Origin of the sequence: uncultured Sphingopyxis sp. (assembly GCF_900078365.1) — a bacterium.
Classification (GTDB): Bacteria; Pseudomonadota; Alphaproteobacteria; order Sphingomonadales; family Sphingomonadaceae; genus Sphingopyxis.
The window spans coordinates 4,033,459-4,091,129 of the sequence record NZ_LT598653.1 but is presented as its reverse complement, the minus strand read 5'-3'; the positions used below and the strand labels follow the sequence as shown (position 1 = coordinate 4,091,129).

Annotated in this window: 40 protein-coding genes and 1 riboswitch (1 of these 41 running past the window's edge); of the genes, 23 read left to right on the top strand and 17 right to left on the bottom strand. The window is 67.9% G+C overall.

Annotated elements, in window-relative coordinates; translation table 11 throughout:
* Positions 1-291 carry the 5' end (the start) of an N-acetylmuramoyl-L-alanine amidase gene (locus QZL87_RS19000; protein WP_295322206.1) on the bottom strand. 660 nt of this gene lie to the left of the window's left edge, so only the first 291 of its 951 coding nucleotides appear in the window; it begins with the start codon at positions 289-291; the stop codon falls past the left edge of the window.
* 659 nt (positions 292-950) lie between these two features.
* Between QZL87_RS19000 and QZL87_RS18995 the strand changes: the two genes are divergently transcribed.
* From QZL87_RS18995 to QZL87_RS18980, 4 genes are all read left to right on the top strand, one after another.
* On the top strand, positions 951-3,569 hold the full coding sequence (locus QZL87_RS18995) for a ribonuclease E/G (protein ID WP_295322203.1): 2,619 nt from the start codon (positions 951-953) through the stop codon (positions 3,567-3,569).
* Between the two features lie 295 nt (positions 3,570-3,864).
* Positions 3,865-5,268 (top strand): M48 family metalloprotease, encoded by a 1,404-nt coding sequence (locus QZL87_RS18990; RefSeq protein WP_295322199.1) that lies wholly within the window; start codon positions 3,865-3,867, stop codon positions 5,266-5,268.
* Positions 5,269-5,324: 56 nt separating this feature from the next.
* Positions 5,325-6,938 carry a thioredoxin domain-containing protein gene (locus QZL87_RS18985; protein WP_295322197.1) on the top strand — a complete coding sequence of 538 codons (1,614 nt, stop codon included), beginning with the start codon at positions 5,325-5,327 and terminating at the stop codon, positions 6,936-6,938.
* A 54-nt stretch (positions 6,939-6,992) separates the two neighbouring features.
* Entirely contained in the window at positions 6,993-8,303 is a 1,311-nt protein-coding gene (locus QZL87_RS18980) for an amino acid permease (RefSeq protein ID WP_295322195.1), read from the top strand.
* On the opposite strand, the gene QZL87_RS18975 is transcribed toward QZL87_RS18980, so the two are convergent.
* The 3 genes from QZL87_RS18975 to QZL87_RS18965 form a co-directional block, all read right to left on the bottom strand.
* Positions 8,265-9,869, bottom strand: a complete 1,605-nt coding sequence (locus QZL87_RS18975; protein ID WP_295322192.1) for an NAD(P)/FAD-dependent oxidoreductase — start codon at positions 9,867-9,869, stop codon at positions 8,265-8,267. The two genes, QZL87_RS18980 and QZL87_RS18975, sit on opposite strands and share 39 nt — an antisense overlap.
* The gene (locus QZL87_RS18970) at positions 9,866-11,086 is read right to left on the bottom strand and encodes an FAD-dependent oxidoreductase (RefSeq protein WP_295322190.1); all 1,221 of its coding nucleotides are present in this window, start codon (positions 11,084-11,086) and stop codon (positions 9,866-9,868) included. Before QZL87_RS18970 ends, QZL87_RS18975 begins: the two co-directional genes overlap by 4 nt.
* A 99-nt stretch (positions 11,087-11,185) precedes the next feature.
* Positions 11,186-12,352 (bottom strand): aromatic ring-hydroxylating dioxygenase subunit alpha, encoded by a 1,167-nt coding sequence (locus QZL87_RS18965; protein ID WP_295322187.1) that lies wholly within the window; start codon positions 12,350-12,352, stop codon positions 11,186-11,188.
* 33 nt (positions 12,353-12,385) lie between these two features.
* Here QZL87_RS18965 and QZL87_RS18960 point away from each other — a divergent pair, with 33 nt between their 5' ends.
* A complete protein-coding gene (locus QZL87_RS18960) occupies positions 12,386-12,982 on the top strand; it encodes a TetR family transcriptional regulator C-terminal domain-containing protein (RefSeq protein WP_295322184.1) in 597 nt (198 codons plus the stop codon).
* Positions 12,983-13,110: 128 nt separating this feature from the next.
* Here the strand turns inward: QZL87_RS18960 and QZL87_RS18955 are convergent, their stop codons facing one another.
* From QZL87_RS18955 to dapB, 4 genes are all read right to left on the bottom strand, one after another.
* The gene (locus tag QZL87_RS18955) at positions 13,111-14,481 is read right to left on the bottom strand and encodes a M20/M25/M40 family metallo-hydrolase (protein WP_295322181.1); all 1,371 of its coding nucleotides are present in this window, start codon (positions 14,479-14,481) and stop codon (positions 13,111-13,113) included.
* A gap of 123 nt (positions 14,482-14,604) precedes the next feature.
* Complete coding sequence (gene nth, locus QZL87_RS18950; RefSeq protein WP_295322179.1) at positions 14,605-15,264, bottom strand: endonuclease III; 660 nt, start codon at positions 15,262-15,264, stop codon at positions 14,605-14,607.
* Between the two features lie 6 nt (positions 15,265-15,270).
* Entirely contained in the window at positions 15,271-16,176 is a 906-nt protein-coding gene (locus QZL87_RS18945; RefSeq protein ID WP_295322176.1) for a restriction endonuclease, read from the bottom strand.
* Entirely contained in the window at positions 16,173-16,898 is a 726-nt protein-coding gene (dapB, locus tag QZL87_RS18940) for a 4-hydroxy-tetrahydrodipicolinate reductase (RefSeq protein ID WP_295322174.1), read from the bottom strand. The genes QZL87_RS18945 and dapB overlap by 4 nt, the downstream gene beginning before the upstream one ends.
* A 193-nt stretch (positions 16,899-17,091) precedes the next feature.
* On the opposite strand from dapB, the gene QZL87_RS18935 reads away from it, so the two are divergent.
* A complete protein-coding gene (locus QZL87_RS18935) occupies positions 17,092-17,796 on the top strand; it encodes an NAD-dependent deacylase (RefSeq protein ID WP_295322172.1) in 705 nt (234 codons plus the stop codon).
* A gap of 505 nt (positions 17,797-18,301) precedes the next feature.
* On the opposite strand, the gene tadA is transcribed toward QZL87_RS18935, so the two are convergent.
* Positions 18,302-18,757 (bottom strand): tRNA adenosine(34) deaminase TadA, encoded by a 456-nt coding sequence (tadA, locus tag QZL87_RS18930; RefSeq protein WP_295322169.1) that lies wholly within the window; start codon positions 18,755-18,757, stop codon positions 18,302-18,304.
* A gap of 129 nt (positions 18,758-18,886) precedes the next feature.
* Between tadA and rpmB the strand changes: the two genes are divergently transcribed.
* Positions 18,887-19,180: a 50S ribosomal protein L28 gene (gene rpmB, locus QZL87_RS18925; RefSeq protein WP_037556081.1), complete on the top strand. Its 294-nt coding sequence runs from the start codon at positions 18,887-18,889 to the stop codon at positions 19,178-19,180.
* A gap of 37 nt (positions 19,181-19,217) precedes the next feature.
* Here rpmB and QZL87_RS18920 read toward each other — a convergent pair whose 3' ends face one another.
* Positions 19,218-20,216 (bottom strand): esterase-like activity of phytase family protein, encoded by a 999-nt coding sequence (locus QZL87_RS18920; RefSeq protein WP_295322166.1) that lies wholly within the window; start codon positions 20,214-20,216, stop codon positions 19,218-19,220.
* A 163-nt stretch (positions 20,217-20,379) separates the two neighbouring features.
* On the opposite strand from QZL87_RS18920, the gene QZL87_RS18915 reads away from it, so the two are divergent.
* From QZL87_RS18915 to QZL87_RS18845, 15 genes are all read left to right on the top strand, one after another.
* A complete protein-coding gene (locus QZL87_RS18915; protein WP_295322163.1) occupies positions 20,380-20,781 on the top strand; it encodes a glycine zipper 2TM domain-containing protein in 402 nt (133 codons plus the stop codon).
* A gap of 188 nt (positions 20,782-20,969) precedes the next feature.
* A complete protein-coding gene (locus QZL87_RS18910) occupies positions 20,970-22,070 on the top strand; it encodes a Ppx/GppA phosphatase family protein (RefSeq protein ID WP_295322159.1) in 1,101 nt (366 codons plus the stop codon).
* Positions 22,067-22,786: an RlmE family RNA methyltransferase gene (locus QZL87_RS18905; protein WP_295322156.1), complete on the top strand. Its 720-nt coding sequence runs from the start codon at positions 22,067-22,069 to the stop codon at positions 22,784-22,786. The genes QZL87_RS18910 and QZL87_RS18905 overlap by 4 nt, the downstream gene beginning before the upstream one ends.
* A gap of 31 nt (positions 22,787-22,817) precedes the next feature.
* Positions 22,818-24,287 carry a S41 family peptidase gene (locus QZL87_RS18900; RefSeq protein ID WP_295322154.1) on the top strand — a complete coding sequence of 490 codons (1,470 nt, stop codon included), beginning with the start codon at positions 22,818-22,820 and terminating at the stop codon, positions 24,285-24,287.
* A gap of 131 nt (positions 24,288-24,418) precedes the next feature.
* Positions 24,419-24,603: riboswitch (cobalamin riboswitch) on the top strand.
* A gap of 143 nt (positions 24,604-24,746) precedes the next feature.
* Positions 24,747-26,699 carry a TonB-dependent receptor gene (locus tag QZL87_RS18895; protein WP_295322152.1) on the top strand — a complete coding sequence of 651 codons (1,953 nt, stop codon included), beginning with the start codon at positions 24,747-24,749 and terminating at the stop codon, positions 26,697-26,699.
* The gene (locus QZL87_RS18890; protein ID WP_295322149.1) at positions 26,699-27,241 is read left to right on the top strand and encodes a hypothetical protein; all 543 of its coding nucleotides are present in this window, start codon (positions 26,699-26,701) and stop codon (positions 27,239-27,241) included. Before QZL87_RS18895 ends, QZL87_RS18890 begins: the two co-directional genes overlap by 1 nt.
* On the top strand, positions 27,241-27,648 hold the full coding sequence (locus tag QZL87_RS18885) for a DUF1636 domain-containing protein (protein ID WP_295322146.1): 408 nt from the start codon (positions 27,241-27,243) through the stop codon (positions 27,646-27,648). Before QZL87_RS18890 ends, QZL87_RS18885 begins: the two co-directional genes overlap by 1 nt.
* Complete coding sequence (gene cobT / locus QZL87_RS18880; RefSeq protein ID WP_295322145.1) at positions 27,645-28,661, top strand: nicotinate-nucleotide--dimethylbenzimidazole phosphoribosyltransferase; 1,017 nt, start codon at positions 27,645-27,647, stop codon at positions 28,659-28,661. The genes QZL87_RS18885 and cobT overlap by 4 nt, the downstream gene beginning before the upstream one ends.
* The gene (locus QZL87_RS18875; protein ID WP_295322143.1) at positions 28,658-29,227 is read left to right on the top strand and encodes a histidine phosphatase family protein; all 570 of its coding nucleotides are present in this window, start codon (positions 28,658-28,660) and stop codon (positions 29,225-29,227) included. The genes cobT and QZL87_RS18875 overlap by 4 nt, the downstream gene beginning before the upstream one ends.
* Positions 29,224-29,943: an adenosylcobinamide-GDP ribazoletransferase gene (locus QZL87_RS18870; protein WP_295322141.1), complete on the top strand. Its 720-nt coding sequence runs from the start codon at positions 29,224-29,226 to the stop codon at positions 29,941-29,943. Before QZL87_RS18875 ends, QZL87_RS18870 begins: the two co-directional genes overlap by 4 nt.
* Positions 29,940-30,908 carry a threonine-phosphate decarboxylase gene (locus tag QZL87_RS18865; RefSeq protein ID WP_295322138.1) on the top strand — a complete coding sequence of 323 codons (969 nt, stop codon included), beginning with the start codon at positions 29,940-29,942 and terminating at the stop codon, positions 30,906-30,908. Before QZL87_RS18870 ends, QZL87_RS18865 begins: the two co-directional genes overlap by 4 nt.
* Positions 30,901-31,839, top strand: coding sequence for an adenosylcobinamide-phosphate synthase CbiB (gene cbiB, locus QZL87_RS18860; protein ID WP_295322136.1), 939 nt, complete (start codon positions 30,901-30,903; stop codon positions 31,837-31,839). The genes QZL87_RS18865 and cbiB overlap by 8 nt, the downstream gene beginning before the upstream one ends.
* Positions 31,827-33,284, top strand: coding sequence for a cobyric acid synthase (locus QZL87_RS18855; RefSeq protein ID WP_295322133.1), 1,458 nt, complete (start codon positions 31,827-31,829; stop codon positions 33,282-33,284). The genes cbiB and QZL87_RS18855 overlap by 13 nt, the downstream gene beginning before the upstream one ends.
* On the top strand, positions 33,281-33,799 hold the full coding sequence (cobU, locus tag QZL87_RS18850) for a bifunctional adenosylcobinamide kinase/adenosylcobinamide-phosphate guanylyltransferase (RefSeq protein ID WP_295322130.1): 519 nt from the start codon (positions 33,281-33,283) through the stop codon (positions 33,797-33,799). The genes QZL87_RS18855 and cobU overlap by 4 nt, the downstream gene beginning before the upstream one ends.
* Positions 33,800-34,095: 296 nt before the next feature.
* Positions 34,096-35,079, top strand: coding sequence for a transglutaminase-like cysteine peptidase (locus QZL87_RS18845; RefSeq protein WP_295322128.1), 984 nt, complete (start codon positions 34,096-34,098; stop codon positions 35,077-35,079).
* On the opposite strand, the gene QZL87_RS18840 is transcribed toward QZL87_RS18845, so the two are convergent.
* Genes QZL87_RS18840 through QZL87_RS18815 form a run of 6 tightly spaced genes read right to left on the bottom strand, consistent with a single transcriptional unit; the run spans position 35,025 to position 54,937 of the window.
* Complete coding sequence (locus QZL87_RS18840) at positions 35,025-36,284, bottom strand: HlyD family type I secretion periplasmic adaptor subunit (protein WP_295322126.1); 1,260 nt, start codon at positions 36,282-36,284, stop codon at positions 35,025-35,027. The genes QZL87_RS18845 and QZL87_RS18840 overlap by 55 nt on opposite strands.
* Before the next feature lies 1 nt (position 36,285).
* The gene (locus QZL87_RS18835; protein ID WP_295322124.1) at positions 36,286-37,368 is read right to left on the bottom strand and encodes a cell wall hydrolase; all 1,083 of its coding nucleotides are present in this window, start codon (positions 37,366-37,368) and stop codon (positions 36,286-36,288) included.
* Positions 37,365-39,512: a type I secretion system permease/ATPase gene (locus QZL87_RS18830; RefSeq protein ID WP_295322121.1), complete on the bottom strand. Its 2,148-nt coding sequence runs from the start codon at positions 39,510-39,512 to the stop codon at positions 37,365-37,367. Before QZL87_RS18830 ends, QZL87_RS18835 begins: the two co-directional genes overlap by 4 nt.
* Positions 39,513-39,547: 35 nt before the next feature.
* Positions 39,548-40,942 carry a TolC family protein gene (locus tag QZL87_RS18825; RefSeq protein WP_295322119.1) on the bottom strand — a complete coding sequence of 465 codons (1,395 nt, stop codon included), beginning with the start codon at positions 40,940-40,942 and terminating at the stop codon, positions 39,548-39,550.
* Positions 40,942-41,679, bottom strand: coding sequence for an OmpA family protein (locus tag QZL87_RS18820; protein WP_295322117.1), 738 nt, complete (start codon positions 41,677-41,679; stop codon positions 40,942-40,944). Before QZL87_RS18820 ends, QZL87_RS18825 begins: the two co-directional genes overlap by 1 nt.
* Before the next feature lie 49 nt (positions 41,680-41,728).
* Positions 41,729-54,937, bottom strand: a complete 13,209-nt coding sequence (locus QZL87_RS18815) for a VCBS domain-containing protein (protein WP_295322114.1) — start codon at positions 54,935-54,937, stop codon at positions 41,729-41,731.
* A gap of 487 nt (positions 54,938-55,424) precedes the next feature.
* On the opposite strand from QZL87_RS18815, the gene QZL87_RS18810 reads away from it, so the two are divergent.
* Positions 55,425-55,907: a PilZ domain-containing protein gene (locus QZL87_RS18810; protein WP_295322112.1), complete on the top strand. Its 483-nt coding sequence runs from the start codon at positions 55,425-55,427 to the stop codon at positions 55,905-55,907.
* A 79-nt stretch (positions 55,908-55,986) separates the two neighbouring features.
* On the opposite strand, the gene QZL87_RS18805 is transcribed toward QZL87_RS18810, so the two are convergent.
* Entirely contained in the window at positions 55,987-57,573 is a 1,587-nt protein-coding gene (locus tag QZL87_RS18805; RefSeq protein WP_295322110.1) for an FAD-dependent oxidoreductase, read from the bottom strand.
* Positions 57,574-57,671 lie beyond the last annotated feature (98 nt).

Below are 57,671 nucleotides of genomic sequence, written 5' to 3'. Positions count from 1 at the left end.
GTGCCCGGCGTCGATCACCACGAGCGGCAGACGATCGTCGGCGGGCCCCTCGATGCGCGGCAGCGTCACCGCGGGCTTGGGTTTTCCGATCGGAACGGTCACGCTGTAGCGTTTTGCCGGACGGCGGGCGCGAAAGCCGGCGAAGGGCTGCAATTCGCCGCGCGGAGACCGCGATGCCGCGTCATATTGTCCCGCGGCCGGGCGCGGATCGGCATCGATCGCGCCGGCGCGCGCCGGCAAGGCTGCCGAGGACGCTCCGATCAGGCCAATCAGGACGAGCAGCGGGCTCATGGCGCGTCTATGCCGTCCAAGGCGCGCGATGGTCCAGCCCTATTCGAAAATCACCAGCCCTGCGGCGCGGCAACAGGATGAATCCGCCCTTGACCATGGCGTGACAGAGGCGCGTCGGGCGGCAAGCCCGGCCGGCGCCCCCCGCCGCGCAGCCGAATGGTTTTCTTGCAACACCTTCGCGCCATCCTATCTTTCTGGGGTGGTTGTGGTTGCCGTCGGTCCATGCCGATGCTAGCACGCCATCACTGACGGCGTCGTTCCCGGTGCCGTCCGGCCTTTTGAGGGGAAGGCCTGTTCCGCAATCAAGCGGATCATGGCCGCCTTGGCGCCGGACAAACGGGGAAGGACATGCCTGCCGCCAGTCCACCCGGTTGACCGGACAGTCGGGGCGTCGCTTGCGCGCCCGCCCTGCCCGCCCGCTCATCCCGTAACAGGTTGATGCCGTATGAGGCTTGCCATGCCCTCTTTGAATCCCGACGCGGGCGCTTTCGCCCCGGCCGTCGCCGGATTTGAAGACCGCATGCGCGTCCAGGACCGGACGCAGGCTCCTTTCGGCAATAACGTCTTTTTTCCTTTCACCCGTATCCGCCGCGGCCTTCCGCAAGGAGGGTTAGCGGGATTTTTTGATGGCGCGCCGAGGCGCGCTTGGAGTGTATCTAATGACCACGCGCATGTTGATCGACGCGCGGCACCGGGAAGAAACCCGGGTCGCCGTCACCAAGGGCAACCGAATCGAGGAGTTTGATTTCGAGTCTGCCGAGCACAAGCAGCTCAAGGGCAATATCTATCTCGCCAAGGTGACTCGCGTCGAACCGTCGCTGCAGGCGGCGTTCGTCGAATATGGCGGCAATCGCCACGGCTTCCTCGCCTTCAGCGAAATTCACCCCGACTATTACCAGATTCCGAAGGAAGACCGCGACGCGCTGCTGCGCGAAGAGGCCGAGCACGCCGCCGCCGCCGCGCAGCGCGCGGAGGAGGATCTCGACGAACTCGAAGGCGATGTCGCCGATGTCGAGGAGCACGACGACGAGAATGGCGACGCCCCCGCCCCCGAAACCATCGGCGAAGACGCCGAGGGCGACGAGGAAGAGGGTGCCGAAAATGGCGACACCGAAGAGGGCGAAGAAGGCGCCGAAGAGGGCAAGGATGGCCGCGGCGACCGCAAGCGCCGCGGGCGCGATGGCCGCGATACTCGCAAGGGGGGCGGCCGGGGCCGCGGACGCGGCCGCCGGAGCGACGACGAGGACGGCGAAAGCCGCATGTCGCTGCGCCGCCGCTACAAGATTCAGGACGTCATCCGCCGCCGGCAGGTGATGCTGGTGCAGGTCGTCAAGGAAGAGCGCGGCAACAAGGGCGCGGCGCTCACCACCTATCTGTCGCTCGCCGGCCGCTATTGCGTGCTGATGCCGAACACGATGCACGGCGGCGGGATCAGCCGCAAGATTTCGAACGGCGCCGATCGCCGCAAGCTCAAAGCCATGATCGACGAGCTCAACCTGCCGCCGACGATGGGCTGCATCGTGCGCACCGCGGGGATGAGCCGCACCAAGGTCGAGATCAAGCGCGACTTCGACTATCTCGCGCGCCTGTGGGACGAGATTCGCGAGAATACGCTGGGGTCGAGCGCACCGGCGCTGATCCATTCGGACAGCGACCTCGTCAAGCGCGCGATCCGCGACATCTATCATAAAGACATCGAGGAAGTGCTCGTCGAGGGCGACGAAGGCTATAAGGCCGCGAAGCAGTTCATGAAGCTGCTGATGCCGAGCCACGCGCGGCGCGTGAAGCAATATGCCGACCCGGTCTCGCTCTATCAGCGATACGGCGTCGAGGATCAGCTCGCCGGGATGCTCAACCCCGTCGTTCAGCTCAAATCGGGCGGTTACCTCGTGATCAACCCGACCGAGGCCCTGGTGTCGATCGACATCAACTCGGGCCGGTCGACGCGCGAGCATAATATCGAGCAGACCGCGCTCAACACCAACCTCGAGGCCGCACACGAGATCGCACGCCAGCTGCGCCTGCGCGACATGGCGGGGCTGATCGTGATCGATTTCATCGACATGGATCATGGTTCGAACGTCCGCAAGGTCGAGCGCGCGATGAAGGAAGCGCTCAAGAACGACCGCGCGCGCATCCAGGTCGGCCGCATCTCGGGCTTCGGCCTGATGGAGATGAGCCGCCAGCGCCTGCGCACCGGCGTGCTCGAAGCCTCGACGCGCCCGTGCCCGCACTGCGAAGGCACCGGCCTCGTCCGCACCGCGAGTTCGGCGGGCCTCAGCGCGCTGCGCCTGATCGAAGAGGAAGCCGCGCGCGGCAAGGGCAGCAAGATCACCCTGCGCGCGAGCCAGGAGGCGACCTTCTATCTCCTCAACGAAAAGCGCCGCGAACTGCGCGAGATCGAGGAACTCTACGGCGTGAGCGTCGAAATCCTGCCCGACGGCGAGACCGAGGGCGCGCGCATGGCGGTCGAGGTGGGCGGCCCGCCGCCGACCCAGCGCCGCAGCTTCGCCCCCATCGAACCGATCGAGGATGAGGACGAGGACTTCCTCGAAGAGGAAGAGGAGGCCGAAGACGACGCTGACGAGGAGCGCCCCGCGCGCTCGCGGGATCGCGAGGAAGGGGAAAGTGACGGTGAGGGCCGCAAGCGCCGCCGCCGCCGCCGCCGCGGGCGCCGTGGCCGCCGCGACGAAGAAGGCGGCGATGCCGCTGACGCCGGCGAAAGCGGCGACGAAGGCGAAAGCGATGCCGCCGAGGCCGGCGAAGAGGAAGCCGCGCCGGCCGAAACGATCGAGGCTGCTGACGCGGAGGCCGAGGAAGCCAAGCCGCGCCGCCGCCGCGGGGGTCGTGGCCGCAAGAAGGCCGATGCCGAGGAAAGCGCCGACACAGCCGTGGCCGAAGAGGCTGCGCCGGTAGAGGCGGCCGAAGCACCCGAGCCGGTTGCCGAGGAGGTGCCCGCCGCCGAGGAAAAGCCGAAGCGCAAGCGCGCGCCGCGCAGGACCAAGGCCGAAATCGAAGCCGCCAAGGCCGCGGCTGAAACCGAGGCCGTTGAAGTGGCGGCACCGGTCGAAGCCGTGGCGGAAACCGAAGCCGAGCCCGCCAAACCCGCACCGAAGAAGCGCGCGAGCCGGGCCAAAAAGGCCGTCGCCGCCGAAGCCGCCGCCGAACCGGTGACGGCGAGCGAGGCCGAGCCGGTCGCCGCCAATGGCGACGAGGGCGGTACCGGCCCCGACGGCGAACCCCGGCGCGGTTGGTGGCAGCGCACCTTCGGCAATTAGGGTCCAAGCCCTAAAACGCTCCAATCGAATAGGAAGCCGTGTGTCCCCGCGAAGGCGGGGATCCATCTCCGGCCGGTTCCATCTCGCACCGGCCGGAGATGGACTCCCGCCTTCGCGGGAGCACGCGGGCTTTTTTTTTGATCGGGCGGCATCCAGCCCCGCAGTCTCGCAAGCCCCAACCGGCGGCAGCCGACCGCATAAACGCCATCCGCACCTTGCGTCCGTGCGTGCCCGCCCCCAATAAGCCCCTATGGCTTCACTCGGGGTTCAGGCGCACGGCGCAAGAAAGGCGGGGATGACCGCTTTCCCGCCGCTACCCGCGTCCGGGGCGCACGGGCTGCGCCCTCTTTTCCGTATCCTGCTGACCTTGCTCGCGATGGTCGCGGTCGCGATGCGCCCCGCGATGGCGCAGTCGATCCTGCGCGATGCCGAGACCGAGGCGCTGTTCCAGGACATGATGGACCCGCTGCTCGTCGCGGCGGGGATTCAGCCGGGGCAGGTGCGCGTCCATCTGCTCGGCGACCGCAGCATCAATGCCTTTGTCGCGGGCAGCCAGGACATCTATGTCTTCAGCGGGCTGATCGAGGCCGCCGACAGCGCCGAAGAGGTGCAGGGCGTGCTCGCGCACGAGCTCGGCCATGTGATGGGCGGCCACGCGATCCGCGTCAACGAAGGCGCCAAGGCCGCGACCGGCATCTCGCTGCTCAGCCTGCTGCTCGGCGCCGCGGCGATTGCTGCCGGGGGGGGCGAAGCGGGCATGGGGATCATGATGGCGGGCCAGCAGGCCGCGCTCGGCAAGTTCCTCGCCTTCAGCCGCGTGCAGGAATCGACCGCCGACGCCGCGGGCGCGCAATATCTGTCGAAGGCCGGGATCAGCGGCCGGGGCAGCCTCGCCTTCTTCAAGAAATTGCAGAACCTCGAATTCCGCTACGGGATCAAGCAGGACGATGATCAGGCCTATGGTCGCACCCACCCGATGTCGGGCGACCGCATCCAGGCGCTGCGCGAAGTCTATGTCATCGACCCCGCGTGGGACAAGCCGGCCGACCCGAAGATCGAGGCGCGCTTCCAGCGGATCAAGGCGAAACTGTCGGGCTATATCGCCGAGCCCGAGCGGACGCTGCGCAAATATCCCGAAAGCAACAAGACCGTCCCGGCGCGCTATGCGCGCGCCTATGCCTGGCACAAGAGCGCCTATCCGCAGAAAGCCCTGGCGGAGGTCGAAGGCCTGCTCGCGGCGGACCCGGATGATCCCTATTTCCTCGAGCTCGAAGGCCAGGTGCTGCTCGAATCGGGGCACCCAGAGCAGGCGATCGCCCCGCTACGCAAGGCGGTTTCGCAGTCGCGCTCGCAACCGCTGATCGCCGCGACGCTGGGCCATGCGCTGATCGCGACCGAGGATCCCGCCAACTATCCCGAGGCCGAACGGGTGCTGAAAACGGCGGTCGCGCTCGACAACGAAAATCCTTTCGCCTGGTATCAGCTCGGCATCGTCTATGCGAACAAGGGTGATCAGGCGCGCGCGGCGCTCGCCTCGGCCGAACGCTATAGTCTTGAGGGTGGACAGGCGGGACTCGCGCTGCGTAATGCCGAAATGGCGATGCAGGGACTGCCCCAGGGCTCCCCCGACTGGATCCGCGCACAGGATATTTCGATGGTGGCTCGCGCCGAGGTGGAACGCGAGCGCAAACGGCGTTAGATTCAAGCAGGACAAGCGGGGACCGCATCGCCAACAACGATGCGCAAGGGCAACAAGTGACTGATAAAAAAGACGATTATTACCAGCCGTGGCTGCGCGACCCCGCGCCGACGCCGGGCATGGGCGCGCCGATGCAGGGCGAAGGACTGGCGAAGCCGAAGGACGAGCCCCCCGTCGGCATCGACCTGACGCGCTATAGCAAGCCCGAAAAGCCGCGCGGCGAGCCGCTGGTGAAGCCCGAGGCGATCGCGGCGGGCGCCGCGAATCTGTGGGACCGTGTCCGCGCCGGCGCCGAAGCCTTTGCCGACTGGACGATCCGCGTCGGCGAACGCGCCGACGTCCCCGCGCGCGTCGAGGCGATGGAGATTCCGCGCCGCTCGCGCGAACTCGCCGCGAAAACCGGCGCCGCGACCGCGCGCGCCGCGCGCGCCGTCGGGCGTGGATCGGCGCAGGCGGGCCGCGCAGCCGCCAAGGCCGGTGGTGCGGCGTGGACGAAGATGGCGCTCGGCGACAAGGCCCGAAAGCTGTCGAGCGAGGCCGGGCGCGGGCTCGGCGAAGTGGCGGGCAAGACCAGGGCGGGGGTCGTCGATATCGCCAAGGCAGGCAGCGAGAGCCTGCGCGAGCAGCTGGGCGACGCCGCGACCAAGCTGCGCCCCGCACCGCGCGAGGAACTGGCGCCGCCGCCTTCGGGCCTCGAACAATTGCTCGCGCGCGAGGAAGCCGAAGCGAAAGCCGCCGCGACGGCGGCGGCCGCGCCCGACCTGCCGTTGTTCGCGGGCGACGCCGCGATTCCCGCGATGGCGAAGCCCTCGCCGGAAAGCGCGGCGAGCATGATGGAAGGCGACGACCGCTCGCCGATCGCGCAGCCGGCCAAAAAGCCAGCGAACGCCAAAGCCATGGCGTCGCAGCGCTCGCCGCAAATCAAGGGAACCGGGATGGAAGGCGTTTCCACACGCATATGGGGTCTGGCGCTCGGCGGCCTGCTGCTCCTCGCGCTCGCCTTCTGGCTGGGCGGACGGTTCGGCGGCGGGATGAGCAAGGGCGAGGTCGAAACCATCGTGGCCGACTATATCAAGGCGAACCCTGAGATCATTCCCGAGGCGCTCGAAGCGCAGCGCAAGGGCGAAATCGCGAAGGCCATCGACGCGATCCGCCCGGCGCTCGAAAAACCCTATGCCGGCGCCTGGGCGGGCAACGCCGATGGCGACGTCACCTTGGTGGTCTTTACCGACTATGCCTGCGGTTTCTGCCGAGCGAGCGTGCCCGACGTCGACCGACTGATCCGTGAGGACAAGCGCCTGAAAGTCGTGTTCCGCGAATTGCCGATCATCGCGCCGCAGAGCCGCGACGCCGCGATCATGGCGCTCGCCGCCGCGCGGCAGGGGAAATATGACGCCTTCCACCATGCGATGTTCGCGAGCGGCTCGCTCGACAAGGCGGCGATCGCCGCGGCCGCCGAAAAGGCGGGCGTCGTCACCGACGGCAGCGCCGATGCGACCGCGAACGAGGCGCTGTTCCAGCGCGAGCTCGACAGCAACCTCGCAATCGCGACCCAACTGCAATTGAACGCCACCCCGACCTGGATCGTCGGCGACCAGCTGTTCCAGGGCCAGATCGGTTATAACGGCTTGCGTCAGGCGGTCGCCAAGGCGCGCGCGGCGAAAAGCTGAGGCCTGCGGCGCCAACCCCGGCCCATATCAAGGCCAGCGAGGAGTTCCGGCCCGGTGAGCGATTTTTCGGCCCACAGCGAAAGACCGGACCGCAAGCTCGGCCTTGCGATGTGCATCGCGCTCGTCATGGGCAATATGATCGGGTCGGGCGTGTTTCTGCTCCCCGCCAGCCTCGCGCCCTTCGGCTGGAATGGCGTCGCGGGCTGGGCGATCACGATCGCGGGGGCGCTCGCGCTCGCCTTCGTCATCGCGCGGCTCACCGTCGCATTCCCCGAGGCGAGCGGGCCGACCGCCTTCGTCGAACGCGCCTTCGGGCGTATCCCGAGCTTCATGATCGGCTGGGCCTATTGGGTGTCGGTGTGGACCGCCAACGTCACACTCGCGGTCGCGAGCGTCTCGTTCCTCAGCCTCTTCGTTCCCGCGATCAGCGATCATATGGCGATCTCGACGATCGCGCTGATCTGGCTGGTCACCGCGATCAACTGGCGCGGCGCGCGCGCGGCGGGACGCTTCCAGATCGTCACGCTCGCGATCAAGCTGATCCCCCTCGTCACCGTCGTCGTGCTGATCCCCATCGCCTTTGGACGCGGCGGGCCCGTGGCGATCACCCCCTTCCCCGCCGAAGGGCTCTCACTCGCGGCCGTCAGCGGCTCGGCGATCCTGACTTTATGGGCGCTGCTCGGTTTCGAATCGGCAAGCGTCGCCGCCGACAAGGCGGCGAACCCGGCGGTCACCATCCCGCGCGCGACGATCATCGGCACGCTCGCGACGGGCATCCTCTACCTGATCGTCTGTTCGGCGATCGCGCTGATGCTTCCCGCCGCCGCGGTCGCGACATCGGAGGCGCCCTTCGCGCTGTTCGCCGAAACCTATTGGGGGCATGGTCCGGCTTTGCTCATCGCCGCCTTTGCCGCGGTGAGCGCGCTCGGCGCGCTCAACGGCTGGACACTGATCCAGGCCGAACTGCCCGCGCGGCTTGCCGAACAGGGGCTGCTTCCCGCCTGGTTCGCCAGGACGAACCGCCACGGCACGCCCGCTGCGGCGCTGCTGCTGTCGAGCGCCATCGCGACCGTCTGCGTGATCCTCAACAGCAGCAAATCGACCGCCGAGATGTTCACCTTCATGGCCGTGCTCTCGACCTCGGTGACCTTGTGGCTCTACCTCGCCTGCGCCGCGGCGGCATTAAGGCTGCGCGTCGCGATCCCGGTCGCGCTCGCGGGGCTCGCCTATGCGATATGGACGCTGTGGGGCGCCGGGGTCGGGGTCAGCGCGATGAGCCTGATCCTGATGGCCGCGGGCCTGCCGCTCTACGTCTGGACCAGGTTGTCAACGCCAGCGGGGGGCGAAGAAGCCCCGGTCGCGTAGGATCACCTGCGCGGCGTTGTGCCCCGGCGCGCCGGTGACGCCGCCGCCCGGATGCGTTCCCGCGCCGCACATATAGAGGCCCTTCACCGGCCCGCGATAACCGCCATTGCCGAGCACCGGCCGCGCAGCCCAGAGTTGATCGAGGCTCATATTGCCGTGCATGATGTCGCCGCCGACGAGGCCGAACTTGCGCTCGAGACCTTTGGGCGACAGGAGCGTCTGGGCGATGATGCTGGCGCGGAAACCCGGCGCATGCTTTTCGACCGTGTCGATGATGCAGTCGGCGGCAGCCTCCTCCTCATCGTCCCAGTCGCGGCCGTCCGGCAATTCGGGGGCGAACTGCTGACAGAAGAGGCTCGCGACATGCCCGCCCGGCGGCGCGAGACTGTCGTCGACTGTCGAGGGGATCAGCATCTCGACGATCGGCGCCTTCGACCAGCCGAACTGCTTCGCGTCGAGGAAGGCGCGGTCCATATAGTCGAGCGTCGGCGCAAGGATGATCCCCGACTGGTGATGCTCGCCCGGTTCGGGGAGGCAGGTGAACTTCGGCAGCTCGGACAGCGCGACATTCATGCGGAAGGTGCCGCTGCCCGCCTTGAAGCCCTTGATGCGGCGCGCGAAGTCCGCCGGCAGATCGCTCGCGTCCATCATCCGCTCGTAGAGCAATTTCGGCCCGACGTTTGCGATCACGCGCGCCGCGGCGATCTCCTCGCCGCCGACGAGCTTCACCCCGACCGCCTTGCCCCCGTCGACCAGCACTTTCGCGACGGGACTTTCGAGGCTGATCTCGACGCCATGGTCGCCGCAGACCTTCGCCATAATCTCGGTGATCCGGCCCATGCCGCCGACGCTATGGCCCCACGCGCCCTTCTTGCCGTTCACCTCGCCGAAGACGTGATGGAGGAGGACATAGGCACTGCCCGGCGTGTCGGGGCTCGCATAATTGCCGACCACAGCGTCGAAACCGAAGGCCGCCTTGACCGCCTCGCTTTCGAACCAGCTGCCCAACATCGTGCGCGCCGATTTGGTGAAAAGGTCGAGCACATCGCGCTGCTGTTCGAGACTGAGCCCCGCGAAGCGCCCCCCCTGCCGCGCGCCGTCGAGCAGCGTGCGCAGCCCCTCGCCGACGTTCGGCGGCACGCGCAGCGCGAGGTCGCGGAGCAATTCGGCGACATTTTCGAGCGCGTCATAATATTGCGGCAGCACCTCGGCGTCGCGCGCGCTGAACTTGCGGAACTCGGCCTGCGTGCGTTCGAGCCCGCCGCCGAGCTTGAGGTAGCCACCATCCTCCTGCGGGAGGAAATTGCTGATCGGCCGCTCGATCACGCGGTAGCCGTGATCGGCGAGCTTCATGTCGGCGATCACCTTGGGCTGGAGCAGGCTGACCGTGTAGCTCGCGACCGAATTGCGGAACCCCGGCGCGAACTCCTCGGTCACCGCGGCGCCGCCGACGACATCGCGCGCCTCGACGATGCGCACCTTCAGCCCCGCCTTCGCGAGATAGAAGGCGCAGACGAGGCCGTTGTGGCCGGCGCCGATGATCAGCGCGTCATAGGCCTTGGTCATGAAAACTCTTTCGCAAGCGGAGATTGAACATGCTGGCGTCCAAAGCCGAGGCCGAGGACGCGGCCCGGAATACGGCGAAGCAGCGGAATGCGGTCGAGCAGCCGGACCGCGAGCGGCACACGCGTGATCTCGCCGCGCAGCATCGGTTCGATGATGTTCCGGTGCGCGAAACGCTGAAGCCCCTGCATGCGCGTCGTCGGCGTCCAGCGGCGCGCCTGCACATGCGCAAGCAACGGATCGGGATCGGCGCCGGCAGCGAGCGGCGCGGCGAGGATGTTCGCCGCCGCCACCGCGTCCTGCACCGCGAGGTTGATTCCGACCCCGCCGATCGGCGACATCGCGTGCGCGGCGTCGCCGATCGCGAGCAGTCCGGGACGCGACCAGCGCGTCAGCCGGTCGAGCGCGACCGCGAGCAGCTTGACGTCCTCGAAGCTGCGGATCGCATCGATTCCGGCGGCAAGGCCGGGGACGATCGCGGCGATCTCTTCGCGAAAAGCGGCGATCCCGCGCGCCTCGATCGGCGCGAACCCGCCCTTTTCGATGACCCGCGCGCATTGCCAATAATCGCCGCGCGGAATCGCGACGACCATGCCGCCCTTGTCGATCGTGCCAAGCGCGACCTCGGACATGTCCGTCCCCGCGGGGACCGGAATGCGGAACCAGAGCACATCCATCGGCGCGCCGAGATCCTCAAGCGGCAGCTCGGCGGCGTCGCGCAGCACCGAGCGGCGCCCATCGGCGGCGATGACGAGGCGCGCGGCGAGCGTCTCGCCGGTCGCGAGCGTCACCCCGCTGACGCGGTTCGCGGTATCATAAGTGAGACGGGTCGCCTCGGTCGACATGCGTAGATCGAAGGTCGGATATTTCCGGCCCTGCCGCGCGATGAAGTCGAGCAAATCCCATTGCGGCATCATCGCGATAAAGGGCGCCGCGACCGGCAGATGCTTCATCGTCGCGATCGTATATTGGCCGCCGAGCAGATTCAGCGTCATCGTGTCGATCGCGGCGTGCGGCTCCTTCAGCAGCTCTTCGAGCAGCCCGATCTCGCGGAACAGTTCGAGCGTCGAGGGATGCACGGTGTCGCCGCGGAAATCGCGCAGGAAATCGGCGTGCTTTTCGAGCACGGCGACCTGCACCCCGGCGCGCGCGAGAAGCAACCCCGCGACCATACCGGCGGGTCCGCCGCCGACGATGATGACGGGGAGATTATTGGTCATACCACCCTCCGTTCGTGTCGAGCGAAGTCGAGACACCGTGAGGCCGTGCGCTCCCGATAGGCATCTCGACTTCGCTCGATGCGAACGGGAATATTATTGTCATGCCTTGCTCCACCCCGCCGCCGGCGGATGCTCGAGCCGCGCTTCGGGGATGATGTCGCGCATCCGCGAACAGAAATGCTTGAGGCACACTTCCTTGTCGCTGAGCGGTCCCATCGAGAATGTCTTCGACGCCATCCCCTGCTGGACGCGGGTGATCAGCGCGGTGTCCTCGGCGTTGACCTGACGGTTGATGCGCCAATTGAGGTAGCGCGCCGCCTTCATCTCGCGACGCCCATCGGGAAGCGCATAGGAGATTTCCCGGATCAGGCAGCTCGCCGGGCCGGTGGGCAGCCATTGCATGAAATCGACCTGGTCGGGATAGATGTCGAAGGCGACATTGGGCCAGAGCTTGAAATAGAGCCAGTGGCGCTGCTTCGCCTCCGGCAGATGCGGGACGGGCGGCAGCAACCGCTGATACAGGCGTTCGGACCAGTTCGGCGATGGCCGGTCGACGAGGTTGCCCCACATGCGGTCGACGCGTTCCTCGGCCTCGACGCCATAGCTTTTGCCGAACAGCCGCGTCAGGCCGGGGTGCGCGACGGGGATGTGGAGGCCGTCCGAATAATTGTCGCCGACATTCTTCCAGTTGACCTCGCGCGGGCGTAGCGTGACGCGGCCGAGCGCGCCGAGTTCCTCGAAGCGATAGGGGGCGATCTGCTCCTCATAGGGCGCCATCATCGACGCGACCGAGGGGCCGCCGTCGTCGGCGAGCCGGACGAACCAGAAGCCGCGCCAGTTTTCGGCCTCGACCGGAGCGAGCCCGGCCTTGCCCTTGTCGAGCGCCGGATAGCTCGCCGAATCGGGGACGCCGGTCAGCCGGCCGTCGAGTTCGTAAGTCCAGGCATGATAGGGGCAGACAAGCTTCTTCGCGCAGCCCGCCGCGGCGTCGACGAGGCGCGAGCCGCGGTGGCGGCAGACGTTGGTGAAGGCGCGGACATTGCGGTCGGTGCCGCGGATCAGGATGACGCTTTCGCCGATATAGTCGATGCCGTGCCAGTCGCCGGGGTTCGGGATGTCGCTGTCGTGGCACACGACCTGCCAGCTGGGGCGGAAGATGCGCTCCACCTCGACCGCGTGGAAGTCGGGGTCGCTGTAGGTCCACGCCGGCAGCGACCAGCCTTCGAGCGGGTCGATGTCGTCGAAGGTGCCGCGCAGCGTTGCCATGGTTCGATCCTTGTTATACGTATGTATAACAATATGCAGCCCGCTCGCCAAGCCTTTAGGCGCGAAAGCGCCGATGCCCGCAGGGCGGACCTGATCGAGGCGACGGCGGCGTGCCTCGCCGAACAGGGGCTGGCGGGCACCAATGTGCGCGCGATCTGCGCAAGGGCGGGCGTATCGCCGGGGCTGCTGCGCCATTATTACGGCGGCATCGACGATCTGGTCGCCGCGACCTATCAGGCGACGAGCGACCGGATGGATGCGATTTTCGCGGCCGCGGTCGAAAGCGCCGGAGCCGATCCGCGCGCGCGGCTGACCGCCTATCTGACCGCGAGCTTTCGCCCGCCGGTGACCGGTCCCGAACTGCTCGGCGCGTGGACCGCCTTCTGGGCGCTGGCGCGGAGCGACGCGCGGATGGCCGAAATCCACGCGGAAAGTTACGCGGGCTATCGCGCGCGGCTGGCGGAGCTGCTGATCGCGTGCGGCGCGCGCGACGCCGGGCGGCTCGCGATCATGCTGACCGCGATGGTCGACGGGCTGTGGCTCGAACTGTCGCTCGACGCGGGAAGCTTCGGCGCCGAGGCGGCGGCGGCGATGGTCGAGCGGGCGGTCGGGGCATTGCTGCCTCCATAAGACGCCGTGCCCCTGCGAAGGCAGGGGCCCATCTCCAGCCGTCGCATTCTTCGCAGGCGGCTGTTTGAAACGCGATCTCCGGTGATGGGCCCCTGCCTTCGCAGGGGCACGGTCTATTTCTTTATCGCCTATTTCGACAAATCCCTCAGCAGACTGTCCCAATGCGCGAGCGCGGGTTCGATCGCCGCCACGGGGACGCGCTCGTTGAGGCCGTGGGCGAAGCTGTCGTTCGCTTTCGAGAAGAGGCCCGCGACGCCGTAGCTCGGCACGCCCTGCGCGCGGAAATGATAGGAGTCGGTCGCCCCCGCGCTCATCGAGGGGATGATCGGCAGGCCCGGCGCGCGGGCATGCACCGCCTTCTTCACCGCCGCCATCACGTCGGGGCGCAGCGGCGAGGCGTCGCTGGCGCTCGCATCGGGATCGGTCTTCACCTCGATCGCGGGGTCGGCGATGACTTTCTCAAGCTCGGCGCGCACCGCTTCGACCGCAACGCCCGGAAAGATGCGGCAGTTGATGTTCGCGGTCGCGCGCTGGGGCAGCGCATTTTCGGCGTGGCCGCCCTTGACCAGCGTCGGGACGCAGGTGGTGCCGATCTGGCCGACATATTCGGGCTCGGCGCGGATCTTCGCGATCGCCGCCGCGTCGGCGGGGTTCGCGGCGAAGGCTTTCAACGCCGCGCCGATCTCGCCGCCGACCTGATCGGCGACGATCGGCATGCCGACCTTGGTCAATTCGTTCTGCTGCGGCGCGAAGCGATAGGCGCCGACCTTTTCGAGTGCGGCCGACAGCTGGACGATCGCGTTGGTATCCGACGGGCGCGAGCTGTGCCCGCCGGGATTGGTGACTTCGAGCGTGAAATCGGCATAGGTTTTTTCGCCCGCCTGCAGCCCGTAATATTGCGGCTTGCCGTCCTCGCCGATCAGCCCGCCGCCGCCGTCGCCGTTCAATGCGAATTCGGCGTTCTTATATTTGGCCGCGAGCGCGCGCGTCGTCGTCATCGAGGTTTCCTCGTCGCCCGACAAAGCCAAGATGATCGACCGCTTCGGCCTGAAGCCCTCCTTCTTGAGCGCGGCCATCGTCGCGACCATCATCGCGACGTCGAACTTGTTGTCCTCCGACCCGCGCCCGAAAATATAGCCATTTTCCTCGACCGGCACGAAGGGGTCGCGCGTCCAGTCCTTGGGATCGGCCTCGACGACGTCCATATGGCCGAGCAGCACGATCGGCTTTTGCTTCGTCGTGCCGTGGAGCGTCGCGGCGAAGGTCGCGGTCTCGCCCATCGGGGTGATTTCGATGTCGCTGTCGGCATAGCCCGCCGCCTTGAGCACGCCCGCATAATAGGCCGCGAGTTCGGGAACCTTGCCGCGGCCCTCGACGGTCGGGATCGCGACGCTGTCCTTGAGGATCTTCTTCGCCACCGCGGGATCGGCGGGCTTGGCATGGACGGGCGCCGCGGCGAGCAGGGCGGCGGAAGCAAGCAAGGCGGAAGCAAAACGCATATTATCGACCCCTTTTTGAGTTTTCTGTTCGTCCGTTCGGGCTGAGCTTGTCGAAGCCCCGTCCTTTTCCCGGCCATGCTGGAGGAAGAACGGCCCTTCGACAAGCTCAGGGCAAACGGAATTTCATACGGCCGCCTTCCACCCCTTGGGCGCGGGCGTCTTGGGCTTGTAGCGGCAGAGGTCGGCGACCGGGCAGCGCCAGCATTCGGGGGTGCGCGCCTTGCAGATGTAGCGGCCGTGGAGGATCAGCCAGTGGTGCGCGCCGACGCGGAAGGGCTGCGGGGTTTCCCTCTCCAGCTTCTTTTCGACCGCGAGCGGGGTTTTGCCGGGGGCGAGGCCGGTGCGGTTGCCGACGCGGAAGATATGGGTGTCGACCGCGAAGGTCTCCGCCCCGAAGGCGCAGTTCATCACGACATTGGCGGTCTTGCGCCCGACGCCCGGAAGCTCGACGAGCGTGTCGCGGTCGGCGGGCACTTCGCCGCCGAAGTCGCGGACGAGGATTTCGCTGAGGGCGATGACATTTTTCGCCTTCGCGTTGAACAGCCCGATCGTCTTGATATGCTGCTTGAGCCCCTCCTCGCCGAGATCGATCATTTGCTGCGGCGTCTTCACGTCGCGGAATAGCGCCCGCGTCGCCTTGTTCACGCCGACGTCGGTCGCCTGCGCCGAAAGCACCACCGCGACGAGCAGCTGATAGGTGTTGCCGAACTCCAGCTCGGTCTCGGGGCTGGGGTTGAGCTCGGCGAGACGGCGGTAGAATTCGAAAATATCGGCCTTTTTCATTTGAGGTCAAATACCGCCAAACCAATCCGGATCGATTTTGACTCTTTCGATCATTGCCGTTTCAACGCCCAGCCTATTCTCCTTCAGAAGATCGCAGAGGCGATCTCCGTCAATCAAATCGATCGCAATCGCTCCGTCGCGAGTGGCTTCGTCGGACGCTTGGCTGGTAAAATGGCCGGTCGTTATAAAAAGCCCCTTGTCCGCCCGACCCTGTAATGCGCCCCGAAAGTCCCTAATCTCCTTTGATCCGACGCTGCCTTTCCATCGTTTGCATTGGAAATAAACTTGGAACGAAACAAGGTTCACTCGCAAAACTCCAAGACCGTCTATCCCCCCGTCTCCTGATTTCCCTCTGACTTCGACCTTCGTAAATCCAGCCTCGCGAAGTAGGCGTTGCGAGAGTCGCTCAAAAGCATCGGGCGCCATGGAAACAAGCACTGCCAGAAGCTGAGATTTCCAATCTTCTGCGTTGTCTGGCTCTGACTCCGGAGTCTCTACAGCCTCCACACCGGCCAACTTAGCCGCGCTGCGCTTGGCTTTGGCACGGGCTCGCTCTTCTAAAGTTACGAGCTCATAGATTGCGCGCGTTTCCTCGATCGAGGAAATAGTCGATCCTGCTTCGGTCAGCGCCCAAACCGCTCTCGCGGAGTTCTCTAACGCGCCGCCCCGTTTCAAATAGGTCCTTGCCCAAGCGAGGTAGTAGTTCACCCTTGGGCGATTTTCGTCACGCGGCATGGAGAATGATTGTTCTTCCTCGGACACCCCTTCCAATTCGATGACCCGTTCATCAAGCTCTTGAATCGTAGCTGATCCACCCAAATCCCTCAGCGCCTCGACAGTGACCAGCATCATCCCCGGCAAATCCGGCAAGCCGTCGACCTCAATCTGGAACCGCCTCTCCATTTTCATCATAGCCCCAGCACCTGCGGCATCGTGTAGCGCCCTGGCTTCTGACGGATCAGCCACAGCGCTGCGCGCACCGCGCCGCGCGCGAAGATCATGCGGTTTTCGGCGCGGTGCGACAGCGTAATCATTTCCTCGGGCCCCGCGAAGATCACGTCATGGTCGCCCGCGACGGTGCCGCCGCGCAGGCTCGCGAAGCCGATCTTGCCGTGCCCGCGCGCGCCGGTGAGGCCGTCGCGGCCGCGTTCCGAACATTTGGCGAGGTCGATGTGGCGCCCTTCGGCAGCCGCCTCTCCGAGCAGCAGCGCGGTGCCGCTCGGCGCGTCAACCTTGTTCCTGTGGTGCATCTCGACGATCTCGATATCATATTCGGGGTCGAGCCGCGCCGCCGCCTCGCGCACCAGATGCGCGAGCAGAGTGACGCCGAGCGAGGTATTGCCCGTCTGGAGCACGGCGATATCCCTCGCGGCATCGTCGATCAGATAATGGTGGCGTTCCTCGAGCCCGGTCGTGCCGACGACGATGGGCTTCTTCGCCGCGACGCAGGCGTCGAGCGTCGCTTCGAGCGCGGCGGGCGAGGAGAAATCGACGAGCACGTCCGCCCCCGCCGCGAGCTTTGCGACATTGCCGCCGCGATCGACGCCGCAGCTGCGTTGCCCCGCCTCGGAGATGGCGGCGGAGAGCGCGACGCCCATCCGCCCTTCGCTGCCGATAATGCCGATGCTGGTCATGTTGCGTCCCCTATCCTTCGCTTCCCCCTTAGCCCTTCGCATCAAGCGAAGTCGAGATGCCCTTCCCATCGTCATTCCGGCGAAGGCCGGAATCTCGCCGGTGCGTATGGCTGAGACGGAGAGATCCCGGCCTTCGCCGGGGTGACGGTGAAGGTGCGTTGAAGCGTGCGATGCCAACGGATAGGAACGGAGTATGAGCCCCATCCAGAATATCGTCATCCTGACCGGCGCGGGCGTGTCCGCCGAGAGCGGCATCGACACCTTCCGCGACGCGGGCGGATTGTGGGAACAGCACCGCGTCGAGGATGTCGCGACCCCCGAGGCCTTTGCCCGCGATCCCGATCTGGTGCTGCGCTTTTACGACATGCGGCGCGAGGCGATCCAGACCAGGGAGCCCAATGCGGCGCACCGGGCGCTCGCGCGGCTCGACGCCGAATGGCCGGGCGAACTCCTGATCGTCACCCAGAATGTCGACGACCTCCACGAGCGCGCGGGGGCGAAGCGGTTGATCCATATGCACGGCGAGCATCTGAATGCCTGGTGTACCGCGTGCGACAATCGCGTGCCATGGACGGGGCCGCTGCTGGATCGCCCCGCGTGCAGCGCGTGCGGGATGGCCGGATACCTCCGCCCCGACATCGTCTGGTTCGGCGAGATGCCGTACCGGATGGACGAGATTTACCACGCCCTGAACCGCGCCGACCTGTTCGTGTCGATCGGCACCTCGGGCGCGGTCTATCCCGCCGCCGGTTTCGTGCGCGAGGCACGGGCGGCGGGGGCGACGACGCTCGAGCTCAATATGGAGCCGAGCCAGGGGAGTTACTGGTTCGACGAGGCGCGGCACGGGCCGGCGACGGCGCTGGTGCCGGCGTGGGTGGCGGAGATGCTGGGCGGGTGAGGGTGCGCCGTGCGATATGGCAGGGGCCTGTTTCGGCCGGAAGCGGACATAGCTGAAAAGCAAGCCCCTCCCCTTCAGGGGAGGGGTTGGGGTGGGGGCCATCGGCCTTGCGCAAGGCCGGCAGCCCCCACCCACTGCGACTAGGGTCAGGACCCATTAATTCCACGTTCGAGGTTTGAAGCGATTTTGCTCAGGGCGAGGAGAAAAGGCGCAGGAATATGAATATATTTCAAGGCTTTTCGACGAAGCCATGGGCAAAATCGGTCAAATCCCGAAGGGACGTCGAAATGGCTTCGATCTCAGGCTCGCGCGGCCTTGCGGGTAGCGATGCTACCCGCTGCACCCGCCCAAGCCCGATATCTTCGCCATTTCGACGCCTCGATCGCGGAATTAATGGGTCCTGACCCTAGGCAGCAAGCTGCCAAGTCTCGCTGCCCTCCCCTGAAGGGGAGGGCATGATTTGGATCAACGCCCGCTTTCTACCCCAAAGCTGCCCCCATCGCCGCTACCGCCGCGTCGCGAAGAAATCCCTGAGCAGCGCCGCCGCTTCCTCTTCGCCTATCCCGTCGTAGATCTCCGGCCGATGGTGGGTCGTCGGCTGCGCAAAGGTGCGCGGGCCGTGGACGACCGCGCCGCCCTTCGGATCGTCGGCGCCGTAATAGAGACGCGCGATTCGCGCGTGGGCGATCGCGCCCGCGCACATCGCGCAGGGTTCGAGCGTTACATATAGATCGCAGCTGTCCAGCCGTTCGTTGCCGAGTTTCGCGGCGGCCATGCGAATCGCGACGATTTCGGCGTGCGCGGTCGGGTCGTGCGATTCGCGCGGGCGGTTGTGCCCCTCGGCGATGACCTCGCCGTCCTTGACGATCACCGCGCCGACGGGCACTTCGCCCCATTCGGCGGCGATGCGAGCCAGATCGAGCGCGCGGCGCATCGGTTCGGGAAGCGGAAGACGGGACATGTTTCCCCGCTAATCGCTTGACGAATCTCCCGCAAGCCGATAAGCGCGCGCCTTTCCCGGCCCAACCGGTCCTTTCGGCGTCTTTGGCGCCAACCGGCACGCCGCCCAGATTTTGTGAGGAAGAAGACGATGTCGCGCATTTGCGAACTGACCGGCAAGGGCCGCCAGGTGGGCCACAATGTCAGCCACGCCAACAACAAGACCAAGCGCACCTTCCTGCCGAACCTGCAGAATGTGACCTTGCTGTCGGACGCGCTCGGCAAGGGCGTGAAGCTGCGCGTGTCGACGCACGGCCTGCGCTCGGTCGAGCATAACGGCGGTCTCGACAACTGGCTGCTCAAGGCCGGCGACGACCAGCTGTCGGCGAATGCCCGCAAGCTGAAGAAGGAAGTGACGAAGAAGCTGGCCGAAAAGGCCGCCTGACGCTCCTTCGAATCGCCGATGCAATCAGGCCGCCGGATTACCGCGCGGCCTTTTTGCTGTCCGGCCTTCTTTTGGGCGGCAGGTCCACCAGCTCGAATTGCAGCAGCAGGCTGCGCTGCCAGACGTTGAAATTATTGTCGGCGACGAGCCAGAGGAAGCTACGCCCGCCTTCGACCGAAACCGCCGCGCCTTCGTAATTTTCGGCGAGCGGTCGGGGAACGCGGCCGATCGTCCGCGCGCGAACGACCGCATTCTCCTTGATCTCGGCGGGATCGACGATCGCGACGATCGTCGTGAACATCGGATCGAAACCGAGCCGCCGGTGGACGAGCAGGATCCGCCCGTCGGGCAGCGGCGCGGCGTCGCTGACGAGCCCCCGGCCGTCCGACGCGTAGAAGAAGCGGATCGGCGCCGGGCCGGGCGCGGCGGGGTCGCCGCGATAGATCAGCCCTTCGCGCCCGCGCGGATCATCGCCGGCATCTTCCGAAAAGATGATGGTGCGCCCGTCGGCGAGCCGGACCATCGCTTCGGGACCGCGATTCGCGGGCCAGTGCGGCCGGGGCAGCTTGCGGCGCGCCTCGATCGCCGCGAGGCCGGCGCCCAGCCGCCAGATCTGGTTGATCCCCTCGAGCGCGATCCAGCTCTTGCCGCTCACCGGGTCGACGAACATCGCCTCGGCATCGACCATCGACTTGCGCGCCGGGCGCCCGTCCGGAGTGGGCAGCGGGCGGATTTCGGCATCGGAAACGCCGCCATGCGAATCGAGCGCCAACCGTGTCCAATAGCCATTGTCGCCGGCCAGCTGGAATCGGCCGGGTCCGACCCGCGCGAGCGCGGAGAAGCCGCCGAAGCGGCTGTGCGGGCTGACGAGATGCCAGCCGCGCACGAAGCGCATCATGCCCCCTTCCTCTGGCGCGAACCGCAGCGGGCGCGCGGCGGCGCTCTGGGTCAGATTCGTTTCCGGGAAACGCATGACCGCGCCGGGCATCGGCCCGAGCGCGACGAAGATCAGGGCGGCGAGGAGCAAGCGGCGCATCGCCGCGGGGTTAAAGCGGCGGCATCGGAAAGGAAAGGATCTCGGGGCGGCAAGCTGAACGGCAGCCAACAATGATGTTCAGGCTTGGCTCAATGCGAATCGGGCAGAACAGCCTCATCGACCACAGCCCCCAAGGGCCGAACGACGAAGAAGGAGAATGACGATGAAAAAGATGGTGACTCTCTCGATCGCCGCCCTGATGTCCACCGCGACGCTGGGCCTGGCAACGCCCGCCGCGGCGCAGAATGGTTATTATGACCAGGGCGGCTATTCGAGCTATTACAGCGGCTACGACCGCGACGACCGTCGCTATGACCGCCGCGACTATCGCCGCTACGACCGCCGCGATTACCGGAGCGATCGCCGCTATTACCGCGGTGACCGCCGCCATTATCGCCAGTGCGACAAGGGCACCGGCGGCACCGTGATCGGCGCGATCGCGGGCGGTCTGGCCGGTCATGAAATCGCCGGTCGCGGCGACAAGACGGTCGGCACGATCATCGGCGGCGCCGTCGGCGCCCTCGCCGGCCGCGCGATCGACAAGGGGAACGACGGCTGCCGTTAAGAGGCAGTCCCGACCCCCAATATTTCCTCTCCCCACTTTGACCCCGTCCGGCCCCGCGCCGGGCGGGGTTTTCCTTGCGGCGAGCGCCCCGGGCGGGGGCCTTGCCATGGCGGCGCCGGAGGCCTAGGTTCTCCGCCAAGTGCGCGTCGCGGTTTTGCGGTCGCGTGAGCAGACAGGTAACAATAGCCATGCGGCAAATGGCAGCGCCATCAGGGCGGTCGCCGCGGCCCGGCCCGGCGGCAAGAGGACGAAAAGCGGGCGGCGACGTGCGCCCCGAATCGCGCCCATTGCCGATCACGCGGCCGCGCAGCTATGCCGCGATCGACCTCGGCACCAACAATTGCAGATTGCTGATCGCGCGCCCGCAAAATGGCGAGCTCGTCGTCATCGACGCCTTTTCGCGCATCGTGCGGCTGGGCGAAGGGCTGCACGGCACCGGGCGGATCAGCGAGGCGGCGATGGACCGCACCGTCGCGGCGCTGGCGATCTGCGCCGACAAGCTGCGCCGCCGCCACGTCTCGCTGTCGCGCGCGGTTGCGACCGAGGCGTGCCGCCGCGCGAGCAACGGCGAGGAACTGGCCGAGCGCGTCCGCCGCGAGACCGGCATTGTGCTCGACATCATCTCGGCCGCCGAGGAAGCGAAACTGGCGGTGCTCGGCTGCCACAATCTGATGGAACCCGGCGACGGCCCGGCGCTGATCTTCGACATCGGCGGCGGCTCGACCGAGTTGATGCACGTCGAGGTCGCCGACCATGACGTCCGCATCCACGACTGGATCAGCGCGCCGTGGGGCGTCGTGTCGCTGACCGAGCACGCGCCGCTGCCCGACGACAGCCTGGCGGGCCGCCAGGCCGCCTATGCCCATATGCGCGCGGTGACGCGCGACGCCTTCGCCGCCTTCGCCGCGCGCGCCGAACGCTTCGCCGGCCAGCCGCTGCGCCTGCTCGGCACCAGCGGCACGGTGACGACGCTCGCCAGCGTCTTCCTGAACCTGCCGCGTTACGACCGGCGCGCGGTCGATGGGCTCGTCGTCCCCGCCGACGCGATGCGCGAGATCAGCCGCCGCCTCGCCGACGCGAGCATCGCCGACCGCGCCGAGATCGCGTGCATCGGCCGCGAGCGCGCCGACCTGGTCGTCGCGGGCTGCGCGATCCTCGAAAGCATCATCGACCTGTGGCCCGCGGCGCGCGTCGGCGTCGCCGACCGCGGCATCCGCGAGGGCATATTGCGCACGCTGGCGATGCAGGGCCGCGACATTCCCGTCACGCGCCGCGAGTATCGCAAATGAGCGGCGGCAAGGGCGGGAGCGCCAAAGGGTCGGGGGGGCGCGGCGGACTGCATGTGCGCGTGAAGACCGCGAAGCGGCGCAGCACCTCCTCGACGCGCTGGCTGCAACGCCAGTTGAACGATCCCTATGTCCGCCGCGCGCAGGCCGAAGGCTATCGTTCGCGCGCCGCCTACAAGCTGATCGAGCTCGACGACAAATTCGGTTTCCTCAAGAAGGCCCGCGCGGTCGTCGACCTCGGCATCACGCCGGGCGGCTGGTCGCAGGTCGTGCGCAAGACGAACCCGCGCGCGCGTGTCGCCGGGATCGACCTGCTCCACTGCGAACCGATCGAAGGCGTCGAAATCCTCGAGATGGATTTCATGGACGATGCCGCGCCCGACGCCTTGATCGAGGCGCTGGGCAGCGCCCCCGACCTCGTCATTTCGGACATGGCGGCGAACACCGTCGGCCATCCGCAGACCGACCATCTGCGCACGATCGGGCTCGCCGAAACCGCCGCAGATTTCGCCGTGCAGAATCTGCTCCCCGGCGGGACGTTCGTCGCGAAAGTGTTCGCGGGCGGCGCCGATCGCGAATTGCTGACTTTACTAAAGCGATATTTTTCAACCGTAAAGCACGCCAAGCCGCCCGCCAGCCGCAAGGGATCGCCCGAACTCTATGTTATCGCGCAAGGGTTCAAGGGCCGTCAGGATGGGGGCGAGGCGGACGCCGAATAAAGGTCGATGGGTCGAACCGGGGAGAATATTGATGGGCAAGTCGAGGCGGCCGGTAGCGGCGCTAACGCTCGCGGCTTTGATGCTGGCGTCGTGCGGCGGCGGCGACGGCGGAACGATGGGCAGCGGCCCGGTCACGGTCACCCCGACGCCGAGCCCCACGCCGACCCCGACGCCCACCTGCGCGCTCGCCTCGCGCCAGGCCTTTGCCAAGGCGGAGATCGATGAATGGTATCTGTTCCCGGGCGACGTCGCGAGCGGCGTCAACCCCGGCGACTATGGCGACGTCCAAACCTATATCGACGCGCTGGTCAAACCTGCCTTCGACCTGAACAAGGACCGGGGTTTCACCTACATCACCTCGATCGCCGAGGAGAACGCCTTCATTTCCAGAGGATCGAATGCGGGTTTCGGCATACTCTTAGCCTATGACGCCGCGAACCAGCGCATCGTGATTGCCGAAGCCTATGAAGGCACGCCGGCCTTGGCCGCGGGGATCGACCGCGGCACCGCGATCGTCGGGATCGGCACCAACAGCGGCAATGTGCGCACCGTCGCGAGCATCGTCGCGGCCGAGGGGAGACAGGGGCTGACCGATGCGCTCGGCCCGAACGACCCGGGGGTGAGCCGCGTGCTGCGCATCACCGACGCGGCGGGCACGCGCGAGGTCACCGTCACCAAGGCCGATTATGCGCTCGACCCCGTTTCGGACCGCTATGGCGCCAAGATCATCAGCGAGGGCGGGCGCCGCTATGGCTATCTGAACCTGCGCAGCTTCATCGAGCCGGCCGACAACCAGCTCACCGCCGCCTTCGCCGATTTCCGCGCGCAGGGCGTCACCGACATCATCATCGATTTCCGCTATAATGGCGGCGGCCTCGTGGCGACGGCGAATCTGATGGGCGACCTGCTCGGCCGCAATCGCAATTCGAGCGAGATCTTCTCGCAGACCCGCTTCCGCGCCGAGAAATCGGTCGAGAATGATCAACATTATTTTCCGTCGCCCGCGCGCCCCGAATCGATCGCGCCGACACGCATCGCCTTCATCGGCACCGGATCGACCGCTTCGGCGAGCGAACTGGTGATCAATTCGATGTTGCCTTATCTCGGCACCAATATGACGCTCGTCGGCAGCAACACCTATGGCAAGCCGGTCGGTCAGATCGCGCGCGACAAGCGCGAATGCGACGACCGGATGCGCGTCGTCGCCTTCGCCACCGGCAATGCAGACGGCCAGAGCGACTATTATGACGGGCTGGCGCCGAAGATCGCGAACAGCTGCGCCGCGAACGACGATCTGGCCTTCCCGCTGGGCGACCCGCGCGAGGCGTCGATCCGCGCCGCGATCGACTTCCTCGCCGGCAACGCCTGCACGACGCGGATCGCCGACGCGAATGTCCGCACGGCGTCGCGCGAGCGCCGTTTCGCCGTGGCGGCCCCGCCCGCGATGCTGGTTCCCGAGCGGCCCAGCGCGGCGCAGCGCGAATTGCCGGGGCTGTTTTAAAGATCGTCGCCCCCGCGAAGGCGGGGGCCGCTGGCAACCTTACGCAAGGCCGATAGCGGCCCCCGCCTTCGCGGGGGCGACGAAAAACACGCTCCAGACGGTGATTGACCGCCGCCCCCGAACCGGGCTATCGGCCGCGGCAAGCGACAGGTTCTCCGGTAACGGAGACGAAGAGGGAACGGGAAAACCCCGGCTGCCCCTGCAACTGTACGCGGCGAGCCATCGGCCACATGCCATTGGGACCCCGGTCCCGAGAAGGCGGCCGACCGGCGCTGACCCGCAAGCCAGGAGACCTGCCCGTCGCCGTCGTCTTTCGCGCGGACAGGGTGTGCCGGGCGGACGGGGGTGAACCCGCATGACGACAAAGCTGGCTGCGCAGGTGCGCGGGCGATGTCGTGCGTCCCCGAAGGACGACCGATCGGCCGCGCGCCTGGGCGGCATTGTCGATGGGTTTGTCCAATGTTCAAAGCGATTTTCCGAAGTTCGATCTGTCTCGCCGCCGTCGCGGCTTCCTCCACCGCCTTCGCCGATGAAGCCGCGCACGCCGTCGCCGCCGATGCCGACAGCATCATCGTCACCGCGACGCGCGCGCCGCTGACGCTGGACGAGATTCCGTCGTCGGTCGCGGTGCTCGACAAGGCGGCGATCGACCGCGCGCAGGATATCGGCGTCACCGAATTGCTGCTCCGCACCCCGGGGATCAGCGTGTCGCGCAACGGCGGTTACGGCACCTCGACCTCGCTGCGCATCCGCGGCGCCGAATCCGAGCACACGGTGACGGTGATCGACGGGGTCAAGCTCAACGATCCGTCGTCGACCGGCGGCGGCTTCAACTTCGCCAATCTGCTCGCCGGCGACATCGACCGGATCGAGGTGCTGCGCGGGCCGCAGTCGATCCTGTGGGGAAGCCAGGCGATCGGCGGCGTGATCAACATCGTCACCGCATCGCCCGAAAAGCCGCTCGAAGGCAGCTTCGATCTCGAAGCGGGATCGCGCCAGACGGTGAGCGCGCGCGCCGCGATCGGCGGCCGCACCGGCCCGCTGAGCTGGCGCCTCGGCGGCCAACGCTTCACCACCGACGGCATTTCGTCGCACGCCAAGGCGTTCGGCGGGGTCGAGCGCGACGGCTATCGCAACACCAACGTCTCGGGCCGCGCCGAGCTGGCGCTCGCCGACAATGTCAGCGCCGAGGTGCGCGGCACTTATTCGAGCGGCCGGGTCGAGTTCGACGGCTTCAACACCGACAGCAACGATGTTGGGCTGAACAAGGAGTTCGTCGGCTATGCGGGGCTGAATTTCGCCCTCGCGGGCGGGCGGTTCCGCAATCGCATCGCCTACGCCTATACCGACACCAACCGCGACAATTTCAACCCCGACCGCGAACGGCCGCAGAGCTTCGAGGCCGATGGCGAGAACAAGCGCTGGGAATATCAGGGCAGCTTCGACGTCAGCGACCGGATCACCGCGATCTTCGGGGTCGAGAATGAACGCTCGAACTTCCGCAGCCGCTCCCCTTCGGCGTCGCTCGCCACCCCGCTTCCCGATTTCGTGCGCGGCAAGGCGGAGATCACCAGCGTTTACGGCCAGCTGAGCGTCGAACCGGTCGAGGGGCTGACGCTGAACGGCGGCGTCCGTTACGACGATCATGATCGCTATGGCGGGCAGACCTTGTTCGCCGCGGGCGGCGTGTGGCGGCTGCCCTCCGGCACCGTGCTCCGCGCGAGCTATGGCGAGGGGTTCAAGGCGCCCGGCCTCTACCAGCTGTTCAGCGAATATGGGAATGTCGGGCTCGATCCCGAGGAAGCGCATGGCTGGGAAGCGGGGATCGAGCAGCATCTGTTCGGCGACAAGCTGGTCGTCGGCGCGACCTGGTTCGACCGCACGACGAAGAATCAGATCATCTTCAACAGCTGCACCGATCCCGACGATCCGCTCTGCACCGTCCTCGGCAGCAACCCGCCGGTCCCGCGTTTCGGCTATTATCTCAACGTCGCGCGCAGCGAGACGCATGGCGTCGAAGCCGCCGCCGCGCTGACGCTCGGCGGGCTGACGCTCGATGGCAATTATAGCTGGATCGTCGCCGAGGACCGCTCCGAAGGCAGCGCCAATTTCGGTAACTGGCTGCCGCGCCGTCCGCGCAACGCCGCCAATGCGTCGGCGAGCTATGCCTTCGGCTTCGGGCTCGAACTCGGCGCGGCGGTGCGCTGGTCGGGCAAGAGCTATGACAATGCGAGCAACGCCCAGCGGCTGGGCGGCTATACGCTCGTCGATCTGCGCGCCGAAGTTGCGCTGTCAGATGCGGTGAAGCTGTTCGCGCGCGCCGAGAATGTCTTCGACGAGGAGTATATGACGGCCTATCGCTACGGCTCGCTCGGCCGCAGCATCTATGCCGGCATCAGGGGGCGTTTCTGATGGCGGCGCTGTCCGGCCGCAACCCCTCGGCGCTCTGGGTGGCGCTGCTGACGGCGGCAAGCACGGCAACGACGCTCGCACTCGGCTGCGCGACGCCCTTCCCGTCGCTCGCGGCGCTCGCGGCGGTGCATATGCGCCGCCGCGACGGGCTCGCGCTGATGCTGCTCGCGTGGGCGGCGAGCCAGCTCGTCGGCTTTGTGCTGCTCGGCTACCCGAGCGACGGCAGCACGCTCGGCTGGGCGGCGGGGCTCGGCACCGCGGCGCTCGGATCGGCGCTGGCGAGCTATGCCGCGCTCGGCGCGCTCCAATACCGGTCGGTCGCGGCGCGGCTGAGCCTCGTCTATGCGGCGGGCTTCACCGCGTTCAAGGCGATCATCCTCGGCTGGGCGCTTATCCTCGGCGGGCTGCATTCGGTGATGGCGCCCGACCTCCTCGCCGAGCAATTCGTGCGGAACGCCGCGATCCTGATCGGGCTTTACGCGCTCTATCGCGCGCTCGTCGCGGCAGGCGTTCCGGCGCCGCCGCAAGCGGCGACCGCCTGATGCTGACGCGCGTCGACCCGGGGCCCGCGGTGGTGGTGTGCAACAGCTGCCGCCACAGCCGCGAGGCGCAGAGCGACGCCGAAGGCGCGCGCGGCGGCGCGCGGCTCGTCGCCGCGCTGAAGCAGCTCAAGGATGCCGAGCCGCGCTATGCCGGAATCGCGGTGCAGGAGATGGCGTGCCTCTTCGCGTGCCAGGATCATTGCACCGTCCATCTGCGCGCGCCGGACAAGATCGGCTATGTGCTCGGCCGCTTTCGCGCCGACGAGGCGTCGGCGCGCGCGATCCTCGACTATGCGGTCCTCCATGCCGCGAGCGAGCATGGCCGCGTCGCCTATGCGCTGTGGCCCGAGGGGGTCAAAGGCCATTTCATCGCGCGCGTCCCCCCGCCGGGATTTATCGCCGAATGACCAGCTTTGCTTCGATCGCCGCCTTTGAAACGACGCTCGCCGATCTTCGCGAACCCGACGCCGGTGCCGCCGCTGACGCGCGGATGCGGCAGGCGGAGCTCACCAAGCCGGCGGGATCGCTCGGCCGGCTCGAGGAAATCGCGATCTTCTTTGCGGGCTGGCAGGGCCGCGCACGGCCGCGGATCGCGCGGGCGCGGGCGGCGATCTTCGCGGGCAATCACGGCGTCGCCGTCCACGGCGTCAGCGCCTTTCCGCCGGGGGTCACCGCGCAGATGGTCGCCAATTTCGCGCGCGGCGGCGCAGCGATCAACGCCTTGTCGGAGGCGGCGGGGCTCGAACTCGCCATCGTCGCGCTCGACCTCGACCGGCCGACCGCCGATTTCACCGTCGATGCGGCGATGAGCGCGGCCGAATGCCTCGACGCGCTGAACCGCGGCGCGGCGGTGGTCGAGGCCGGTCTCGACCTGCTCGTACTCGGCGAGATGGGGATCGGCAATTCGACCGCCGCCGCCGCGCTCTGCGCGCGCAGCTTCGCAGGGAGCGTGGCGGAATGGACCGGGCCGGGCACAGGGGTCGACGGGCACGGTGTCGCGCGCAAGATCGCGGTGATCGAGCAAGCACTCGCCTTTCACTGCGACGCGCCGCGAACGGCATTCGAGACGCTGCGCCGCGTCGGCGGGCGCGAGATCGCCGCGCTCGCAGGCGCGATCCTGCGCGCGCGCCAGCTGCGCGTTCCGGTGCTGCTCGACGGCTTTATCTGCACCGCGGCGATCGCGCCGCTGGCGGCGGAGAATCCGGCGATCGTGGACCATTGCATTGCGGGCCATTGCTCGGCCGAGCCGGGGCATCGGAGGCTGCTCGCGCTGCTCGGGCTCGACCCTTTGCTGTCGCTCGACATGCGGCTGGGCGAAGGCAGCGGCGCGGCGGTCGCGGCGCATATCATACGCAGCGCGCTCGCCGCGCACGACCGGATGGCGACCTTTGCCGAAGCGGCGGTGTCGGGGTCGCTGTGAGCGGCTTCGCGCTCCATCTGCTGCGCCACGGCGCGCCCGCGACGCCGGGGCTGCTGATGGGGCGCACCGATGGGGCACCGACCGCCAACGGCATCGCCGCCTGCGCCGCGCGGGCGGAAGTGCTCGCCGTCGAGCGGCTGATCGCCTCGGACCTGCGGCGCTGCCGGGCGGCGGGCGAAGCGATCGGGCGCGCCGCGGGCCTGCCCTGCGCCGTCGATCCACGCTGGCGCGAACTCGATTTCGGCGACTGGGACGGCAAGGCGGCAAGCATGATCGACCCCGACACGCTCGGCCGCTTCTGGAACGATCCCGACGCCAACCCGCCGCCCCGCGGCGAAAGCTGGTCGACGCTGGTTCGGCGCGTCGCAGCAGCCATCAACGACCTCGCGCCCGTGCCGACGCTGGTCGTCGCCCACGGCGGCGCGATGCGCGCGGCACTGCATATCCTGTGCGGATTCGACCAGCGCCAGCTCTGGACGTTCGACCTGCCCTATGCGGCGCTGCTCTCGCTCCGCGTCTGGCCGGGCGAACCGGCGAACACGCAGATCACGGGGCTTTGCACATGAAAGGGCTCGTCGTCGCGATCCAGTTCCTGACGCGCCTGCCGACGCCGCGCATTGCAGTGTCGAGCGCGGAGTTCGCGGCGGCGATGCGCTGGTTTCCCGCGGTCGGGCTGATCGTCGGTGCGCTCGTCGCGGGGGCGGGCTGGGCGGGCGCGCGGATCGATTCGTGGACGGGCGCGCTTGCGGCGCTCGTCCTATGGGTCGCGGTCACCGGCGCGCTGCACCTCGACGGGCTCGGCGACATCGCCGATGCGAGCGGCGCGGCGCACAAGGATCGCGCGCGGCTGCTCGCGGTGCTCGGCGATCCGCATGCCGGCAGCTTCGCGGTGGTCGCGGTCGGGCTGCAGCTGATCGCCAAGCTCGTGCTGCTCCACGCGCTGATCGAGCGCGAGGCGTTCATTGCCATCGCGCTCATACCCTTCGCGGCGCGGATCGGGCCGCTGGTCTGGTCGCGCGCGCTGCCCGGCCTGCACGCGGGATTGGGCGCGCGTTTCCGCAATGCCGTGCGCCCGGTCGATTTTCTGGTCTGGAGTGGCGCCCTTGCCGCGGCGGCGTGGGTGTCGCCGTCGCTGCTGGTCGCGCCGCTGGCCTTCCTCTTCTGGGGCTGGTGGCTGCTGCGACGGATCGGCGGCATTTCGGGCGACGGTCATGGCGCGGGGATCGAGATGGGCGAAAGCCTGCTGCTTGCCGCCGCGCTGCTGTGGGCACATCTTGCATGAGCGAGCCGTGGACCTGGCACGGCGGGGGCATCGAGGCCGCGAAGCGCCATTTCGGCGGCGTCGACTGGATCGACCTGTCGACGGGCGTCAGCCCGCATCCCTGGCCGGGCGCTGCGGGCATGGCTTTCGACTGGCGGCGGTTACCCGACCCCGAAGGTCTCGCGCGGCTCGAACGCATCGCCGCCGACTATTTCGGCGTCGATCCATGCCATGTCTGCGCGGTGCCGGGCAGCGAGATCGGGCTACGCCTCGTCGGCGCGCTGATCGGCGGCGACACGCGCCATGTCGTCCCCGGCTATCGCACCCATGGCGAAACGATCGCGGGAAGCGCCCCGGCCGAATGGGCCGACGCATACATCGCGAGCGGAAACCTGATCCTCGCCAACCCCAATAACCCCGACGGTCGAAGCATCCCGGCCGATGCGGTGCGCGCACTGCTCGCTGGTCGCGAAGGCTGGCTGCTGGTCGACGAGGCCTTTGCCGATACCGACCCGGCGCGGAGCGTCGCGGCGTCGGTCGCCGACGGCCGGAGGCTGATCGTCTTCCGCTCCTTCGGCAAATTTTTCGGCCTCGCGGGGGTGCGGCTCGGCTTCGTCCTCGCCCCGCAAGCGATCGTCGCCGCGTTGCGCGCGCGGCTGGGCGCATGGCCCCTGTCCGAAGCGGCGATTGCGATCGGCGCCGCCGCCTATGCCGATGCCGGCTGGGTCGCAGCGACGCGGCGACGCCTGCCGGGCGAGGCCGCAGCGCTCGACGCGATGCTGGCGCGGCACGGCTATCGCGCGGCGGGCGCCTGCGCGCTGTTCCGGCTGATCGAAGCCGATGACAGCCGCGCCCTGTTCGAGCGGCTCGCGCGGCGCGCGATCCTCACCCGCCCCTTCGCCGAACAGCCGCGCTGGCTGCGCCTCGGCCTGCCCGCCGATACCGCCGCGCTGGATCGGCTCGACGCGGCACTGGATAATGGCTGAGCCCGTGGCGCTCGCGGCGCTTGCGCTCGACGCGGCGCTCGGCTGGCCCGATGCGCTCTATCGCCGCGTCGGCCATCCGGTCGGGCTGTTCGCGCACATCATCACCGGCTGCGAGGCGCGCTGGAACCGGGCCCGATATGGCTTTGCGAAGCGGCGCGCGCTGGGCGTGCTGACGCTCCTGATCCTGCTGCTCGTCGCGGGCGGCCTTGGCTTCGGCATCCAGCATATGCTGCTCGCGGCCTTCGGCGGCTGGGGTTGGATCGGCGTCGCGATTCTCGCCTGGCCCGCGCTCGCGCAGCGCAGTCTGTTCGACCATGTCCGCGCGGTCGGCGATCGGATCGACGCGGGCGACCTGCCCGCCGCGCGCGATGCGGTCGCGAGGATCGTCGGGCGCGACACCGCCGCGCTCGATGAAGCCGGAGTCGCGCGCGCCGCGATCGAAAGCCTCGCCGAAAGCCTTTGCGACGGCGTCGCCGCGCCGCTTTTCTGGCTACTGCTGCTCGGCTTGCCCGGCGTGTGGGCGTATAAGGCGGTCAACACCGCCGACAGTTTGATCGGCCACCGCGAGGAGCGCTGGCGTGCGTTCGGCTGGGCGGCGGCACGCACCGACGACCTCGCGAACTGGATTCCGGCGCGGGTGACGGGCGCGCTGATCTGCATCGCGGGCGGCGGCGGATGGCGCATATTGCGGCGCGACGCGCGCAAACACGCCTCGCCCAACGCGGGCTGGCCCGAGGCGGCGATGGCGGGCGCGCTGGGGCTTCGGCTCGCGGGACCGATCGCCTATGACGGCGTGATGCACGACAAGCCATGGATCGGGGACGGGACAAGCGATGCGGACGGTAGCGACATCGGCCGCGCGCTCGCCGTCTATCGGCGCGCCTGCCTGCTGCTGTGGCTGATCGCAGGGGGCGCGGCATGGCTGCGCTGATGCTGCAGGGCACGGGGTCCGACGTCGGCAAGTCGGTGCTCGTCGCCGCGCTCTGCCGCGCGCTGACCCATCGCGGGCTTCGCGTCCTTCCCTTCAAGCCGCAGAATATGTCGAACAATGCCGCGGTCACGACCGACGGCGGCGAGATCGGGCGCGCGCAGGCGCTCCAGGCGATGGCGTGCCGCGCCGAACCGCACAGCGACATGAACCCGGTGCTGCTGAAGCCGCAGGCCGACCGCACCTCGCAGCTGATCGTCCACGGCCGCGTGCGCGGGACATTGGGCAGCGGCAATTTCCGCGAAGCGCGCGGCGCGCTGATGACCGAAGTGCTCGAAAGCTATCACCGGCTGCGCAGCCGGTGCGACATCGTGATCGTCGAGGGCGCGGGCTCGCCCGCCGAGATCAATCTGCGCGCGGGCGACATCGCCAACATGGGCTTCGCGCGGGCCGCCGATGTGCCCGTCATACTGATCGGCGACATCGACCGCGGCGGGGTGATCGCGTCGATCGTCGGGACGCGCGCGGTGATCGAAGCCGAAGACGCCGCGATGATCCGCGGCTTCCTGATCAACAAGTTCCGCGGCGATCCCGCCCTGTTCGACGATGGCTATCGCGAGATCGAGCGCCGGAGCGGCTGGCGGGGACTGGGCGTCATACCGTGGCTTTCCGCCGCCGCGCGGCTGCCGAGCGAGGATGCGGTGATCCTCGAACGCCCCGCCGACCCGCGCGAGGAGCGCCGGATCATCGCCTGCCCGATCCTGCCGCGCATCTCCAATTTCGACGATCTCGATCCGCTGAAGCTCGAGCCCGGGGTCGAGGTGGTGATGGTGCCGCCGGGCCGCCCGATCCCCGCCGAGGCGGCGATGATCATCCTGCCGGGGTCAAAGGCGGTGATCGCTGACATGGCCGCGCTGCGCGCCGAGGGCTGGGACATCGACATCCGGGCGCACCACCGGCGCGGCGGGACGATCGTCGGGCTGTGCGGCGGGTATCAGATGCTCGGACGCCGGATCGCCGATCCGCTGGGGATCGAGGGCGCGCCCGCCGAGGTCGAGGGGCTCGGCCTGCTCGACGTCGAAACGGAGCTGTCGCCCGCAAAAATCCTGCGGCAAGTGGCGGGGACCGCGCTGGGCGCGCCGGTCGCGGGCTATGAGATGCACATGGGCGAAACCCGCGGCCCCGGCACCAAGCGGGCCTTCGCGATGCTCGAAGATGGCGGGCGCGACGGTGCGGTCGATCCGGCGGGCCGGGTGATCGGCTCCTATCTGCACGGGCTGTTCGCCTCACCCGCGCTGCGCCGCGCGCTGCTCGCGCGGATCGGTGTGACGGGGAATGGCCGCGACTATGCCGCCGATGTCGATGCGGCGCTCGACGCCGTCGCCGCCGAGTTCGCGCGCCACGCCGAAATCGACGCGATGCTGCGGATCGCGGGGATCGGCGCATGAGCGGGACGACGCTGTTCGTGATCGGCGGCGCGCGCTCGGGCAAGAGCCGCTATGCGCAGGCGCGCGCCGAGGCGGCCGGGGCGAAACCGGTCTTCGTCGCGACCGCCGAGGCGTTCGATAGCGAGATGCGCGAACGGATCGCGCGCCACCGCGCCGACCGCGACGCGCGCTGGACCACGGTCGAGGCGCCGCGCGAGTTGCCCGCCGCGATCGATGCTCTGAGCGGCGGCAGCGCGGTCGTGCTCGTCGATTGCCTGACGCTGTGGGTTTCGAACCTGCTGCTCGCCGACGCCGACATGGCGCGCGCGGGGAAGCAATTATGCGACGCGATCGCGCGCTTCGACGGCACGCTGATCCTCGTCGCCAACGAGGTCGGGCTGGGTATCGTCCCCGACAATGCGCTGGCGCGGCGCTTTCGCGATGCGGCGGGGCAGCTCAACCAGTCGGTCGCGGCTACGGCGACGGAGGTCGTGCTGCTGACCGCCGGGCTGCCGCTGACGCTCAAGCCGCGCTGATCGAGAGACGTCAAAACACCGCCTTCCTCGCTTATGCCGTCATCCCGGCGAAGGCCGGGTTCTCACCGTTTCAGTCTGACGCACCGGCGAGATCCCGGCTTTCGCCGGGATGACGATTCGATCAAGGATGGCTCAGGCTTATGGATCAGATGTCCGCGATTCCAGCCGCCAAAACATGCTGAACGGCATGTTTACCAGGACCGTGAAGCAGATTCTCACACCGGCGCGGCAAATCGAGCGGCATGAGCAAGTCCGCCCATTCTGTTGCCGGCGAGTCGCGATGGCTTCCTGTCACGGTGGCGCTGGCCGCCATGGCGCTGACGCCGACGGCCGCCCATGGCGCGTCGAAGCTGGTCAACGCGAAGTCGGTGACGGGCGGCAAGGCGGCGTGCGCCGTCGCCGCGCGCGCTGCGGCGCCCGCCGACATCTCCCGCGCCATTTTGGGCGGTGCGCCGAGCGCGCTCGACCGCATCCGGGCCGAGCAGGCGGCCGCCGCGCCGGTCGCCGCAGACCCCGCCCGCCCGCACGTCCGGCAAGCTCTCGAGCCTGCAAGCCGGGGCGCCAGCTCTTTCGCGCTGCCCCCGGCCGATTGCGGCGCGTCCTCGCTCTTCGCCCCGCTCGCCGCAACCGACGCGGATGCCGAACTCGGCACGCGCGCGATTCCGGTCAGGCGGACGCGCTTCGATGCTCGCTGGGACCGCGTGCGCGCCGCCGCACCCGCGGGGCTGATGCAAAGCAGGCTGCGCCGCGCGAACGCCTCGCCGGGGCTCGGCGAGCGCGAATTGCTCGCGCGCGTCAACCAGTGGGTCAATCGCGAGATCGCCTATGTCGGCGACGACCGCAATTACCGCCAGCGCGATTATTGGGCGACCGCTGAACAGACGATCGCGCGCGGCAAGGGCGATTGCGAGGATTTCGCGATCCTCAAGATGCAGATGCTGCGCGCCGCGGGGGTCGATGCCGAGCGGATGAAGCTGGTGCTGCTCCGCGACCTCGCCGCCAACGCCGACCATGCCTTTCTGCTCGTCGAGACCGGCGCCGGCAAGCTGGTGCTCGATAATGTGACCGACCGGCTTTATGACGGCAGCCAGGCCAATGCGGTGCGCCCGGTGCTGTCGTTCAGCGGCAACCGGCGCTGGGTGCATGCCTATCGCGGCGCGCAGCCGCCGCTGAACCTCGCGGCGATTTCGGCGTCGCAAAAAACCTATACGCTCGCGCTCAACGATCAGCGTTCGGTGAGCGCCGATCCGCTGACCTTCAAGACCGGTTTCAGCAAATAGCTCAGCACCGATTTCTTGCCGGTCACGATCTCGACATCGCATAGCATGCCGGGGGTGATCGGCAGACGGCGGCCATTCGAGGTCAGATAGGCGTTCGTCGTTTCGACGACGACGGTGAAATAGGCCTGCCGCTCGACCTCGTCATAGATGCTGTCGGCCGAGACGCGGACGACCTTGCCGTTGAGACCGCCATAGATGGAGAAGTCGTAGGCGGTGACCTTGACATTCGCGGGGTCGCCGACCTTGATGAAGGCGATGTCGCGCGGAGTGACGCGCGTTTCGATGAGCAATTTGTCGCCCAAGGGCACGATCTGCATGATCTGTTCGCCCGCATTCACATAGCCGCCGAGCGTATTGACGAGCAGGTCGTTGACGACGCCGCGCGCCGGCGAGCGAATCTCGGAGCGCGCGAGCCGGCCTTCGGCGCCGCGGATCGTCTCCTCGTTGACCGCCATCTTCGTCCTCAGCTGGCTGCGTTCGTTGAGCGCCTCCTGCTGGAAGTCGAAGCGCGCACGCTGCACCTCGGCGCCCGCCTCGCGCACCGCGGCCTGCGAGCGCGAGATCGCCTGGCGCGCGGCGGCGAGGCGGCCCTGGATGTCGACCACCTCGCGCTGCGCGCCGAGCAATTCGGTCTGCGGCACGACGCCCTTCGCGGCGAGCGGTTCGAGCATCGCGACCTGTTCGCGCGCGAGGCGCAGGCTCGTTTCGAGCGACGCGGCGGTCGCCTGCGCCTCCGCCATGTCGCGGCGGCGCTGCTCGACGCTGGCCGAGAGCGCGGCGAGCTGGCTTTGCAGCGACGCGCGCCGCACCTCGGCGAGCCGCGCCTCTTCGCCGCAGTTCGTCCCCGTGCAGCCCGCGCCCGCGCCGCCCTCGCCCGCGAGGCGCGCCGCGCGCTGCGCGAGGCGGGCGTTTTCGGTTTCGAGCTGGCCGAGTTCGGACTGCGAGGTCGTGTTGTCGAGGCGGACGAGCAGTTGCCCCTTGTTCACCGTCTGCCCCGATCGGACGAGGATCTCGCGGATCGTCGAGGGTTCGGCCGACTGGATGATCTGCACCTTCGACGAGGGGATCACCCGCCCCTGCCCGCGCGACACTTCGTCGACGCGCGCGATGCTCGCCCAGAGCAGGAAGAGGACGAGTCCGGCGGCCGACGCCACCATGATCTGCTCACTGCCGCGCAGGCGCTGCCAAAATGTCACGATTTTCATATCATTGTCCGGGCTGCGGTTCGGGCGCCGCCGCAGCGCCCTGCCGGTCGGTCAGGCTGTCGAAGCGCGATGCGCCCTGCACCGGGTCGGGGATGTTGGGAACCCAGCCCTTGGTCACGTCGATGCGCCCGCCGACATCGTTGTCGGCGCGGTGGTCGGTCGGGTCGCGCGGCGGCGCGACCGCGACCACTTCGCCGGGCAGCGTTTCGGCGGCTGCCGCGCCGCCTTGATAAAGTCGGCTGAAGGCGGGGATAAATTCGGCGCCCGCATAGGCGTCCGAAAAGGCGCGCGGCTTGCCCCACGATCCCGGCCAGCGATAGAAGATATGCGCGCCGATCTGTTCGATCTTGGTAAGCCGGGGCGCCCAGCGCGGGAGGACATAATCGGCGTGATAATGCGTCGCCATGCCGACGCCCGCCGCGACATGGCCCGACAAGGCCGCGCGCGCGATCTCGGCCGAGCGGCGCCACAAGGCGGGCACCGGCGGGCGGCGCATCGAGCCGTCGCAGGCGAAGCTGAACTGGCAGCCCGGGCGCGAACTGCCCTGATAGATGACGCCGCAGACGGTGTCGGGATAGGCGGGGTGGCGCATCCGGTTGAGGATGACCTGCGCGACCGCAGCCTTGCCCGCGTCGGATTCGGTCGCCGCCTCATAATAGATCGCCTGCGTCAGGCAGCGTTGCGCATTGGTCGATTGCGCCAGCGAAATCACCGGCATGACGAACGGCCGCGCCGCCTCGACCGGCAGCGTCGAAACGGGGAGCAGCGCGTTGCGCGCGACCGCGTCGGCGCCCTCGGCCACCGGGGCGATCGCATCGGTTCCGGTTTCGGCGATCAGCTTCGCGATCGCCTTTTGCTTCGCGGCCCTTGTCGTTGCGACCGGGTCGGCGGTCCAATCGGCAACGACGCCCTCGACAAAGCGCGACAGGCGATCGTTCGACGAGGCGAACAGGATCGCCGCGGCGAAGAGCGCGAGGCCGAGCAGGACGAGCTTCAGGCTTTTTGACGAACGCTGCCAGTCTTCGCCCCAGGGGGCCTCGACCTGCGCGGCGCCGTCACGTCCGATATGGAGTTCGGGGATCATGATGCCGGTTCCTTCGTCGACCGCGCGAGGATTTCGGCGCGCGGGCCGTCGGCGACGATGCGCCCGCCGTCGATGACGATGATGCGGTCGCACATCTGGAGGATCGCTTCGCGGTGGGTGGCGATGATCAGCGTCTGCGATTTCGCGACCGCGCGGTCGAGCGCCTCGATGAACAGCCGCTCGCTCTGCGTGTCCATCGCGCCGGTCGGCTCGTCGAGGAAGAGCAGCCGCGAAGGCGAAGCGAGCGCGCGGGCGATAGTGAGGAAGCCGCGCTGGCCGCCCGAGAGCTGCCCGCCGCGCTCGCCCGCGCCGCGGTCGAGCCCCGTCTCGTCGCGCCCCATGAAGCGGTCGGCGCCGATCGACTGGAGGGTCGCGAGCAGTTCGGCGTCGCTCGCCCCCGGCGCGCAATATTGCATATTCTGCTTGATCGAGCCGCTGAACAGCACCGCGTCCTGCCCGACGAAACGGAATTGCGAGCGCAGATAGATCGGCGAATGCTGGCGGCTGTCGAGCCCGTCGATGAAGATATTGCCCGCCTCGGGCGCGTAGAGCCCGCAGAGCAGTCGCCCGAGCGTCGACTTGCCCGACGCGACGCGGCCGACGACCGCGATCCGCTCGCCCGCATCGATCTTGAGGTCGATGCGGGTGAGCGACGGCGCCGCGGCGCCCGGATAGGTGAAGCACAGCCCCTCGACCGCGACGTCGCCCTTGTCGATGGTGAGATTGAGCGCGCTGCTGCCCATGCGGCGTTCGTCGCCGGCCTCGATCATCTGCTGGATGCTCGCCATCGTCGTCACCGCCTGCCGCCCGCGCGTCATCAGGAAGGCGAGCTGGCCGACGGGCGCCATCGAGCGGCCCGCGAGCATGACGATCGCGATGATCGCGCCCATCGAAATCTTGCCGGCATCGAACAGGTAGAAGCCGCCGACGACGAGCGCGAGGCTGGAGAATTGCTGGCCGAGCGTCGCGAGATTGATCGCGGCGGCGCCCGTCCGCCGCATCGTCGCCTGCGTCCGCGCGCTGGTGTCGACCATCCGGCGCCACTGGCCGAGCACCTGCCCCTCGGCGGCGCAGCTCTTCACCGTTTCGGCGCCGCCGATCGCCTCGACGAGCATCGCGTGCTGGATGCTCATGTCGGCCTGATTGTCGAGCGAGGCCTGCAACATGCGCCGCTGGAGAAAGAAGCCCGCGACGCCCATCACCGCGATGATCGCGAGCGGAACGAGCGCGAGCCAGCCCGCGAGCAGCGCGATCATCAGCACGAACAGGAAGAGGAAGGCGAGATCGACGATCAGCACGATCGTCGTCGAGGCGAAGAAGTCGCGCACGCTTTCGAACTCGGACACGCGGCGCGCGAGCATGCCGGTGCTGCCGCGCCGGTCGGCGAGCGGCATGTTGAGCACTTTCGAGAAGATCTTCTCGGACAATTTGACGTCGAGGTCGCGGCCGAGATCGTCGAGCAGGGTCGCGCGCGCGAGGCGCAGCGTGAATTCGACCGCGAAGGCGAGCAACGCGCCGATCGCAAGCACCCACAGGCTCGACACCGCCTTGTTCGGGATGACGCGGTCATAGACGTTCATCGTGAACAAAGGCAGCGCGAAGCCGAGCAGGTTGATCATCAGCGCCGCGCCGAGCACGGGGTAGAAGGAGCGGCGCATCCGCCGTATCTCGCCCCAGAACCAATGGCGTTTCGCAGTCTCGTCCCACGGCCGTTCCTCGGCGCGGATCGCGGTGGGATCGGCGGCGACCGCGACCGCCTGTCCGGCATAACCCTCCTCGACCGACGCTTCGTCGGCCCAGAAAGGCGTGGCGGCACCCGGCTCCCAGACGAGATATTGCGCGTCCTTCGCCTCGATCAGCACCGCGCAACTGCCATCGGTGCGGCGGACGATCGCGGGCAGCTCGCGCGCGAGGCCGCGGACCTTGCGCGCATGGAGCCGCTCATTGTTGATGAAGCAGAGGTCGAGCGCGGCCTCGGCCTGATGAAAGGGGAGGAAACCGCGTTCGTCGCGCGCGAGCGCCGACAGCGCGCCGCGCTGGAAATTCTGGCCGAAATACTGCGCAACAAAGAGGATGCAGGCGATCAGCGGATCGCCCGGTGCCTCTTTACCGATACGCGCAATCGAGGATTGACCCTGTAGCATATTCAATTTTTCTGTTTGGAATCAATCCACTGATATTATTGCGGGTAACGGCGGCGCTGGAGTTCGGCGGGCGCCGGCGGGCCGTAGCCGACCTCTTCGCGCGCATAGACGCGGCGCGATTCGGGCGCGGTCAGGTTGAAGGCGTCGAGCAGATTATTGGTCGAGGCGAGGATCTGATAGACCGCGAACATCTCCGAAAAGCGCGCGGTTTCGGCGCGGACCTGGACGTTGAAGCGCGTGTTCTGCGCGTCGAGCACGTCGAGCAGCGAGCGGCGGCCGACCGAAAACTGGTCGCGATAGGAGAGCAGCAGCTCGTCGGTCGCCTTGCTCTGGTCGACGAGGTCGCGGAACACCGCGGTCTGCGTTTCGCGGGCGTTCCACGCGCGGCGCGTGTCCGCCTCGGCATTGCGTTCGGCCTCGTGCAGGCGGAAGCGGCTCTCGCTCGCGCGGCGCACCATCTCCTGATATTTGGCGCGGTTGATCCCGCCGTCGAAAATATCCCAGCGCAGCACGACGCGGCCGAGCAGGTCGTTCGTCTCGCCGCGGAAGGCATCGATGTCGTCGCCGATCCGGCCCGACAGTTCGAGGCCGATCGTCGGCGCGAAATCGCCCTTCGCCTTCTTCGCCTCGGCGTTGGCGGCATCGACGTCGGCCTGCGCCTCGAGCACCTTCGGGTGCCGCGCGCGGGTGAGGCCGACGGCTTCGCTGAGGCTGACGGGCAGCTTTTCGGCCATCGCCGGCGGCATCTGCACCTCGTCGACCTGAAGCCCGCTCAGCGCGAGCAGCTCGATCTTCGCATTCTGCAGCGCCTCCTTCGCTTCGCTCACCCGCACGCTCGCCGCCTTGGCGCGTTCCTGCGCCTGCTGGAGGTCGGCGATGCTGATCGAGCCCGCGCTCACCCCGCTCGACAGGTCGGAGACGAGGCTGTTGTGGAAGGTCATATTGTCTTCGGCGGCGGCGACGACGCGCTGCTGGAGCAGCACGTCGAGATATTGCCGCGCGCTTTGCAGCGCGATGAATTCGGAGCGTTCGACGACGCGCAACGCGGCACCGTCGACGCGCGCCGCCTGACGCAGTTTCTCGCCGCGGCGGCGCCCGAAATCGATCAGCGTCTGTTCGGCGCGAATGCCCGCTTCGAGCGGATAGAGTTCGTCGTTGGCGATGCCGAGCGCGCGGCGGGTCGAATTTTCGAGCCGCCGGACCCCCGCCGACATTTCCAGCGTGACGCGCGGCAGATAGAGGCCCTTCGCCTGTTCGAGCTCGAACTCGATCGCCTGCTTGTTCATTTCGGCCTGATGGATCTGCGGGTTCGAATCGATCGCGACCGCCATGACATTCTGCATGCTGGTCGGTTCGGCCGCGGCCGAGGCGGCGAAACAGGCCATGGCGAGCGCCGAAACGAGACCGGCGAGCTTGTGTTGCGCTTTCATCACTGTTCCCCCATCGCGTTGACTTCGACCTCGACGCGCCGGTTTTCGGGCGTCCGCTCGCCGTCGAGCGTCTGGACGCGCGGCTGGCGCTCGCCCATTCCCGACACGGCGATCGCGCCCGCCGGGATGCCCGCGCCGCCCATCATGTCGGCGATCACATGCGCGCGGCGCAGCGCGAGGCCGTCGTTATAGCGATCGGGGCCCGAGCGGTCGGTGTGGCCGACGACGGTGAAGCTCCGCCAGCCGCAGCGGGTGCGATTCTCCGCCATGAAGGCGACCGATTGCGCCGCATCGGCGGGCGCGACGGTCGAATCCCAGTCGAAATAGAAGGTCGAAGCGACCTCGGGCGGGCAGTTTTCGGTGCTCGGCGGCGGCGGGGGCACCAGCGGCGCTTCGGCGGGCGGCGCCGGCTGGCGCGTCATCATGCCATAGGCGAAGTCGCAGCGGCGCAGGCTTTCGGCGTCCTTGCTGTTCGATTTCAGGAAACCCAGCGCGATGCCGCACTGGGCCTTCGCCTCCGACGCCCAGGCGTAGCCATTGCTGTCCGCCGCGGCGACCTTGGGGTCGACCGTCATCGCGAGCGCCGCGTCGTAGCGGCTCCGCACCTCGGTCCTGAGCTCGCCGATCGGCCGATCGGCGAGCGCCTGCGCCATCGCGCCGTCCGGCTGAGCAAGCAGAAACGCCGCCAGCGCCCCCGCCATCCCCCTCGTCATCCAATGTCCCGGTTGATGTGCCATGGTCTCATCGCCCTCCCACTAGGTCTTTCTGGTCCGAAAAATGCGCCGGTCAGGCCGTCGCCAATTGCTGAAGCTCGTGCTCGATCGCCTGATGCGGGACGATCGCCGCGTCGGGCATCACGCGCTGATCGAGGAACTGCGCGAGATCGAAGGCGGGTGCCTCGGCCGCTTGTGCGGCCGCGCCGCCCGCAACGGCGTCGATCAGCTGGTCGACCGCATTGCTCGCTTCGACCGCATCGGCGAGCACGGCGGTTACGGCCGGATCGTGCGTGGCGGCATCGGCGGCGACGGCTTCGGCCGGCAGCGCGGCGAGCGCGAGCAGCCCGTCCATCACGCCCTGATCCGGCGCCGCATGCTCCGCAATCTGGTCGAACAGCGCGTCCGCACCACCCTCGTCGCGGTCGTCGGCCCCCGCATCGGTGCGCCAGTCGCCCCGAGCCTCGTCGATCGAAGCGGGCGCCGGATCGCCGGACTCCGACGCGGTCGAGGGTGCAGGCAGCGCCGCCTTCGTCGGTTCGGATGCCGCTGCGCCCGCGATGTGCGCCGTGGCCGCGTCCGAAATCCCGGCCGCCGCGACGGCGCCGCTTCCCTCGGCCGTATCGACGGCGATCGGATTTTCGCTCACCGTTCTGCTCAGGGCCGGATCATCCTGCTGCGCGTCGTGGACCATCGCGACCAGCGACGCGGCCACCAGCGAGCTCGTCAGCGCCTGCGTGCCCGCCGTCCGTTCGGCGTCGTGCGCCGCGCGCGGGGTGATGAACGACACGTCGCCGACCGCGCCGCGGCTGCCGTCGGTGCGCGTGAAGCTCGCCTCGCCATGGACGATCACCTCGCCGTCGCCCGCGACATAGGCCTGGCCGTCCGAAGTCAGCGCGATGCTGACGATGCCGAGGTCCGCGAGCGAGCGGAACTCGCCCGCGTCGGTGACGCCGTCGCCGTTCGCATCCTGCCACACGCCAAAGCGGGCGAATTCGGCGTCGGCGGCGCTGAGCGTGCCATCGCCATTGCTGTCATATTGCAGCCGCAGCCCTTCGAGGTCGGTCGAGCCGGCAACCGAAAAGCTGGTCTCTCCGCCGTCATTGGCGATGCCGTCGCCATTGGCGTCGCGGACGAGGATGCCGTCGCCGCGCCCGGCCCACGACGTCGCCTCGCGTATGCCGTCGCCGTCATGGTCGAAGGCGGCGCCCGCCGCGGACGACACGAAATCGAGCCCGTCGCCGCCGAGGTCGAGCGTCACCGGCGTGACGCGCGTGCCGATCAGCGTGTTCAAATTGGTGATCGCCACGCCCTGCAGTTCGACGAGGATGTCGTTCGCCGGGTCGGGATTGGTCCCGACCTGCTGATAGACGAAGGTCCGCGTGCCCGCGACGAAAGCAACGGTCGTTCCCGCGGGGCCGATGTCGTTGCGCTGCAGATAATCGACCGCCGCCGCGACGCGCGCATCGCTCGACAAGTCGAGCGCCGCCGAGAAGCTGTTGTTGTCGTCGAACGTGATCACGCCGTCGGTGACCGAATGCGACCGGATCCGTTCGCCATCGACCCTCAAATCCGAATTGTCGCCATCGACCGTCCCGTTTCCGGCGGCGACCGGGGTGCCGGGCAGGTTCAATATGTCGGTCGCCAGATCGAAATCGGTGATCACATCGTGCCCGGTGATCGTCCCGCCATTCCCGCTGCCGCCCAGCGTCGGCCGGCTGTCGCCCGCATTGAACAGATAGGTATCGGCTCCCGCGCCGCCGGTCATGACGTCGCGCCCCGTGCCGCCGGCGATCAGGTCGTCGCCGGCTCCCGCGTTGATCGTATCATTGCCTTCCTGACCGAGGATGACGTCGTTTCCGCCGCCGGCGTCGATCGTGTCATTGCCGCCCGTCCGGCCGCTTTCCTGTGCCAGCTCGGCGTAATTGGCGCGGATATAGGCGATCGTGTCCTGACGATTCCAGTCGGCGCCATTGCCGGCGGGATCGATCGCTTCGGCGTTCACCCGGCCTTCGAGCGTCTGGAACACCGCCCAGCCCGATCCCGGCGCCAGGTTCACGCCGAGATCGGCAGCGAGCGTGTCAGTATAGAGCACGTCGCCGAAAATGACGTCGGCGCCCTCGCCTCCGGTGATCGTGTCGGCTCCGGCCGCGGCGAGGTCGGTCGAGCCGCCGAGCACCTGAAGCACCGCCGCGAGCTGTTCGGCCGACGTCGCGTTGGTCGCGCTGCCGGTTCCGCCCGAAGCATTGCCGTCCTCGACATTGCTCAGGCGGGCGAGCAGCGTCGAATTGACGTTGACCCCGACCGCATCGATCGAATAGCCCGTCGCGAGGATCTGCTGCGGCTCGTTCGTGCCGTCGAAACCGAGTATCTGGTCCATCGAATCCTGGACGTTGTCGGGGTCGCTGTCGCTGCCGTTGCCGCCGTTGTTCCAATAGGTCGGGCTGCCGTCCGAGACGAAGACGACTTTGTTGACGTCGGCGCCCGCGATGCCGTTGCCGCCGTTGATCCAGCTCAGCGCGTCCTGCAGCCCGTCTTCATAGTTGGTGCCGCCGTAAGCGACCATGTCGTTGACGGCATCCTTCGCGTCATCGACCTCGCCCGTCTGGACAACGCCGTTCACGATCAGGTCGAACGTCCCGAGATTTGTGCCGTTCGTATCGAAATCGACGATCGTGATGCGCACATCCTTCGCGCCCGATTGCGACAGGCTGTCGATCAGCGCGTTGACGCCGTTCTTGAGCGCCTGCATCCGCGAAATGGTGCCGCTGCCGAAGTCGATCTGGGTCGTCATGCTGCCCGAGCTGTCGAGCACGAGCACGACATTCGCCTGCTGCCCCTCGGTGATCGTCACCGAACCGGGATCGCCGACGAGCGTGTCGTCGAACGCGCCGCCCGCGATCGCTCCGTCGGCCAACCCTTGGGGATTGGCGACGACATGGTCGGTCGTCTCGCCGGCGACGTCGCCGGTCGCCGATCCGATGACGAGCAAAGGCGGGGCGGTGGTGATCGCGAGCGAGCCCGGCGCCGTGTCGCCGTCGCCATCGACGATCGTCACCGGGACGTTGAAATTCACCGGATCCTCGGTCTGCACCACCGCGCCGAAATCGCCGATCTTGAACGTGTTGCCGCCGGCGTGGTGGAATTCGATGCTGTTGTAGCCGTCGGCGGTGAAGCCCGCGAGGCGCGTGTTGTCGACGACTCCCGCGACGGTCGCTTCGCCGCCGCTGAAACTGACCGTATAGCTTTGCCCGCCGACATTATAGGTGCCCGCCGCGGTCACGATCAGCGTCGCGCCGTTGAAGCTGATCGCCACCCCGGTGATGCTGTCCTTGACCCCGTCGCCGACGTCATTATCGCTGTCGAGATCGTCGCGCGCGACGATGCGGACGCTGCTGCTGCCAGTGATGTTCGAAAAGCTCGCCGACGCCCCGTTCGCCGAATAATGCGAATCGAAGGCGTGGTTCTGATTGGCCGGTGTGGCATAGTTGCCATTGACCGGATTTCCGGTGAGATCGACCACGAAATCGACGCGCACGGCTTCGCCCGAGCCGACGCTATTGCCGCCCGAAACGCCGAATGTGTTATCGTTCGAGTTGATCGTGCCGCCATCGGCTCCGCTGATCATCGGAGTGACGAGTATGTCCGGGCTATTGTTGTCGCCCGGCTTCACGAAGCCAACCCAGGCCGTATTGCCGCCGACGGGATCATAGCCGCCGTCGTCGAAATCGACCGTCGCAGTCGAATCGAGCTTCTCGACCATCTCGACCTGATATTGGTCGGCATGGCCTGCCGGTTGCAGGCGGATGATGAAGACGTCGTCGCCGTTCGGCTTTTCGGCGGTGAGGACGGTGCCGTCCGGCGAAATGCCGTAGCTCAGCGCCTGGCCGCCCGAAGTGAGGTTCTGGCTTTCGAGCGCGGCGATCGTCGCAGCGGTGAAGATGACGCTGCCCGGCCCGTCGCCGCCATAATTATTGTCGACGTCGAGATCGGCATCGAGCGCCTGATAGACCGACGATCCGGGCGCGTTGATCAGCGCCGCCGCCAGCGGCGCGATCGCGACGGGCGAATCATCCTCAAGCCCGATCGTCAGCGCACTCGCGTTGGTGACCGTCGCCGTGCCGTCGAAGACGCTGACCGGCACGACGAGCGACAGCGCGTCCTCCTGCGTCGTGTCGGGATGGTCGATCGGCCCGAGCAGCGAGACGGTGAAATTGCCGCCGTTGTCGATCGCAACGCTGATCACCGTCTCGGTCCCGGCCTTGCCCAGCAGCAATTGCGGGTTGGTCGTGTCCCATAGGATCGGCACACCGCCCGAGGAGAGCGCCGTCGCGGGCGCGCCGAGCGACAGCATCAGCGCGTCGCCATCAACGTCGCCGACCGCGATGGTGCCGGTGCGGACGGTGAGATCGGTCGTATCGATCGTTCCGGCATTATCGGGGAAGCCGCCCGCCAGCCCCTCGTCCGACACGGCGGTCGTCGCCGATCCGATCACCGGCAGGTCGTTCGTGCCGTCGATCCGGATCGTCAGCGTCGTTGTCGAGGTGTCGCCGTCGCCGTCGGTGATCGTATAGGTGAAGGTCTCGGTCAGCGTCTCGCCGACGCCGAGCGCCTGCACCGCCGCATTGCCGTTGTCGAGCGTATAGGTGTAGCCGCCGCCCGCGTTCAGCGTCAGCGAGCCATAGCTGCCGGCCAGTGCCGCGCCGACATTCCCCGTCACGGCCGTCGCCGATGTCCCTGCCGCGACGCCGGTCACACTCGCGCCATCGGCGCCAGCTGTGTCGGCGCTGCCCGGCGCGTTGGTGGTTCCGACGCCGGTGATGACATTGCCCGTCGCGTCGCCGGCATCCTCGGCCACCGCATCACTGTCGGGGCGCGCGGTCGGCACGTCGTCGATGATCGCGATCGACAGAAGGCTGTCGACATTGTCGCCGTCGGTGTCGGTGAGCTCGACGGGGAAATCCTCGAACAGGCTGTTCTCGCCCTGGACGCTCGCATGCGTTTCGGCCGCGGTCAGCGTATAGCTGTAGCTGACCTCGCCGGTCGCGGCGTTGTAGGCCGTGATGTTCAGCATATTGCCGAGCGGCGTGGGGATCGCCGCGGGCGTGAAGACGCCGTTGTTGACCACCTGTACGCCGTGGATCGACAGATTGGCGACGCCGTCGGGCGCCGAGATATTGAAGCTACCCGTCGTGGTCAGCGATTCCTTGGTCGTGTCCGACCCGGCGGGCAGGTCGTCCTCGTCCACCGTCGCGTCGCCGCCGTCCAGCTTGGGCGTCAGATTGGTGATCGTCACCCCGTCGTCGGTGCCGGTCAGCGTGATCGTCAGCGTCGCGGGATCGCTGTCCCCGTCCTTGTCGGTGAGCGTATAGGTGAAGATATCGGTCAGCGTCGCCCCAGGGGCGAGCGCGTCGATGGCGGCCTGTCCGGCGGGGGTCAGCATATAGGTCTGGGTTCCGTCGGGATTGACGGTGATCGTGCCGTAGCTGCCGGTCAGGCTGGTGAAGCTGCGGCTGCCGAAGCCATCGGCGCCGTTGTTGTCGTTGGTGTCGACATCGAAGGTGACGAAGCTCGGACCGCCTTCGGTCAGCCCCGCGCTATCGTCCTCCGCCACCGGCGCGTCGTCCCGGAAGACGAGGTTCTGGCCGATATTCGCCGTTGCCGCCGCCGTGTCGCCGTCGCCGTCGGTGACCGTCGCGGTCAGGGTGATCAGGTTGTCGGCAACCAGACCCGTCGGCTGATCGGCCCCGCTGTCGGGCGCATGGACCACGGCGCGGATCTGGTCGAGCGTGACCGTCCCGTTCGCCGCGACGCTGAGCGTGAAGACAAGCGCGTCCGACATCGCGGTCCGCCCCTCGACCACGCCGCCGACGACGCTGAGGACGACGGCTTCGTTGGTGGCGGTGTCGAGCAGCCCCGTCGCCCCGGCGTTGATGCCGAGCGCATAGGTCGTCGCATTCGCCGCCGCGGCGCCGTCGGCGCCGAACACCGGCGTGAACACCGAAGCGAAGCTGGCCTGCGCATCGGTGCCGAGCGCGGTTTCATCGACTGTCAGGACCGGCTGCGCGCCGCCTGCGGTCACCGTCGGCGCATCGTCGTCAAAGGCAATTTCGAGCGTGCCGTTCGCAGGCGACCCGTCGCTGTCGGTGACGGTGAAGGTCAGCGTCGCGGTGGCGTCATTCTCGTCGCCGCCGCCGGCGTGCAGGACATTGTCGAGCAATGTCACCTTATAGGCGCCCACCGCGCTGTCGGTCACTTCGACGGTGAACAGGGGGCCGCGCGGTCCCGTACCGGTCAGCGTGCCGGTGCCCGCGTTCCAGGCGAGCTGGACCGATTCCTGACCGACATTGACGAACAGCCCGTCCATCGCGGCGAAATCGACCGAACCCGCGCCGTCGCCCCCGAAATCGAGGTTCAGCAGGCCGCTGAAGGTCGCCTGATCATTATCGCCATCGCTGTCCGCATCGGGCAGGTCGCCCGCGGTGCTCGCGGGATTGCCTCCGGCGAGCGCATCGTCGTCGACCGACGCCTGCGTCGTGCCCGCGGTCGGGGCATTGGCGTCGGTGATCGTGAAAGCGATCGGCGCACTCGATGTGTCGTTATCGCCGTCGGTGACCGTATAGGTCGCCGAGGCGCTCCCCGTCCCCGGCACCGCGGCATCGGCGGTGAAGCTGTAGCTGCCGTCGGCCTTTACCTTGATCGTGCCGTCGCCGATGTCGATGGTCTGCGAAAAGCCGTCGCCGCCGAATATCAGCGTCGTGCCGTTGATCGCCGTGACGCTCGCGCCGTCGGCGCCCTCGACGAAATCGAGCGTACCGGTGACGGTCGCGCCCTCGGCGACATTCTGGTTGGGCTCGGGCGAAGCCGCCGGCACGTCATCGATGACCCGGACGTCGAGGCTCGCATTTCCAACCGACCCGTCGCTGTCGGTCACGGTGACCGCAAAACTGTCGATCACATTGTCCTCGCCCGCCGCCGGATGGGTCAGCGTATTGTCATCGAGCACATATTCGTAAGTGAAGGTGCCGCCGATCACCGAACCGTCGCTCGCGGTGACGGGGGTAAAGCCGGTGATCGTCACCGTGCCGAACGCACTCGTCGTCGTCAGGCCGGGCGTGAAGACGCCGTTCACCATCACCTGCGCGGTGCCGATGGTGACGTCGTCGAGACCGTCGGGCGCGGTGACGGTGAAGTCGCCCGTCTGGGTCAGCGCCGCGGCATCGGGCGACGATCCGTCAGGAAGATCGTCTTCGTTCACGACCTCTTCGCCGCCCGGGACCGCGAGGCCATTGATCGTCACGCCGTCGTTGGCGCCGTTGATCGTGATCGTCAGCGTCGTCGTCGCGGGATCGCCGTCGCCGTCGGTGATCGTGTAGGTGAAAGTCTCGGTCAGCGTCTGACCGGCGGAGAGGCCCTGCACCGCGCTGTTCGCATTATCGAGCGCATAGGAATAGCTGCCGTCGGCGTTCAGCGTCAGCGTGCCATAGGTGCTGACGAGCGGCGCGCCGACCGTGCCGCCGACGAGCGCGGTGACGGTCGCGCCGTCGGCGCCCTGCGTATCGGCGGCGCCATCGGTGGCGTTCGCGTCGCCGCCGCCGTTGCCGGTCAGGACGTTGCCGTCTGCGATCAGCGCTCCGTCCTCGGTCACGCTGTCGACATCGGGGTTCGCCGCCGGAATATCGTCGATGACCTGCACGGTGACGACGCCGGTTGCGGGGTCGCCGTCGGTATCGGTCGCCTGCACGGTGACCGTTCCCAGCGCCTGCGTCTGCGCGGCATTGGCGATCGCGTGCGGCAGATTGTCGGCGAGGGTGACGGTGACGCTGGCATTCGCCGTCGCGCCGGGCGCAATGCTCGCGGGCGCGGTCAGGCTGATCGTGATCGCGGCGGGGCCGCCCAGCGTCAGCGAGCCGGTGATCGTCTGCCCACCCGGCGCCATCGACCAGAAGATGTCGGTGCCCGCGCCGTCGAGATTGGCGACGAGATCCGCGACCCCGGTAAAGGCGAAGCCCGAAAGCGTGTCCGACCCCGCCGTGAAGGCAAGGGTGCCGCTGTCGGTCTCGTCCAGACTTGCCGGATTGCTGCCGATCGTATCGAGCGCCGCCTCGTTCACGGTCAGCGTGATCGGCGTCGCATCCACCGGGCCCGCGCCGTCGGTGATCGCGATCGTCAAGCTGTCCGACGTCGGATCGCCGTCGCGATCGACCGCCGACAGGGTGAAGGTCGCGGACGGATTCGCGGCGCCATCCTGATCGTTCGCCGCCGCGAAGCTGAAGCTGCCATCAGCGCCCACCGTCAGCGTGCCCGTCGGCTGGACGATCGATACGCTGCTCCCCGGCGTCAGCGACAGCGTCGCGCTGCCGCTGCCGAAGCTGACGAGCACCGACGCGACGCCGTCGGCGCCCTGATCGAGCGTCCATGTGCCGCTCGCACTCGCGCCCTCGACGACGCTGACCGGCGTGTCGGAAACGGTGAGCGTCGGCAGATCGTCGACGATCGTGACGTCGAACGCGCCCGACGACGCGGTGCCGTCGCTGTCGGTGACGGTGAAGCCGATGTTCGCGAGCAGATCGCTGTCCTCGCTGCCCGCAAGCGCCTGATCGACCGCCTGCGACAGCGTGACCGTATAACCATAGGTGACTTCGGTCGCGCCGGGGCCGGCGGCCGGGCTCGTCAGGGCGATGCGGATCACTTCGTTGCCGCCGGCCGAGCCGACGAGATCGGCGCCGTCCTTGGCGAAGGTCACCGGCACGCCTCCGACGGTGAGCTGCGTGTCGAGCGCCGCGGCATCGTTGAGGACGAGCGAACCCGCGAGTGTCGCGGGCACGTCGCTGCCGAAATCGACGGTGATCGTCCCGCTCGCGCTCGCGCTGCCCGTCGAGCTTACCTCGCCCGCGAGGCCATTGTCGATGTTCGCGCCCGAAAGCCCGTCCTCGTCGACCGTCACATCATCGGCATTGCGGATCTGCGGCGCCGAATCGGCGACGAGCGTGATCGTCGCGGTGGCGACGTCACTGTCGCCGTCGCCGTCGGTGATGCGATATTGGAAGCTGACGGTGCCGCTTTCCTGCGCCGCGGGGGTGTAAGTGAAGCTGCCGTCGCCATTGTTCACGAGTGCGCCGGTGCCGGTCAACGATCCGGCCACCAGTTCGACCGCGCCGGGCTGCACGCTGTCGGCACCCTGGACGTCGTTGGCGAGCACATCGATCGTCACCGGCGCATTTTCCGGCGTCTGCGTCGTACCGTCGTCGATCGCGTCGGGCACGTCGTCGGTGATCCGGATGCCGATCGCCGCGCTGGCGCTCGACCCGTCGGCATCGGTGACGGTGACGCCGACGCTGTCGGTGCGGTCATCCTGTCCCGCCGCCGGATGGTCGGCACGGTTGTCGGTCAGGACATAGCTGTAGGTGAAGTTGCCGCCGATCACCGATCCGTCGCCGCCGGTCACGGGCGTGAAACCGGTGACCGAGAGCGTGCCATATGCGGTGACGACCGATTGCGGCGTGAAGCTGCCGTCGGCGGTGACGAGCGTCAGCGGCGCGCCGAGCGGCACGCCGTTGAAGCTGTCGAGCACGACGCTGCCCATGCCGTCGGGAGTCGATACGGCGAAACTATCGCCATCGGTCACGCCGTCGGGGGTCGTATCCGACCCCGGCGCTTCGCCGGCGCGCACCGGCAGATCATCTTCGTCGACCAACAGTTCGGCGCCCGCGGCGTCAAGACCGGTGATCGTCACGCCGTCGTCGGCGCCATTGATCGTGATCGTCAGCGTCGTCGTCGCGGGATCGCCGTCGCCATCGGTGATCGTGTAGGTGAAGATTTCGGTCAGCGTCTCGCCCGCCGACAGGCCCTGCACCGGTTGCGCGCCATTATCGAGCACATAGCTGTAGCTGCCGTCGCCATTCAGCGTCAGCACCCCATAGGCGCCCGCCAGCCCCGCGCCGACGCTGCCCGCCGTCGCGCCGAAGCTCACCGCCGTCACGCTCGCGCCGTCGGCGCCCTGCGTATCGAGGACGCCGTCGGTGCCGTTCGCATCGCCGCCACCGCCGCCGATCAGCACATTGCCGTCGGCGATCAGCGGCCCGTCCTCGGTCACGCTGTCGGTGTCGGGACGCGCCGTCGGCACGTCATCGACGATGTCGATCACCAGCGTGTCGGTCGCGGTGTCGCCGTCGCTGTCGGTCACCACCGCGGTGAAGCTGTCGAAGCTGTCGTCCCCCGACGTGTTGGTGGCGAGCGTATAGCTGTAGCTGTAGGCGCCGCCGCTCTCCGTCACGGTCAGCACGCCGATGGGCGTCGTCACGGTGCCGCCGGCGGTCACGTCGACGCCGTTGATCACGAGCGATGCGACGCTGTCGTTGCCAGTGGTCAGCGCGAAGCTGCCCGTCGCCGTCTCGCTGTCCGAGGCAAAGTTCGAGCCGTTCGGCAGCCCCGCCTCGTCGACGCTGTTGTCGGCGCCCAGATCGATCGCCGGGACCGAATCCTTCGCGAGCGTCACCGTCACCGTCGCGGTCGATGTATCGCCGTCGCCATCGGTGATCGTGTAGGTGAAGCTGTCCTCGCCTTCCTGCCCCGCCGTCGGAGTATAGGTGAAGGTGCCGTCGCCATTGTAGACGGCCGTGCCCTTGGCGGGCGCGGTCGCGAGCGCAACGCCGGTCGCGGGATCGACGCCATCGGCGCCGCGCACGTCGTTCGTCAGCACGTCGATGACGACCGGCGTGTCTTCGGCCGCGCCCGCGCTGTCGTCGGCCGCCATCGGGACATCGTCGATGATGCGCACGTCGAGGCTGGCGTTCGCGCTCGACCCGTCGCTGTCGGTGACGGTGACGGCAAAGCTGTCGGTGACGTCGTCCTCGCCGGCGGCCGCGTGCGTCAGCGTGTTGTCGGCGAGCACATAGTCATAGGTGAAGGTGCCGCCGATCACCGAGCCGTCGGCGCCGGTGACGGGCGTGAATCCGGTGATGTTAATCGTGCCGAGCGGGCTGGTCGCGGTGCCGGGTGCGAAGACGCCGTTGGTCACGACCTGCACCCCGCCGACGCTCACATTGCCGAGGCCGTCGGGGGTCGAGACGCTGAAGCTGCCGTCCTGCGTCAGCGCCGCGGTGTCGGGCGAGGAGCCGTCGGCGAGATCATCCTCGTCGACGATAAGCTCGGCGCCCGCGGCGTCGAGGCCGTCCACCGTCACGCCGTCGTCGGTGCCGTTGATCGTGATCGTGAGCGTCGTCGTCGAGGTGTCGCCGTCGCCGTCGGTGATCGTATAGGTGAAGGTCTCGGTCAGCGTCTGACCGGCCGAAAGACCCTGCACCGGCTGCGATGCGTTATCGAGAACATAGGAATAGCTGCCGTCGCCGTTCAGCGTCAGCACCCCATAGGCGCCCGCGAGCGGTTCGCCCACGCTGCCGCCCGCCAGCCCGGTCACGACCGCGCCGTCGGCGCCTTGAGTGTCGGCGACGCCGTCGGTCGCATTGGCGTCGCCGCCACCCAAGCCCGTGAGCACATTGCCGTCGGCGGTCGCCGGACCGTCCTCGGCCACGCTGTCGCTGTCGGCGCGCGCGGTCGGCGCGTCATCGACGATTTCGATGTCGAGCGTATCCGACGCCGCGTCGCCGTCGGCATCGGTGATGACGAGATCGAAGCTGACCGTCGTACCCTCGCCGTCGAGCGTGTTGTCGATCAAAGTATAGACATAGGTGACCGATCCCTCGCCGGTCGCGGGATCGAAGCTGTAGCCGGTGACGACGAGCGTTCCGGTCGCGTCGCTCGATACCGTCTGCGGCAGCGCGCCGGGCGTCAGCACCGTGCCGCCGATCGCGACGCTGCCGACCCCGTCGACCGCAGTGAAGGTGATGGTGCCGCTGGTCGAAGCGCCACCACCTCCACCGCCCCCGAAGGCCGAACCCGGGGTCTCGCCGTCGCGGCCCGGCAGGTCGGCTTCGTATACGATGGTCCCGCCATCACCTTCGCCCGGGACGAAGGTGATGACGGTCGGCGCGTCGGCGATACGGATGGTCAGGGTCGCCGTCGATGTATCGCCGTCGCCGTCGGTAATTTGATAGGTGAAGATATCGTCGACGCCGCCCGGCGTGCCGGGATCGCGGGCGTAGGAATAGCTGCCGTCGGCGCCGATCGTCAGCACGCCATATTGGCCCTGCACCGTCCCCGGCGCGGCAAAACCGCCTTCGCCGTCGGCGCCGCGGATGCCCGTCAGCACCGCATCGTCGGCGCCCGGCGTGTCGGCGCCCGCCGCACCGCTCGTCGTCCCCGCGCCGGTCAGCACATTGCCCGCCTCGGGCGCGAAGCTGCTCGCCGCGACCGCGTCGGTGTCGGCGCGCGCGGTCGGAACGTCGTCGACGACGTCGATCGTCAGCGTCGCGGTGGCGGTGTCGCCGTCGCGGTCGGTGACGGTGACGGTGAAGATGTCAGCCGGGTCGCTATTCGCGTCGCTGTTGTCGGCGAGCGTATAGCTATATCCGACATTGCCCGGCGTCAGGCTGGTGATGGTGAGCTGGCCGAGCGGCGTCGTGACGACCTGGCCGACGGCGGTGATCGCCGTGCCGTTGATCGTGATCGCGCCGAGGCCGTCGGCCGCGTCATAGACGATCGATCCGGTCGTGGTTTCGCTGTCCGCGCCGCTATCGCTGCCCGCGGGCTCGCCCTCGCGCACCGGCAGCCCCGCCTCGTCGACGCTCGCGGTGGCGGCCGATGCCCCGGCGGGCTGGTCGGGGGTGACGATCACCACTTCGGGCTCGTCGTCGGGAAGGTCGGGGATCAGCTCGCGGTCTTCGGGCTGCGGAAAGGCGAGTTCGGTGTAGGGCAGAAGATCGCCGATCGCATAGGCGTCCTGGATCGGCCCTTCGGGGTCGGCGAAATTGCCGCCCGAGCTGCGGGTGCCGGCTTCGGGATTGAGTTCGCCGAGATTTTCGAGCAGCTGCGCGACGGTGCTGGCGGGCACGGTGTCGCCCTCGATGACGATCGACGGAATGTCGACCGCGCCGTTCGGGATGATCAGCACCTGCCCGTTCGGCAGCGTGACGATCAGGTCGGCGCCCGACACGCCGATGTCGTCGATCGACGCGCCGGCGGGCAGGACGACGCGTCCGCTCGCGTCGGGAACGAGGATCGCCTGGATCGCGAGCGGCAGCGCCGACGCCGCGGCGGTGACATGCGCGGCGGCGGCCAGGAAATCGCCGTCCGGCGCGGCGCGGTTCGACGGATCGGCCGGTGCGCCTTCGCGTTGCAGTCCTGCGGTTCCGTTACGGGCCGGATTGTCGAAACCATCCATGTCAATTTCCCTCGCACGCACTTCGCCCTGCCGCGAAAGCGGCACAGCAAAATTCCACCAATGTCAGTGCGACCCACTGTCCGAGCGACTCGGACCTTCCCCGCCCATCAGGAGAGCATGGATTCTCGAGACTCCGCAAGCGTGTTAACAATTTTTTAGGAAGCACCGCCTCGAAGCCAAGCCTCGCCCTTGCGACGCAACATTTCTCTATAGAAGAATCTTACTATTCAATTAGTTGAAATATCTTCCCGGAACGGCGCCGGGTTCGCATCGTCGCGATTCTGTCTCAATTCGGTCCACGAGATGCAACGGTTCGTCGCATGCACTTCCCGCTCACAGGGGAGAATCCGTTTAATTGTTAAGTCGCCAGCATCGCTGTCCGGCCGCCGTTCCGCCCGGCATTTTTGCACTCCGGTCCCGCGGCCAGGGCAGCGACAAGGCAATATTAAGCTTGTCGCGCGATAGCTGTTCGCCAAAGGAGGTGCCGGTGAGATCGCTGCTGGCCCATATCGCGGAACCCGCCCCGACCGTCGACCGCAGGCGGACGCAGCGGCGCACGCTGCGGCTCGACGTCGCGGCGCGATCGGCGACAAGCGAGGCGGCGGTCGTCATCCGGAACCTGTCGCGAACGGGCCTGTTGATCGAGACCGACGCCGCCTTCGCACTCGGCGAAACCTTCCTGCTCGTCCTGCCCGAACTGGGCGCCGCCCCGGCGCGCGTCGTTCGCGCGGAGGGCAGGCGCTTCGGATGCGAATTTCTGACGCCCGTGCCGGCGAGCGCGATCAGCGCCGCGCTGCTCAAGTCGTCCTATGACGAGGCCGCGGGCGGCGACGCGGGCGCGACAGCCGATTTCGGCGAGCTTTATCCGCGCCGCCCTTCGAGCGCGATCCTCTTCACCGCGCTGACGGCGCTGTTCAGCGCCGTGATCCTCCTCTTCATCGTCGCGCTCGCGTCGCTGACCTTCTCCTGAGCCGGCCGGTTCGAAAAGCGGCATTGGGGGCGGTATTCCGCCGCCCGGAAAGGGTGAAAAGATGGATGGAGCACCACCCTCAGTTCAGCGCCGCCGTCACGAAATCCACCGCGCGCTCGCCGATCATGATGCTCGGCGCGTTGGTGTTGCCGCTGACCAGCCGCGGCATCACGCTCGCATCGGCGACCCACAGCCCCTCGACGCCCTTGAGCTTCAGCGCCGGATCGACGACCGCATCGGCGTCGCTGCCCATGCGGCACGTGCCGACGGGGTGATAGACGGTGTCCGCGCGGCTGCGGATCAGCGCGTCGAGCGCCGCGTCGTCGTCGAGATCGACCGGATGCCGGTCGACTCCCGCATAATCCGACAGCGGCGGCGCGGCGGCGATCCGGTGCATCATCCGCACGCCCGCGCGCAGCGTCGCCATGTCGCGCGCGTCGGTCAGGAAGCCCGGATCGATCAGCGGCGCCGCGGCGGCATCGCCCGACGCCAGCGTCACGCTCCCCCGGCTTTCGGGGCGCAGCACGCAGGCGTGGCACGAAAAGCCATGCCCCTTCACCTTGGTGCGGCCATGATCCTCGAGCATCGCCGGGACGAAATGATATTGAATGTCGGGCGCCGGCAGGTCGGGCCGCGATTTCCAGAAGCCGCCCGCCTCGGCGAAACAGGTCGTCATGATCCCGGTGCGATGCCGGCGATGCTCGAAGATCGCCTTGACCATGCGCCATGTGCCGCCCGCGCTGTCGCCGAACGGATCGGCCGAGCGCGTCTCCCAGCTCGACACATAGTCGATATGGTCCTGCAGATTTGCGCCGACACCGGCGCGGTCGAGCGCGACCTCGATCCCCTTGTCCCTGAGGTGCGCGCCGGGCCCGATCCCCGACAGCATCAAAATCTGCGGACTGTTGAAGGCGCCCGCCGACAGGATCACTCCACCCCGCGCGCGCAGCGTTTCGCGGCTGCGTCCGCGCCGGATCACCACCCCCGTCGCGCGCCCGTCTTCGATCAGGATCTTCTCGACCAAGGCGCCCGTCCGCACCTTGAAATTGCCACGTTCGCGCAAAGGTTCGACATAGGCGCGCGCCGCCGACCAGCGTTCGCCGCCCTTCTGCGTCACCTGATAGAGGCCGAAGCCTTCGTTGCTCGGACCGTTGAAATCGGCGGTGCGCGGCAATTGCAGCGCAGCCGCGCTTTCGACGAAGCGCCGGCTCGTCACATTGGGCCAGCGCTGATCCATGACGTTGAGCGGGCCGCCGCTGCCGTGAAACTCGTCGGCGCCGCGCTCATTATGCTCGGCGCGCTTGAAATAAGGCAGCACGTCGGCATAGCTCCACCCCGTCGCGCCCAGAGAAGCCCACTGGTCGTAATCGAAAGCATGCCCCCGAATATAGACCATCGCATTGATCGCGCTCGACCCGCCGAGTCCGCGGCCGCGCGGCTGGTAACCGATGCGGCCGTTCAGGCCCGGCTGCGGCACCGTCTCGTATCGATAATTCGACGATTTGGGGATGAAGGGCATGAAGCCCGGCGTCTTGACGCGGACCGTGTCGTTGCGCCCGCCCGCCTCGACCAGGCAGACGCTGCGCTTGCCGCCCTCGGCAAGCCGCCCCGCCGCAGCGCTCCCCGCGCTGCCGCCGCCGATGACGATGATGTCGAATTGCTCCATGCTTGCGACTCTCCCTCGCGCCGCCTGCTGGCGGTCGCCAAGGTGCTTACATGAATGTCATTAGGGGGCGAGGCAAGAGAAACACGTCGCCCCCGCGA

What these genes read in the sequence shown, in the direction of transcription:
- QZL87_RS18885 (WP_295322146.1), top strand. Translation starts at nt 27,241, where the DNA reads ATGCTGACGCGCGTCGACCCGGGGCCCGCGGTGGTGGTGTGCAACAGC.
- QZL87_RS18825 (WP_295322119.1), bottom strand. Translation starts at nt 40,942, where the DNA reads ATGAAAGCGCAACACAAGCTCGCCGGTCTCGTTTCGGCGCTCGCCATG.
- QZL87_RS18990 (WP_295322199.1), top strand. Translation starts at nt 3,865, where the DNA reads ATGACCGCTTTCCCGCCGCTACCCGCGTCCGGGGCGCACGGGCTGCGC.
- dapB (WP_295322174.1), bottom strand. Translation starts at nt 16,898, where the DNA reads ATGACCAGCATCGGCATTATCGGCAGCGAAGGGCGGATGGGCGTCGCG.
- nth (WP_295322179.1), bottom strand. Translation starts at nt 15,264, where the DNA reads ATGAAAAAGGCCGATATTTTCGAATTCTACCGCCGTCTCGCCGAGCTC.
- QZL87_RS18840 (WP_295322126.1), bottom strand. Translation starts at nt 36,284, where the DNA reads ATGAAAATCGTGACATTTTGGCAGCGCCTGCGCGGCAGTGAGCAGATC.
- QZL87_RS18805 (WP_295322110.1), bottom strand. Translation starts at nt 57,573, where the DNA reads ATGGAGCAATTCGACATCATCGTCATCGGCGGCGGCAGCGCGGGGAGC.
- QZL87_RS18830 (WP_295322121.1), bottom strand. Translation starts at nt 39,512, where the DNA reads ATGCTACAGGGTCAATCCTCGATTGCGCGTATCGGTAAAGAGGCACCG.
- rpmB (WP_037556081.1), top strand. Translation starts at nt 18,887, where the DNA reads ATGTCGCGCATTTGCGAACTGACCGGCAAGGGCCGCCAGGTGGGCCAC.
- QZL87_RS18965 (WP_295322187.1), bottom strand. Translation starts at nt 12,352, where the DNA reads ATGGCAACGCTGCGCGGCACCTTCGACGACATCGACCCGCTCGAAGGC.
- QZL87_RS18975 (WP_295322192.1), bottom strand. Translation starts at nt 9,869, where the DNA reads ATGACCAAGGCCTATGACGCGCTGATCATCGGCGCCGGCCACAACGGC.
- QZL87_RS18945 (WP_295322176.1), bottom strand. Translation starts at nt 16,176, where the DNA reads ATGATGAAAATGGAGAGGCGGTTCCAGATTGAGGTCGACGGCTTGCCG.
- QZL87_RS18855 (WP_295322133.1), top strand. Translation starts at nt 31,827, where the DNA reads ATGGCTGCGCTGATGCTGCAGGGCACGGGGTCCGACGTCGGCAAGTCG.
- QZL87_RS18995 (WP_295322203.1), top strand. Translation starts at nt 951, where the DNA reads ATGACCACGCGCATGTTGATCGACGCGCGGCACCGGGAAGAAACCCGG.
- QZL87_RS18970 (WP_295322190.1), bottom strand. Translation starts at nt 11,086, where the DNA reads ATGACCAATAATCTCCCCGTCATCATCGTCGGCGGCGGACCCGCCGGT.
- QZL87_RS18905 (WP_295322156.1), top strand. Translation starts at nt 22,067, where the DNA reads ATGAGCGGCGGCAAGGGCGGGAGCGCCAAAGGGTCGGGGGGGCGCGGC.
- cbiB (WP_295322136.1), top strand. Translation starts at nt 30,901, where the DNA reads ATGGCTGAGCCCGTGGCGCTCGCGGCGCTTGCGCTCGACGCGGCGCTC.
- QZL87_RS18815 (WP_295322114.1), bottom strand. Translation starts at nt 54,937, where the DNA reads ATGGATGGTTTCGACAATCCGGCCCGTAACGGAACCGCAGGACTGCAA.
- QZL87_RS18895 (WP_295322152.1), top strand. Translation starts at nt 24,747, where the DNA reads ATGTTCAAAGCGATTTTCCGAAGTTCGATCTGTCTCGCCGCCGTCGCG.
- cobT (WP_295322145.1), top strand. Translation starts at nt 27,645, where the DNA reads ATGACCAGCTTTGCTTCGATCGCCGCCTTTGAAACGACGCTCGCCGAT.
- QZL87_RS18960 (WP_295322184.1), top strand. Translation starts at nt 12,386, where the DNA reads ATGCAGCCCGCTCGCCAAGCCTTTAGGCGCGAAAGCGCCGATGCCCGC.
- QZL87_RS18920 (WP_295322166.1), bottom strand. Translation starts at nt 20,216, where the DNA reads ATGCGCCGCTTGCTCCTCGCCGCCCTGATCTTCGTCGCGCTCGGGCCG.
- QZL87_RS18865 (WP_295322138.1), top strand. Translation starts at nt 29,940, where the DNA reads ATGAGCGAGCCGTGGACCTGGCACGGCGGGGGCATCGAGGCCGCGAAG.
- QZL87_RS18900 (WP_295322154.1), top strand. Translation starts at nt 22,818, where the DNA reads ATGGGCAAGTCGAGGCGGCCGGTAGCGGCGCTAACGCTCGCGGCTTTG.
- QZL87_RS18915 (WP_295322163.1), top strand. Translation starts at nt 20,380, where the DNA reads ATGAAAAAGATGGTGACTCTCTCGATCGCCGCCCTGATGTCCACCGCG.
- cobU (WP_295322130.1), top strand. Translation starts at nt 33,281, where the DNA reads ATGAGCGGGACGACGCTGTTCGTGATCGGCGGCGCGCGCTCGGGCAAG.
- tadA (WP_295322169.1), bottom strand. Translation starts at nt 18,757, where the DNA reads ATGTCCCGTCTTCCGCTTCCCGAACCGATGCGCCGCGCGCTCGATCTG.
- QZL87_RS18910 (WP_295322159.1), top strand. Translation starts at nt 20,970, where the DNA reads ATGCGGCAAATGGCAGCGCCATCAGGGCGGTCGCCGCGGCCCGGCCCG.
- QZL87_RS18890 (WP_295322149.1), top strand. Translation starts at nt 26,699, where the DNA reads ATGGCGGCGCTGTCCGGCCGCAACCCCTCGGCGCTCTGGGTGGCGCTG.
- QZL87_RS18935 (WP_295322172.1), top strand. Translation starts at nt 17,092, where the DNA reads ATGAGCCCCATCCAGAATATCGTCATCCTGACCGGCGCGGGCGTGTCC.
- QZL87_RS18820 (WP_295322117.1), bottom strand. Translation starts at nt 41,679, where the DNA reads ATGGCACATCAACCGGGACATTGGATGACGAGGGGGATGGCGGGGGCG.
- QZL87_RS18870 (WP_295322141.1), top strand. Translation starts at nt 29,224, where the DNA reads ATGAAAGGGCTCGTCGTCGCGATCCAGTTCCTGACGCGCCTGCCGACG.
- QZL87_RS18955 (WP_295322181.1), bottom strand. Translation starts at nt 14,481, where the DNA reads ATGCGTTTTGCTTCCGCCTTGCTTGCTTCCGCCGCCCTGCTCGCCGCG.
- QZL87_RS18835 (WP_295322124.1), bottom strand. Translation starts at nt 37,368, where the DNA reads ATGATCCCCGAACTCCATATCGGACGTGACGGCGCCGCGCAGGTCGAG.